The 57,671-nt window shown below is 48.8% G+C and carries 52 protein-coding genes, 2 tRNA genes, 3 rRNA genes, 1 other RNA gene and 1 other annotated feature (1 of these 59 running past the window's edge); of the genes, 30 read left to right on the forward strand and 28 right to left on the reverse strand.

Features of this window, described 5'->3' with window-relative positions:
- Positions 1-326 precede the first annotated feature (326 nt).
- From P397_RS0100975 to tadA, 6 genes are all read right to left on the reverse strand, one after another.
- Complete coding sequence (locus tag P397_RS0100975) at positions 327-551, reverse strand: YaaL family protein (protein WP_028105336.1); 225 nt, start codon at positions 549-551, stop codon at positions 327-329.
- A complete protein-coding gene (gene recR / locus P397_RS0100980) occupies positions 548-1,147 on the reverse strand; it encodes a recombination mediator RecR (protein ID WP_026831568.1) in 600 nt (199 codons plus the stop codon). Before recR ends, P397_RS0100975 begins: the two co-directional genes overlap by 4 nt.
- Before the next feature lie 18 nt (positions 1,148-1,165).
- Positions 1,166-1,486: a YbaB/EbfC family nucleoid-associated protein gene (locus tag P397_RS0100985; protein WP_012368932.1), complete on the reverse strand. Its 321-nt coding sequence runs from the start codon at positions 1,484-1,486 to the stop codon at positions 1,166-1,168.
- Between the two features lie 22 nt (positions 1,487-1,508).
- The gene (gene dnaX / locus P397_RS0100990; protein WP_026831569.1) at positions 1,509-3,191 is read right to left on the reverse strand and encodes a DNA polymerase III subunit gamma/tau; all 1,683 of its coding nucleotides are present in this window, start codon (positions 3,189-3,191) and stop codon (positions 1,509-1,511) included.
- Between the two features lie 95 nt (positions 3,192-3,286).
- Positions 3,287-3,553, reverse strand: an RNA gene (gene ffs / locus P397_RS17695) — signal recognition particle sRNA large type.
- Between the two features lie 48 nt (positions 3,554-3,601).
- Positions 3,602-4,108, reverse strand: coding sequence for a tRNA adenosine(34) deaminase TadA (gene tadA, locus P397_RS0100995; protein WP_026831570.1), 507 nt, complete (start codon positions 4,106-4,108; stop codon positions 3,602-3,604).
- Between the two features lie 108 nt (positions 4,109-4,216).
- On the opposite strand from tadA, the gene P397_RS0101000 reads away from it, so the two are divergent.
- The gene (locus P397_RS0101000) at positions 4,217-4,846 is read left to right on the forward strand and encodes a deoxynucleoside kinase (protein ID WP_026831571.1); all 630 of its coding nucleotides are present in this window, start codon (positions 4,217-4,219) and stop codon (positions 4,844-4,846) included.
- Positions 4,843-5,520: a deoxynucleoside kinase gene (locus tag P397_RS0101005; protein ID WP_026831572.1), complete on the forward strand. Its 678-nt coding sequence runs from the start codon at positions 4,843-4,845 to the stop codon at positions 5,518-5,520. The genes P397_RS0101000 and P397_RS0101005 overlap by 4 nt, the downstream gene beginning before the upstream one ends.
- 42 nt (positions 5,521-5,562) lie before the next feature.
- Here P397_RS0101005 and P397_RS0101010 read toward each other — a convergent pair whose 3' ends face one another.
- From P397_RS0101010 to pdxS, 7 genes are all read right to left on the reverse strand, one after another.
- Positions 5,563-6,024 (reverse strand): DinB family protein, encoded by a 462-nt coding sequence (locus tag P397_RS0101010; protein ID WP_026831573.1) that lies wholly within the window; start codon positions 6,022-6,024, stop codon positions 5,563-5,565.
- Between the two features lie 106 nt (positions 6,025-6,130).
- A tRNA-Ser gene (locus P397_RS0101015) sits at positions 6,131-6,220 on the reverse strand.
- 34 nt (positions 6,221-6,254) lie between these two features.
- Positions 6,255-6,345: transfer RNA gene (locus P397_RS0101020), tRNA-Ser, on the reverse strand.
- Between the two features lie 136 nt (positions 6,346-6,481).
- The gene (serS, locus tag P397_RS0101025; RefSeq protein ID WP_028105337.1) at positions 6,482-7,759 is read right to left on the reverse strand and encodes a serine--tRNA ligase; all 1,278 of its coding nucleotides are present in this window, start codon (positions 7,757-7,759) and stop codon (positions 6,482-6,484) included.
- Between the two features lie 61 nt (positions 7,760-7,820).
- Positions 7,821-8,029 (reverse strand) — a binding site (T-box leader).
- 12 nt (positions 8,030-8,041) lie between these two features.
- The gene (locus P397_RS0101030; protein ID WP_028105338.1) at positions 8,042-9,292 is read right to left on the reverse strand and encodes a D-alanyl-D-alanine carboxypeptidase family protein; all 1,251 of its coding nucleotides are present in this window, start codon (positions 9,290-9,292) and stop codon (positions 8,042-8,044) included.
- A 94-nt stretch (positions 9,293-9,386) separates the two neighbouring features.
- Positions 9,387-9,965: a pyridoxal 5'-phosphate synthase glutaminase subunit PdxT gene (gene pdxT, locus P397_RS0101035; protein ID WP_028105339.1), complete on the reverse strand. Its 579-nt coding sequence runs from the start codon at positions 9,963-9,965 to the stop codon at positions 9,387-9,389.
- On the reverse strand, positions 9,959-10,846 hold the full coding sequence (pdxS, locus tag P397_RS0101040; RefSeq protein ID WP_026831577.1) for a pyridoxal 5'-phosphate synthase lyase subunit PdxS: 888 nt from the start codon (positions 10,844-10,846) through the stop codon (positions 9,959-9,961). Before pdxS ends, pdxT begins: the two co-directional genes overlap by 7 nt.
- 129 nt (positions 10,847-10,975) lie before the next feature.
- On the opposite strand from pdxS, the gene pdxR reads away from it, so the two are divergent.
- Positions 10,976-12,370, forward strand: a complete 1,395-nt coding sequence (gene pdxR / locus P397_RS0101045) for a MocR-like pyridoxine biosynthesis transcription factor PdxR (protein WP_028105340.1) — start codon at positions 10,976-10,978, stop codon at positions 12,368-12,370.
- Between the two features lie 64 nt (positions 12,371-12,434).
- Here the strand turns inward: pdxR and guaB are convergent, their stop codons facing one another.
- From guaB to dnaA, 11 genes are all read right to left on the reverse strand, one after another.
- Positions 12,435-13,901, reverse strand: coding sequence for an IMP dehydrogenase (guaB, locus tag P397_RS0101050; protein ID WP_026831579.1), 1,467 nt, complete (start codon positions 13,899-13,901; stop codon positions 12,435-12,437).
- A 155-nt stretch (positions 13,902-14,056) separates the two neighbouring features.
- Positions 14,057-14,172: ribosomal RNA gene (gene rrf, locus P397_RS0101055) — 5S ribosomal RNA — on the reverse strand.
- 48 nt (positions 14,173-14,220) lie between these two features.
- Positions 14,221-17,135: ribosomal RNA gene (locus tag P397_RS0101060) — 23S ribosomal RNA — on the reverse strand.
- Positions 17,136-17,302: 167 nt separating this feature from the next.
- Positions 17,303-18,864, reverse strand: a 16S ribosomal RNA gene (locus tag P397_RS0101065).
- Together the 16S, 23S and 5S rRNA genes form the textbook arrangement of a ribosomal RNA operon.
- Before the next feature lie 386 nt (positions 18,865-19,250).
- Positions 19,251-20,297 carry an HD-GYP domain-containing protein gene (locus P397_RS0101075; protein ID WP_026831580.1) on the reverse strand — a complete coding sequence of 349 codons (1,047 nt, stop codon included), beginning with the start codon at positions 20,295-20,297 and terminating at the stop codon, positions 19,251-19,253.
- Between the two features lie 85 nt (positions 20,298-20,382).
- On the reverse strand, positions 20,383-23,028 hold the full coding sequence (gene gyrA, locus P397_RS0101080) for a DNA gyrase subunit A (protein ID WP_028105341.1): 2,646 nt from the start codon (positions 23,026-23,028) through the stop codon (positions 20,383-20,385).
- Between the two features lie 27 nt (positions 23,029-23,055).
- Positions 23,056-24,969, reverse strand: a complete 1,914-nt coding sequence (gene gyrB, locus P397_RS0101085; RefSeq protein WP_200869452.1) for a DNA topoisomerase (ATP-hydrolyzing) subunit B — start codon at positions 24,967-24,969, stop codon at positions 23,056-23,058.
- Between the two features lie 10 nt (positions 24,970-24,979).
- The gene (recF, locus tag P397_RS0101090; protein WP_026831583.1) at positions 24,980-26,134 is read right to left on the reverse strand and encodes a DNA replication/repair protein RecF; all 1,155 of its coding nucleotides are present in this window, start codon (positions 26,132-26,134) and stop codon (positions 24,980-24,982) included.
- A gap of 1 nt (position 26,135) precedes the next feature.
- The gene (gene yaaA / locus P397_RS0101095) at positions 26,136-26,357 is read right to left on the reverse strand and encodes a S4 domain-containing protein YaaA (RefSeq protein ID WP_012368917.1); all 222 of its coding nucleotides are present in this window, start codon (positions 26,355-26,357) and stop codon (positions 26,136-26,138) included.
- A 140-nt stretch (positions 26,358-26,497) separates the two neighbouring features.
- Complete coding sequence (dnaN, locus tag P397_RS0101100) at positions 26,498-27,631, reverse strand: DNA polymerase III subunit beta (RefSeq protein ID WP_012368916.1); 1,134 nt, start codon at positions 27,629-27,631, stop codon at positions 26,498-26,500.
- 187 nt (positions 27,632-27,818) lie between these two features.
- Complete coding sequence (dnaA, locus tag P397_RS0101105; RefSeq protein ID WP_026831584.1) at positions 27,819-29,204, reverse strand: chromosomal replication initiator protein DnaA; 1,386 nt, start codon at positions 29,202-29,204, stop codon at positions 27,819-27,821.
- 736 nt (positions 29,205-29,940) lie between these two features.
- Between dnaA and rpmH the strand changes: the two genes are divergently transcribed.
- The 8 genes from rpmH (at position 29,941) to P397_RS0101145 (ending at position 37,422) form a co-directional block, all read left to right on the forward strand.
- Positions 29,941-30,075 carry a 50S ribosomal protein L34 gene (rpmH, locus tag P397_RS0101110; RefSeq protein ID WP_012371910.1) on the forward strand — a complete coding sequence of 45 codons (135 nt, stop codon included), beginning with the start codon at positions 29,941-29,943 and terminating at the stop codon, positions 30,073-30,075.
- Positions 30,076-30,241: 166 nt separating this feature from the next.
- The gene (gene rnpA / locus P397_RS0101115; protein WP_026831585.1) at positions 30,242-30,592 is read left to right on the forward strand and encodes a ribonuclease P protein component; all 351 of its coding nucleotides are present in this window, start codon (positions 30,242-30,244) and stop codon (positions 30,590-30,592) included.
- A gap of 99 nt (positions 30,593-30,691) precedes the next feature.
- The gene (yidC, locus tag P397_RS0101120; protein WP_026831586.1) at positions 30,692-31,546 is read left to right on the forward strand and encodes a membrane protein insertase YidC; all 855 of its coding nucleotides are present in this window, start codon (positions 30,692-30,694) and stop codon (positions 31,544-31,546) included.
- A gap of 151 nt (positions 31,547-31,697) precedes the next feature.
- Complete coding sequence (gene mnmE, locus P397_RS0101125; protein WP_028105343.1) at positions 31,698-33,077, forward strand: tRNA uridine-5-carboxymethylaminomethyl(34) synthesis GTPase MnmE; 1,380 nt, start codon at positions 31,698-31,700, stop codon at positions 33,075-33,077.
- A 42-nt stretch (positions 33,078-33,119) separates the two neighbouring features.
- Positions 33,120-35,006 carry a tRNA uridine-5-carboxymethylaminomethyl(34) synthesis enzyme MnmG gene (gene mnmG / locus P397_RS0101130; RefSeq protein WP_026831588.1) on the forward strand — a complete coding sequence of 629 codons (1,887 nt, stop codon included), beginning with the start codon at positions 33,120-33,122 and terminating at the stop codon, positions 35,004-35,006.
- A gap of 5 nt (positions 35,007-35,011) precedes the next feature.
- A complete protein-coding gene (gene rsmG / locus P397_RS0101135; RefSeq protein WP_028105344.1) occupies positions 35,012-35,728 on the forward strand; it encodes a 16S rRNA (guanine(527)-N(7))-methyltransferase RsmG in 717 nt (238 codons plus the stop codon).
- 48 nt (positions 35,729-35,776) lie between these two features.
- On the forward strand, positions 35,777-36,613 hold the full coding sequence (noc, locus tag P397_RS0101140; protein WP_028105345.1) for a nucleoid occlusion protein: 837 nt from the start codon (positions 35,777-35,779) through the stop codon (positions 36,611-36,613).
- 41 nt (positions 36,614-36,654) lie between these two features.
- Positions 36,655-37,422 carry a ParB/RepB/Spo0J family partition protein gene (locus P397_RS0101145; RefSeq protein WP_026831591.1) on the forward strand — a complete coding sequence of 256 codons (768 nt, stop codon included), beginning with the start codon at positions 36,655-36,657 and terminating at the stop codon, positions 37,420-37,422.
- A 77-nt stretch (positions 37,423-37,499) separates the two neighbouring features.
- On the opposite strand, the gene yyaC is transcribed toward P397_RS0101145, so the two are convergent.
- Positions 37,500-38,117, reverse strand: a complete 618-nt coding sequence (gene yyaC, locus P397_RS0101150; RefSeq protein WP_035414299.1) for a spore protease YyaC — start codon at positions 38,115-38,117, stop codon at positions 37,500-37,502.
- Between the two features lie 183 nt (positions 38,118-38,300).
- On the opposite strand from yyaC, the gene P397_RS0101155 reads away from it, so the two are divergent.
- From P397_RS0101155 to P397_RS0101235, 16 genes are all read left to right on the forward strand, one after another.
- A complete protein-coding gene (locus P397_RS0101155; RefSeq protein WP_028105347.1) occupies positions 38,301-39,230 on the forward strand; it encodes a mechanosensitive ion channel family protein in 930 nt (309 codons plus the stop codon).
- The gene (locus tag P397_RS0101160; protein ID WP_012371900.1) at positions 39,202-39,390 is read left to right on the forward strand and encodes a DUF951 domain-containing protein; all 189 of its coding nucleotides are present in this window, start codon (positions 39,202-39,204) and stop codon (positions 39,388-39,390) included. The genes P397_RS0101155 and P397_RS0101160 overlap by 29 nt, the downstream gene beginning before the upstream one ends.
- A gap of 255 nt (positions 39,391-39,645) precedes the next feature.
- The gene (ychF, locus tag P397_RS0101170) at positions 39,646-40,746 is read left to right on the forward strand and encodes a redox-regulated ATPase YchF (RefSeq protein ID WP_026831594.1); all 1,101 of its coding nucleotides are present in this window, start codon (positions 39,646-39,648) and stop codon (positions 40,744-40,746) included.
- Positions 40,747-40,869: 123 nt separating this feature from the next.
- Entirely contained in the window at positions 40,870-41,157 is a 288-nt protein-coding gene (gene rpsF, locus P397_RS0101175) for a 30S ribosomal protein S6 (protein ID WP_012371898.1), read from the forward strand.
- Positions 41,158-41,180: 23 nt separating this feature from the next.
- Complete coding sequence (locus P397_RS0101180) at positions 41,181-41,708, forward strand: single-stranded DNA-binding protein (protein WP_012371897.1); 528 nt, start codon at positions 41,181-41,183, stop codon at positions 41,706-41,708.
- A gap of 47 nt (positions 41,709-41,755) precedes the next feature.
- Positions 41,756-41,986, forward strand: a complete 231-nt coding sequence (gene rpsR / locus P397_RS0101185) for a 30S ribosomal protein S18 (protein ID WP_012371896.1) — start codon at positions 41,756-41,758, stop codon at positions 41,984-41,986.
- A gap of 138 nt (positions 41,987-42,124) precedes the next feature.
- Positions 42,125-44,110 carry a DHH family phosphoesterase gene (locus tag P397_RS0101190; protein ID WP_026831595.1) on the forward strand — a complete coding sequence of 662 codons (1,986 nt, stop codon included), beginning with the start codon at positions 42,125-42,127 and terminating at the stop codon, positions 44,108-44,110.
- The gene (rplI, locus tag P397_RS0101195) at positions 44,107-44,550 is read left to right on the forward strand and encodes a 50S ribosomal protein L9 (protein ID WP_026831596.1); all 444 of its coding nucleotides are present in this window, start codon (positions 44,107-44,109) and stop codon (positions 44,548-44,550) included. Before P397_RS0101190 ends, rplI begins: the two co-directional genes overlap by 4 nt.
- 19 nt (positions 44,551-44,569) lie before the next feature.
- The gene (gene dnaB / locus P397_RS0101200) at positions 44,570-45,922 is read left to right on the forward strand and encodes a replicative DNA helicase (RefSeq protein WP_026831597.1); all 1,353 of its coding nucleotides are present in this window, start codon (positions 44,570-44,572) and stop codon (positions 45,920-45,922) included.
- Positions 45,923-46,140: 218 nt separating this feature from the next.
- A complete protein-coding gene (locus P397_RS0101205) occupies positions 46,141-47,433 on the forward strand; it encodes an adenylosuccinate synthase (protein WP_026831598.1) in 1,293 nt (430 codons plus the stop codon).
- Between the two features lie 241 nt (positions 47,434-47,674).
- Complete coding sequence (gene yycF, locus P397_RS0101210; protein ID WP_026831599.1) at positions 47,675-48,385, forward strand: response regulator YycF; 711 nt, start codon at positions 47,675-47,677, stop codon at positions 48,383-48,385.
- A gap of 2 nt (positions 48,386-48,387) precedes the next feature.
- Positions 48,388-50,238 (forward strand): cell wall metabolism sensor histidine kinase WalK, encoded by a 1,851-nt coding sequence (gene walK, locus P397_RS0101215; protein ID WP_028105348.1) that lies wholly within the window; start codon positions 48,388-48,390, stop codon positions 50,236-50,238.
- Positions 50,235-51,551, forward strand: coding sequence for a YycH family regulatory protein (locus P397_RS0101220; protein ID WP_028105349.1), 1,317 nt, complete (start codon positions 50,235-50,237; stop codon positions 51,549-51,551). The genes walK and P397_RS0101220 overlap by 4 nt, the downstream gene beginning before the upstream one ends.
- Before the next feature lie 6 nt (positions 51,552-51,557).
- On the forward strand, positions 51,558-52,394 hold the full coding sequence (locus P397_RS0101225) for a two-component system regulatory protein YycI (RefSeq protein ID WP_028105350.1): 837 nt from the start codon (positions 51,558-51,560) through the stop codon (positions 52,392-52,394).
- A 10-nt stretch (positions 52,395-52,404) separates the two neighbouring features.
- The gene (locus tag P397_RS0101230) at positions 52,405-53,196 is read left to right on the forward strand and encodes an MBL fold metallo-hydrolase (protein ID WP_026831603.1); all 792 of its coding nucleotides are present in this window, start codon (positions 52,405-52,407) and stop codon (positions 53,194-53,196) included.
- Between the two features lie 106 nt (positions 53,197-53,302).
- Positions 53,303-54,595 carry a S1C family serine protease gene (locus tag P397_RS0101235; protein WP_035387548.1) on the forward strand — a complete coding sequence of 431 codons (1,293 nt, stop codon included), beginning with the start codon at positions 53,303-53,305 and terminating at the stop codon, positions 54,593-54,595.
- An 88-nt stretch (positions 54,596-54,683) separates the two neighbouring features.
- Here the strand turns inward: P397_RS0101235 and P397_RS17895 are convergent, their stop codons facing one another.
- A complete protein-coding gene (locus tag P397_RS17895; RefSeq protein ID WP_156508417.1) occupies positions 54,684-54,851 on the reverse strand; it encodes a hypothetical protein in 168 nt (55 codons plus the stop codon).
- A 110-nt stretch (positions 54,852-54,961) separates the two neighbouring features.
- Here P397_RS17895 and P397_RS17700 point away from each other — a divergent pair, with 110 nt between their 5' ends.
- Together P397_RS17700 and rlmH are read left to right on the forward strand one after the other, a co-directional pair.
- The gene (locus tag P397_RS17700; RefSeq protein ID WP_012371885.1) at positions 54,962-55,123 is read left to right on the forward strand and encodes a CxxH/CxxC protein; all 162 of its coding nucleotides are present in this window, start codon (positions 54,962-54,964) and stop codon (positions 55,121-55,123) included.
- Between the two features lie 72 nt (positions 55,124-55,195).
- Complete coding sequence (gene rlmH, locus P397_RS0101245; protein ID WP_012371884.1) at positions 55,196-55,675, forward strand: 23S rRNA (pseudouridine(1915)-N(3))-methyltransferase RlmH; 480 nt, start codon at positions 55,196-55,198, stop codon at positions 55,673-55,675.
- 73 nt (positions 55,676-55,748) lie between these two features.
- Here the strand turns inward: rlmH and P397_RS18045 are convergent, their stop codons facing one another.
- Positions 55,749-55,901, reverse strand: coding sequence for an IS3 family transposase (locus P397_RS18045; RefSeq protein WP_233550680.1), 153 nt, complete (start codon positions 55,899-55,901; stop codon positions 55,749-55,751).
- 244 nt (positions 55,902-56,145) lie between these two features.
- The gene (locus P397_RS18050; RefSeq protein WP_326932298.1) at positions 56,146-56,457 is read right to left on the reverse strand and encodes an IS3 family transposase; all 312 of its coding nucleotides are present in this window, start codon (positions 56,455-56,457) and stop codon (positions 56,146-56,148) included.
- Between the two features lie 909 nt (positions 56,458-57,366).
- On the opposite strand from P397_RS18050, the gene P397_RS0101250 reads away from it, so the two are divergent.
- Positions 57,367-57,671 carry the 5' portion of a hypothetical protein gene (locus tag P397_RS0101250; protein WP_028105351.1) on the forward strand. Its footprint extends 127 nt past the window's final position, so only the first 305 of its 432 coding nucleotides appear in the window; the start codon lies at positions 57,367-57,369; its stop codon lies off the right edge, out of view.

Genomic DNA, 57,671 nt, shown 5'->3' on the forward strand with positions numbered 1-57,671 from the left:
TTGTTGTGACCGAAGTCACGTTGACGAAGCTTGCGCTTCATTCATTGTTTGTATCCGAAGATACGTTTTTTGCCTCATCGTTCAGTTTTCAAAGTTCGTCCGCGCCTGTTTTGGCGACTCAATTAGAATACCAAGTCTGAAACAATAAGTCAACAACTTTTTAAAAGAAGTTTTTTTGTTGTTTCCAGCAGTGCGCTCGTCCTCGTAAGGACAAGAATTAATATACCACGATAATTACAGTCTGACAACACTTTTTCAAAACTAATTTAAAAAAAGAAAAAGAGACTGACCCTTGTGCGGGCAACAGCCTCTTTTCGTCCTCCTGATCACGATCTTAACGTGGTTAATGAAACCCGTCTTTGTTTTGCTTCTCTTATATAAAAGAAGTACAAGGATTCAGCCAGCTTCATTTGCGCCTCAAGATCCCCGTAATCATCATAACTGATTTCAAGTAAATGTCGTTTCATCAGATAATTCTCTTTTGCTTGCGCCAGTTCTTGAAGGAAACGTTCATCGTATTCGGCTCGGATCTTTTTTCGAAACCAACTCATAACTCGCGTCTTCCCTCCATGGCACGCGATAGAGTGACTTCATCCGCATACTCCAGATCGCCTCCGACAGGCAAACCGTGTGCAATACGTGTGACACGAATTCCGGTCGGTTTCAGTAAGCGCGACAAATACATTGCTGTCGCTTCCCCTTCAATGTTCGGATTCGTTGCCAAAATGATCTCTGTAATGCCTTCGTCCGCTTGCAGACGTGTTAATAGACTCGATACGTTAATATCTTCAGGACCAATTCCTTCCATTGGACTGATTGCGCCGTGGAGGACATGATACAACCCTTGGTAATCACGCATCTTTTCCATTGCAATGACATCACGCGAATCTTGGACAACACAAACGATTGTCCGGTTACGGTGCTTGTCTGAACAGACGTAACATGGATCTTTATCTGTAATGTTCCCACAGATGCTACAGTACGAAATATCACGTTTCGCACTTACCAGGGCTTTACCGAACATCAACACATCGTCTTCTTCCATATCCAAGACATGAAACGCGAGACGAACAGCCGTTTTCGGACCAATCCCCGGTAACTTCGTGAAACTTTCAATCAAGCGGCTGATCGCTTCAGGATATTGCACGTCGTTTCCTCCTACAGTTTAAAACATTCCCGGCATGTTCATCCCTTGTGTAAATTTACCCATCTTGCTCGACACGAGTTCATCCACCTTTTTCAAAGCGTCATTCGTCGCAGCAAGTACGAGGTCTTGAATCATTTCCACATCGTCCGGATCAACGACTTCTTCTTTAATGATGACATCGATGATATTTTTGTGACCATCTGCTACAACCGATACCATTTCTCCACCAGCCGTGCCTGTCACCGTAAGGTCTTTTAACTCTTCTTGGGCTTTCGCCATATCTTTTTGCATCTTTTGCATCTGTTTCATCATATTGTTCATGTTTCCCATACCGCGCATAATTGTTCCTCCTCTAATGAAATTAGTCTTCGAATTCTACGATATCACCAAATCGTCCCAACGTCTCGGACAACAATCGATCTTCTTCCGATTCGACTGCCACTTCTTTCTCTTCTATATTACTACTATTTCGTTTCGCAACAAACTCTGCTTTGAGTTCTTTCCAATCGTTATCGAGAATCGCAAGAATTTCACGTTTGACTCCGCAGACTTCAAACAACGCTTCTTCGATGACGAAACGTGTGCGTTCATTGGTCATGACTTGTTCGAAATGCCATCCTTTACCGTTATCAAACTCAATCAATAACGTATCGGCTGAACATAAGACCGGTTTACTTTCATGCACCAAGGAATAAATGGGACCATCCTGCTTAAGAATCAACTTCAAGATCGCATCCCAGCGTTCCTGAATCTCAAGCAGCTGGGCTTTTTCCGCCCGACTCAACATCTGACGGATCCGCTCCTTGGCAATTCGTACAGTCGGTCGCGCTTGTTTCCGTTTGACGGGCTGTGCAGGTGTATTCTCAGCTGCCGGAACTCCGGTGACTTTTAATTGATGCATCTGTTCTTTCAGTTCACGGACTTCCTGTTGCAAGGATTGAACGATCTGTCCGGTTGTCCGTCCCTGTTCGGCAATCTGAATGAAGGCAATCTCAACGAGGACACGCGGATGATTCGTCAACCGCATCTGCTGTTGACAGTCATGCAACTGCTCGATGATATGGAAGCAGGTTTCCGTCTCAATCGTCTCGACGAATGTTTTGAATTCCGCTGTCGGTCGTGCCCGCTCCAGCAGATCAACCGCCGTCGGAGAAGCTTTCAGGAGTAAGGTATCCCGGTAGAAAAAGACCAAATCCTCAACGAACCGTTTCAAGTCTTTCCCTGCGCGCTGCATCTGTTCCAGCGTCTGTAAAAGCTGATCGACTTGATGGGCATGCAGGGCGTTGGCGACAGCAAGTAACGCTTCATCCTCTACGGCACCCGTCACTTCCAGCACAGCATCATCGTTTAAATCTCCATTGGAAAAGGCAACCGCTTGATCGAGCAGACTCAAGGCATCCCGCATCCCGCCATCCGCTGCCCGGGCAATAAGCCGTAAAGCGGTTTCGGTATAACCGATCGTTTGATCCGATAAGATGTACTGCATCCGCTCCATCAATTGATCGACTTCGTGCCGTTTGACGTCAAACCGCTGACAGCGTGAGATAATCGTCGCCGGGATTTTATGAGGTTCTGTCGTCGCCAAAATGAAGATGGCGTGGGCAGGGGGTTCTTCAAGTGTTTTCAGCAAGGCGTTAAATGCACCTGTCGACAACATATGCACTTCATCAATGATGTAGACTTTGTACGCCGCTTCAGATGGTGGATATTTGACCTTATCCCGGATTTCCCGGATTTCATCGACACCGTTGTTTGAAGCCGCATCGATTTCAAAGACGTCCGGACTTGATCCTTCCGTAATCGCCCGACATGTCGGACACTCGTTACACGGTTCGTTTACAGGTGCTTGTTCACAGTTGATTGCCTTGGCAATGATTTTAGCCAGACTGGTTTTTCCTGTCCCGCGTGGTCCAGAAAACAGATACGCATGTGACATCCGTTGTTCCATCAAGGCATTTTGAATCGTCCGGGTGATGTGGGCTTGTCCGACGACTTCATCAAAACGCTGAGGGCGGTACACACGATATAATGCTTGATAGGCCAAATTTGCGCCTCCTCTTTTTATGATCCTGATTCTATTCTACCTAAAAAAGTCTACAACCGAAACCGGCTGTAGACTTGTTATCTAAAATTAAACTGCCGCGCACCATATTCTGAAATAGGTTCAACATGCGTTACTCACGCAGCCTGCTCAGTCCAAGCGCTCCCGCGGCACACAGAGAGCACCACTTAAGGCTGCTTCCTTCCGGACCTGACCTGATTCATGGGTATCTGTTGCGCAGGACTCAGACGTCAACGCTACTTACGTAAGGCAGACCACACCAATCCTATCCCTCGATATGGAATTCAGTCTCGCTATAGCGGATTGCGAGTGACAGGGAACCGCTACATCCCCACCTAGCACGGCAAATGGTTTATCGTATTTTAGTGGCACTTGTTTCGAGTGCTTTTTCATTATACTGTTTCATTCGTTTCGTTGCAACCCATTGCCCGTTTCTGTTGTTTCTTTTTCGCACGGAGCTCCCGGAAAAAAGACGTCAGCATCTCGCCACACTCTTGTTCGAGAACACCACCCGTCAATTGCGACACATGATTAAACCGTTCATCTTGAACGAGATTCATCAAGGTGCCACAGCATCCGCCCTTTGGATCGACCGCACCAAAGATGACATGTTCGATCCGTGACAACATGATCGCCCCGGCACACATCGGGCAAGGTTCGAGTGTCACATAGAGTTCGCATCCTTCAAGACGCCAGTTGGCCAGCTTTTCACATGCTTCTTCAATCGCCAGTAATTCGGCATGTGCGGTCGCTTGATGATTCGTTTCCCGGTGGTTGTAACCGGAAGCAATCACCTCATCTCCCTTGACGATGACACACCCAATCGGAACTTCTCCAATCAATGCTGCTTTTTTTGCTTCCTCGATTGCAAGGCGCATATAGTGTTCATGCCGTTCCATCTTCACACTTCCTATCTTTACAAAAATTCTCCCGCTGAAACTTCAGCAGGTGCCGCTTCTTTGTGCTAAAATATAAATTGCACTTTGCTGAACGGAGGGTAATTGAATATGTTCATAACGGTTGAAGGACCAATTGGTGTTGGCAAAACTTCACTTGCGAACGCCATCAGTCATCATTTCTCATTTTCTATGTTACGCGAAATCGTCGAAGAAAATCCCTTTCTTGGAAAGTTCTATGAAGACATCGAAGAATGGAGTTTCCAAACGGAAATGTTCTTCCTGTGTAATCGCTTTAAGCAACTCGATGATATCGAACGTCACTATCTCAGCAAGCAACGCTCTGTCGTCGCTGATTATCATATCTTTAAGAATCTCATTTTTGCCCATCGTTCTCTGAAAGTCGAACACCTCGATAAATACGAACAAATCTACTCGATCCTGACGACGGATATGCCAAAACCGGATGCCGTCATCTATTTGGATGCGAGCATCGATACGTTAATGAAACGTGTTGCGTTACGAGGGCGTGAGATCGAAGAAAACATGTCACGGGCTTATCTCGAGCAATTGGCAGCCGACTACGAAACGTTCGTCACGGATTATCAAGCCAAACACCCGGAAGTCAAAGTCATCCGTTTTAACGGGGATGAACTGGACTTCGTCAAACGTCCGGAAGATTTGGAATATGTCCTGACAAAGATCCGCAATGAATTATATGAAGGAGCGAACCACGCATGAACTCGAAGTTACGCGAAAAGTACAATATCCCGGCAGACGCCGTCATCACGATCGGCGGAATGGTCGGTATCGGGAAATCGACGATCACGAACGGTCTAGCAGACTCACTTGGTTTCCGGACATCTCTTGAAAAAGTCGATACGAACCCTTACCTCGATAAATTCTACCATGATTTCGAGCGGTGGAGCTTCCACTTACAGATCTATTTCTTAGCAGAACGATTTAAGGAACAAAAGAAAATCTTCCAATACGGCGGCGGGTTCATCCAGGATCGCTCGATTTACGAAGATACAGGCATCTTTGCAAAAATGCATTTCGAAAAAGGGACGATGTCACCAACAGACTACGAGACTTACTCAAGTCTCTTTGACGCAATGGTCATGACGCCGTTCTTCCCACATCCGGATTTGTTGATTTATCTTGAAGGTTCCTTCGAACAGGTCTTGGAGCGGATTCGTCTCCGCGGACGCGAGATGGAACAGCAAACACCAATCGAGTATTGGGAAGAGATGTATGAGCGCTATACGAACTGGATCAACAACTTTACGATTTGTCCTGTCCTCCGTTTGTCGATCGATGAGTACGATCTGTTAAACGAGCCGGAATCAATCGAACGGATTTTATCAAAAATCGACAAGCAACTTGAAGTTGCCCGAGCTGCGAAAGTCCGCTAATACAAAAGCCCGCTGACGAATCCGTCAACGGGCTTTTTTTTATCAAGCGGTGACTTGTTTAATTTGTGCTTGATGATGAAGGTCATGTTGCATCATTGCCCCTAAAAAATCAAGCAGTGAAATCGTTTTGCCTTTTGACGTAAACGTATCCGTTAACCGGTCTTCCGGAATCAAGTCGACGGCAATACGCAAGCGGTCACGGCTGACTAAAAATTCATCAATCGTTAAAATCCGTTGCTGTTCCCGGCTCATCTTCGCTGCTTCTTCGTTGACTGCCTGACTGTCCGGCGTCACACGGAACGGTTCATCTGCCAAGACATACGGTAAACGTTCTGCGACGATGAACCGGTCCCAAGGTGATAAATGTCCGACGATTTCAGCGACCGTCCATTTTCCTTCAGCATACGGTGTCCGCCAGGCATCTTCCGATATGTGTTCAAGCCCCCGAACGAAGTCGAGTGTCTCTTGATAGTGTGTGAGTAGCATGTGTTTCGTAATCATCATGATGTTTTCTCCTTTTTCCTTTTCGGATGTAGGAAAACATAGCATGCAGCGTCTGATCGAATCAACAAAAAAGCACCCTACCCAACAGGTAGGATGCTTATATAAGCGGAGTCGGTGGGATTCGAACCCACGCGGGCCTTGCGACCCCTAACGGATTTCGAGTCCGTCCCCTTCAGCCGGGCTTGGGTACGACTCCATGTTAAATGTAATTTTAGGTAAAAAAAAAGAAGTGGAGGAGGCGGTGGGATTCGAACCCACGCACGGCTTTCGCCGCCTGACGGTTTTCAAGACCGTTCTCTTAAACCACTTGAGTACGCCTCCGTACTTATAATCGAGCGTTGTGTTGCACAAGCGCCTTCCTGACATAAATTATAATAGCATCTTGGTTTTCCTGTGTAAAGCCTTTTTCTAAAAAAACTTTTTAAAAAATCAGAAGGGGGAAATCCCCCTTCCCTACTTACGCTTGAATCACTTCAAGACCACCCATGTATGGACGAAGCACTTCTGGAATAACAACTGACCCATCCGCTTGCTGGTAATTCTCAAGGATTGCTGCTACTGTCCGTCCGACAGCTAACGCTGATCCGTTTAACGTATGCACGAATTCCGGTTTTGCGTTCGCTTCGCGGCGGAAGCGGATTTGTGCCCGGCGTGCTTGGAAATCTTCAAAGTTTGAACAAGAAGAGATTTCACGGTACACCCCTTGGCTCGGCATCCAGACTTCGATATCATATTTCTTCGCAGCCGTGAAACCAAGATCCGCTGTACACATGCTTAAGACCTGATACGGTAATTTGAGTAATTTCAAGACGTCTTCTGCTTGCGCCGTCAACAGTTCAAGCTGTTCGTAAGATTCTTCCGGTTTGACGAAACGAACGAGTTCGACTTTGTTGAACTGGTGTTGGCGGATCAGACCGCGTGTATCACGACCGGCAGAACCGGCTTCAGAGCGGAAACACTGGCTGTAGGCCGCGTAACCAATCGGCAACTGGTCGGCTGACAGAATTTCGTCCCGGTGCATGTTCGTCACCGGTACTTCTGCTGTCGGGACGAGGAAGTAGTTCGTGTCTTCGATTTTGAAGGCATCTTCTTCAAACTTCGGAAGTTGTCCTGTTCCTGTCATTGAGTCCCGGTTGACCATGAGTGGCGGAAGAATTTCCGTGTACCCGTTTTTATCTTGGTGCAGATCCATCATGAAGTTGATCAATGCCCGCTCGAGACGTGCACCGGCACCCCGGTAAAAGACGAACCGGCTTCCCGTTACTTTTCCTGCCCGTTCGACGTCGACGATTTTTAACTGTTCCATCAAATCCCAGTGCGGAACGGCTTCGAAATCAAAGGCTGGCTTGTCGCCGACTTCCCGGATGACGACATTATCATCTTCCGTAGAACCGATCGGGACGCTGTCGTGAGGAATGTTCGGAATCCCGAGTAACAGCAAGTTGAGTGTTGCTTCGACCTCGCGCAGTTCGTCATCAAGTGCTTTGACTTGATCCCCAACTTGACGCATCGCAGCGATCGCCTCATCGGCGTTTTCTTTATTGCGTTTCAGTTCAGCGATTTTTTTCGTCGCTTCATTCCGTTCCGCTTTCAGAACTTCTGTTTTTGCAATTAATTCCCGGCGCTTCTCATCGAGTTCGATGAACCGGTTCATGTCCGTCAAATCTTCACCTCGGTGGGCAAGTTTTTCTTGAATCGCATCAAAATCCTGTCGTAATCGTTTAATATCAATCATGTTTTCTCCTCCTTTTTTTCAATAAAAAAAGGCAATCCATCCCTCTCCGGTTCAAAAACCGAAGAGGGACGAATCACCTGGATCCGCGTTGCCACCCTCATTGCTAGTTCAACTAGCCCACTCTAAAGACGCGATAACGGGCGTACCCGCACCTTGTTCGCAAGGTGTGTGATCCGGCTCGATTCAAAGTATCCTTCTGACTAGTTCACACCACCCACTAGCTCTCTTAACAGAATAAATGCTTTTACTTGGTCCGTTCATGACATCATTATGAGATTAGCTTTACTTTACACTATCCCCTTGACGATTGACAAGGGTTGGTTGATGAATTGCCTGACTGATTTTTTCGGACCAGGCCGAAATCGCCCGAAACAGCCGCGTCTGAAAACTGGCGAGTTTAACCGTTTCAGCACTGTACAACACGGCATGAGGTACCGAGAAGCCGGGCAAATACAAACCCTCGTCTTCGACCTGGACCGTTCCGATCGCCTCTCCCCGCTTTAAGGGAGCCTGTTCTTTTGAAAACTGAAAGACCGGTGGACGTTGGTCCGATTTGTTTGTCGAGACGGTAACATACAGTGGGGTTTTCGTGACGACATCATAACGGGCTTGTTTTGCCCCTTTGATTGGTAACACCCGTTTGATTTGTTCCCCTTTTCCGTAATACGTCAACGGTTCAAAGGACGCAAAACCGTAATCCAACAATTTTTTGGTTTCCGTGAAGCGCGCTTTATCAGATGTCGTTCGCATGACGACAGATACGAGCGTCAAATTTCCGCGCGTCGCCACACTGGCAAAACAGTACCCGGCAAGATCCGTCGTTCCCGTCTTCATCCCCCGCATGCCCGAATAGGCATACGGTTGACGGGTCAACATCTTGTTCGAATTCTCGACTTTCTCCCCATTGATGGTGATGGCCGAACGTTTCGTAACGTCCAGAACATCCGGATACTCCTGAATGTAACGGATGATCAATAATGCAATGTCCATCGCGGTCATCAAATTGGTACCCGGCAATGTCGCATCCACCGCGTCGAGACCGGACGCATTGGCATATTCAGTATCTTTCATCCCAAGCGAGGCAGCCGTCTCATTCATCTGTTCGACGAATTGCATTTCCGTTCCCGCCATGACTTCAGCCAGCAGAACGGCCGCATCATTTGCTGATTTGATCAGCGCCGCATCGTACAGCTCCCGGATTGTGTACGTCGTTTTTCGAATCGGAAGACGGGCAATCCCTTCCGTTTTTGCTAATTTCAATACTTTGGCACTCGGTTTGACGGTCTGATTCCAGGACAGTTTTTTTTGTTCGATCTGTTGGCGCACGAGATATAGTGTCATCAACTTGGTCATCGAAGCAGGAGGTAAGGCTAAATCAGCCTCCTCTGCCAATAAAACCTTTCCTGTGACCGCATCAACCATTATGTAAGATTCCGCTTGAATGGCTGGCGGCTCAGCAGCATGGCCCGTCATCGGCGACAAACCAGCTGTCAGTAGGAGCGCACTCAGAAAAAGCATGAAAAGACGTTTCATCGGTCCTCTCCTTCACATGATGTTATGTCTTTTCAGTGTAGCATAAAAAAAGAAACCGACAGCCGTAAACTGACGGTTTCTCCCGTACTTCTTCTCATACCGAAATCGATCGGGATTGATTGATTTTTTGAATGAAATAATGGTGCAGGCGTGAATCTGTCGTCAATTCCGGATGAAAGGAACAGGCGAGGTGAAGATCCGTTTCGACGGTCACGATGGCGTCCTCCGCCTTCGCCAACACCCGGACCCCTTCTCCGACCTGCTCGACGTAAGGTGCCCGGATGAAAACGGCTTCGACATCCTGCCCAACCCCTTCAACCGCCAGCATCGTTTCAAAACTATCAACTTGCCGTCCAAACGCATTCCGTCTGACCTTCATTGGAATCGCCTGGAGGTGCGCCGGTCCTTCATTCAATTCGCTTGCCAATAAAATCATTCCCGCACACGTTCCAAACATCGGCAGTGTCGTGACTTTGCTCCGCAAGACATCGAGCAATCCGTACCGGTCAATTAACCGGCGCATCGTCGTGGATTCTCCCCCGGGTAAAACCAATCCATCGATTCCGTCGAGATCGGTCACGGATTTAACGACCACCGTTTCCACGCCTAATGTCCGCAAGATCTGCTCGTGTTCGCGAACTGCCCCTTGAACACCCAGGATACCGATTACCATCCGCGTGGTGCCATCCGTTCCTCAAACGGCATCGACGTCACATCGATTCCTTTCATCGCTGTCCCTAGTCCCTTCGACAGATGCGCGATGCGCTCGAAATCATCTTTGTAAGTCACCGCTTCAACGATGGCTTTCGCCACACGTTCCGGATGCTCTGATTTAAAAATACCTGAGCCGACGAAAACCCCGTCTGCCCCGAGATGCATCATCAATGCCGCATCCGCGGGAGTCGCAATCCCGCCTGCCGCAAAATTCACGACCGGAAGACGACCCGCTGCTTGAATCTGTTGCAAGACTTCGTACGGTGCTCCCCACTCTTTTGCACGGGTCATCACTTCATCCGCCGGTGAGTGAAGAATTTGATTTAGCTGGGCTTGAATCTTGCGCATATGTCGGACGGCTTCCACCACGTTACCGGTTCCCGGTTCACCTTTTGTCCGGATCATCGCAGCGCCTTCTGCAATCCGTCGCGCCGCTTCCCCTAAATCACGTGCCCCGCAGACAAACGGTACCGTGAAGGCGGATTTCAACAAATGGTACTCTTCATCCGCCGGTGTCAGCACTTCGCTCTCATCAATGAAGTCTGCTCCCATTGACTCAAGGATCCGTGCTTCAACGATATGTCCGATTCGGCATTTCGCCATGACTGGAATCGATACCGCCTGTAAGACCTCTTCTGTAATGAGCGGATCGGCCATCCGGGCGACGCCGCCATCCCGACGAATATCGGACGGTACGCGTTCGAGTGCCATGACTGCGACCGCTCCAGCCGCTTCCGCAATTTTAGCTTGTTCCGCGTTGACGACATCCATGATGACGCCGCCCTTCTGCATTTCCGCCATTCCTCTTTTAACACGATCAGATCCTTGTTGCCGTTCCATCATTCTGAACTCCCCCTAAAAAGTGATGTCATGTTTAATCGGTGATAGTTCCTAGTATATTCTTCGTTGACTATTTTAAAAGTATCAGTTTATGATGAATTAACCAGGTCAGTAAAAAGGAGACAACTTATGGATATGCTATCGTTCGAGTTAATACGGGAAAGCCATCGTCCTCTGTACGAACAGCTCTATCAACAAATCCGCCAGGAAATCATCGAGGGCCGTTTGGCGTATGGCACGAAATTACCGTCAAAACGAAAACTCGGTCAGTTTTTAAACCTCAGTCAAACGACGATCGAACTTGCGTACCAGCAGTTGGTCGCAGAAGGATATGTCGAATCGATTTCACGGAAAGGATACTTCGTCTTGGCGTATGAGGAACTTGCTTATGTCAAAACAAAGCCGTTGCCGACCAGCCAACGGACGTCCGAAAAACCGCTTCTGCGTTATGACTTCCATCCGAGTAAAATCGACGGCTCGTCGTTTCCGTTCTCGCGTTGGCGAAAACATGCCAAGGATGTCATCGATGAACAACATCAATCGCTCGTCTCGCTTGGTCATCCGCAAGGGGACTTGCCGTTACGCGTTGAAATTGCGACCTATCTCTATCATTCGCGTGGTGTCGTCTGTTCGCCGGAACAGATCATCATCGGCTCCGGTGTCGAACAGTTATTGCCGCAAATCATCTTTTTATTAGGCAAAACAACGACCTATGGCATCGAAGATCCCGGGTACCACGCGACACGGCTGATACTTGAAAGTCATGAACGAACCACGATTCCAATCCCGGTCGACCAAAACGGTTTAACGATCCACTCCCTGATTCAAAGTCCGGCCGATGTCATGTACGTCACGCCGGCCCATCAGTTTCCATCCGGCAGTATTTTATCCGTCAACCGCCGACGGCAACTGTTGAACTGGGCGTCGGAATCAACAGATCGTTACATCATCGAGGATGATTATGACAGCGAATTCCGATACACCGGGAAATCGATCCCTTCCTTGCATAGTATGGACAGCGACCGTGTGATTTATGTCAGTACGTTTTCGAAATCATTGATGCCTTCATTGCGGATCGGGTACATGGTCTTACCGCGGCTTTTACTCGAGCGGTATCAGACGGAGTTTCCGTACTATACATGCAGCGTGTCCCGTTTTGACCAAACGATTTTAACGCGGTTTATGAAAGAAGGAGACTTCGAGAAACATTTGAACCGGATGCGGAAGATTTACCGCCGGAAACTCGATGTCGTCGTCCATGCGTTACGTGATATTCCGTTTTTACGATTGACGGGTGAAAGTGCCGGACTCCATGTCGTGCTGTCCGTCTCAAACGGGATGAGTGAACAGGAATTGCTTCAACGGGCGAAGGACGCTTCGATTCAAGTGTACGGATTATCGGATTATGCCCAACTGCCGTTATCCACAATTCATCCACAGATCGTCCTCGGTTTTGCGAGTGTCACGGAACAACACCTGGAACAAGGACTCGCTGAACTGGTGGCCGCTTGGCAGTTACAATGAGGTTATCCACATGTTTATCCACAAAAAAACCCTGTGACCGATAAAGGTCGACAGGGTTTTTGAATCATTGACGTGTATAGTTCGATGCTTCTTTTGTAATTTGAATATCATGCGGGTGACTTTCTTGCAAGCCAGCTCCTGTCATGCGGATGAATTGTGTCTCTTCACGTAATTCTTCAAGCGAAGCCGAACCACAGTATCCCATACCTGAACGAATCCCTCCGACAAGCTGATAAACAGAATCTCCGAGTTTACCACGATAGGCGACGCGACCTTCGATTCCTTCCGGGACAAACTTTTTGTCCGCTTCCTGGAAGTAACGATCCTGACTGCCACGTTTCATGGACGCCTCAGAACCCATACCACGGTACGTCTTGAACTGACGTCCTTGATAGATTTCCATCTCGCCCGGGCTTTCCTCTACACCAGCCAGCAAACTTCCCAGCATGACAGCGTGTCCACCTGCTGCGAGAGCTTTGACGATGTCACCCGAATACTTGATTCCGCCGTCTGCAATGATCGAGATGCCGTGTTTACGGGCTTCTGTCGCACAATCAAAGACTGCTGTGATTTGTGGAACACCTACACCTGCAACAACACGTGTCGTACAGATCGATCCAGGACCAATCCCAACTTTAATGACCGATGCACCAGCCTCAATCAAATCACGTGTCGCTTCTGCTGTTGCTACGTTTCCGGCAATGATCGGCAAGTTCGGATATTCGTCTCGCAGTTCACGTACTTTCACGAGAACCCCTTCAGAATGACCGTGTGCTGTATCGACGACCAATGCGTCAACACCTGCATCAACAAGGAACTTCGCGCGAACCGAAGCATCTTTTGTCACACCGACCGCTGCGGCAACAAGCAAGCGCCCTAATGAATCTTTTGCTGCATGTGGATATTGTTCAACTTTTTCAATATCCTTTGTCGTAATCAATCCTTTTAAAACACCGTTCTCATCAACGAGTGGTAACTTTTCAATCCGATGTTTGTGGAGAATTTGCTCTGCCTCTTGCAGTGACGTTCCGACTTTCGCAGTCACGAGTTCGTCCGTTGTCATGACCGTCTCGATGACTGTCGAGTAATCTTTTACAAAACGGAGATCACGGTTCGTCAAAATACCAACAAGCTTCCGTTCCGTTTCATTGTTGACGATGGGAACACCTGAGATGCGATACTTACTCATAAGATATTCAGCATCATAGACTTGTCGTTCCGGAGTGAGATAAAACGGATTCGTGATGACACCATTCTCAGAACGTTTAACGCGGTCGACGTGCTCCGCTTGATCTTCCATTGACATGTTCTTGTGAATGACACCAAGACCGCCTTGACGGGCCATGGCAATCGCCATCGGAGCTTCTGTGACAGTATCCATTCCAGCACTGATTAAAGGAATGTTTAAAGTAATGCCTTCACATAACGTTACAGACAAATCAACATCTCGCGGTAAGACACTTGATCGACGTGGTACGAGCAAGACGTCATCAAACGTCAAGCCTTCTTTAGCAAATTTGTTCTCCCACATGTTATCCACTCGCTTTCTCTTCTATAAAAGAATATTGATGTTATGGTAACAAGCAGGAGGTGTCATGTCAATGACTCCTCCAATAATCAGAACAATCTGACGTTTCACATAACACAAAAAAACCGACCTGCAGATGCAGATCGGTTTCTTCAATTGCCTGGCAACGTCCTATCCTCACAGGGGGAAGCCCCCAACTACTTTCGGCGTTCAAGTGCTTAACTTCCGTGTTCGGCATGGGAACGGGTGTGACCACTTGGCTATCGTCACCAGACGACGGGCTCGCGCCCTCAAAACTGAAGTCATCAACAAGATCATCTGCTAGAACAAGGCCTCGACCGATTAGTATCACTCAGCTCCGCATGTCGCCATGCTTCCACCCGTGACCTATCTACCTCATCGTCTCTGAGGGGTCTTTCTTGATTACTCAAAGGGAAATCTCATCTTGGAGGGGGCTTCATGCTTAGATGCTTTCAGCATTTATCCCGTCCGCACGTAGCTACCCAGCGATGCTCCTGGCGGAACAACTGGTACACCAGCGGTGCGTCCATCCCGGTCCTCTCGTACTAAGGACAGCTCTCCTCAAATTTCCTGCGCCCACGACGGATAGGGACCGAACTGTCTCACGACGTTCTGAACCCAGCTCGCGTACCGCTTTAATGGGCGAACAGCCCAACCCTTGGGACCTACTCCAGCCCCAGGATGCGATGAGCCGACATCGAGGTGCCAAACCTCCCCGTCGATGTGGACTCTTGGGGGAGATCAGCCTGTTATCCCCAGGGTAGCTTTTATCCGTTGAGCGATGGCCCTTCCATGCGGAACCACCGGATCACTAAGCCCGACTTTCGTCCCTGCTCGACTTGTAGGTCTCGCAGTCAAGCTCCCTTCTGCCTTTGCGCTCTACGAATGATTTCCAACCATTCTGAGGGAACCTTTGGGCGCCTCCGTTACTGTTTAGGAGGCGACCGCCCCAGTCAAACTACCCGCCTGACACGGTCCTCCAGCCGGATGACGGCTGCGAGTTAGAGACTCTATGCATGAAGGGCGGTATCCCAAGGGTGACTCCTCCGAAGCTGGCGCTCCGGTCTCGACGTCTCCCGCCTATCCTGTACATCATGCACAAAGCCTCAATATCAGGCTGTAGTAAAGCTCCATGGGGTCTTTCCGTCCTGTCGCGGGTAACCTGCATCTTCACAGGTACTATGATTTCACCGGGTCTCTCGTTGAGACAGTGCCCAAATCGTTACGCCTTTCGTGCGGGTCGGAACTTACCCGACAAGGAATTTCGCTACCTTAGGACCGTTATAGTTACGGCCGCCGTTTACTGGGGCTTCGGTTCAAAGCTTCGCTTGCGCTAACCCATCCCCTTAACCTTCCAGCACCGGGCAGGCGTCAGCCCCTATACGTCATCTTGCGATTTAGCAGAGACCTGTGTTTTTGCTAAACAGTCGTTTGGGCCTATTCACTGCGGCTCTACTCATGTAGAGCGTCCCTTCTCCCGAAGTTACGGGACCATTTTGCCGAGTTCCTTAACGAGAGTTATCCCGCGCGTCTTAGAATTCTCATCCCGCCTACCTGTGTCGGTTTACGGTACTGGCACCTTCCACCTCACTAGAGGCTTTTCTTGGCAGTGTGAAATCGTGACCTTCGTCCCTACGGGACTCCGCATCGTTCCTCGACTTTGATGCCTGACGGATTTGCCAATCAGACGGTCTCGAAACTTACACATGCACTTCCATCCGCATGCGTCACTATCCTCCTGCGTCCCCCCATTGTTCAAACGGTGGATCGGTGGTACAGGAATATCAACCTGTTATCCATCGCCTACGCCTTTCGGCCTCGGCTTAGGTCCAGACTAACCCTGAGCGGACGAGCCTTCCTCAGGAAACCTTGGGCTTTCGACGGAGGGGATTCTCACCCCTCTTTTCGCTACTCACACCGGCATTCTCACTTCCAAACGCTCCACTACTCCTTACGGTACAGCTTCACAGCGGTTTGGAACGCTCCCCTACCATTCCTTACGGAATCCGCAGCTTCGGTGGTATGTTTAGCCCCGTTACATTTTCGGCGCGGCGCCACTCGACTAGTGAGCTATTACGCACTCTTTGAATGGTGGCTGCTTCTAAGCCAACATCCTAGCTGTCTAGGCAGCGCCACATCCTTTTCCACTTAACATACACTTTGGGACCTTAGCTGGCGGTCTGGGCTGTTTCCCTCTTGACTACGGATCTTATCACTCGCAGTCTGACTCCCGAGTATAAGTTGCCGGCATTCGGAGTTTAACTGAATTCGGTAACCCTGTGGGGGCCCCTAGTCCAATCAGTGCTCTACCTCCGGAACTCTCAACCTCGAGGCTAGCCCTAAAGCTATTTCGGGGAGAACCAGCTATCTCCAGGTTCGATTGGCATTTCACCGCTACCCACACCTCATCCCCGCACTTTTCAACGTGCGTGGGTTCGGACCTCCAGTCAGTGTTACCTGACCTTCATCCTGGACATGGGTAGATCACCTGGTTTCGGGTCTACGACAACGCACTATGGCGCCCTATTCAGACTCGCTTTCGCTACGGCTCCGCCTCATCAGCTTAACCTCGCGCGCTATCGTAACTCGCCGGTTCATTCTACAAAAGGCACGCCATCACCCATTAACGGGCTCTGACTACTTGTAGGCATACGGTTTCAGGATCTATTTCACTCCCCTTCCGGGGTGCTTTTCACCTTTCCCTCACGGTACTGGTTCACTATCGGTCACTAGGGAGTATTTAGCCTTGGGAGATGGTCCTCCCGGATTCCGACGGGGTTTCACGTGTCCCGCCGTACTCAGGATCCACTCTGGAGGGAAAACAGTTTCAGCTACAGGGCTGTCACCTTCTTCGGCCGACCTTTCCAGGTCGTTCACCTACTGTCTTCCTTTTTGACTCCGTATAGAGTGTCCTACAACCCCGGAGAGCATGCTCTCCGGTTTGGGCTGTTCCCGTTTCGCTCGCCGCTACTCAGGGAATCGCATTTGCTTTCTCTTCCTCCGGGTACTTAGATGTTTCAGTTCCCCGGGTCTGCCTCACGTTACACTATGTATTCATGTAACATGTCCCATCCCATTACGGATGGTGGGTTCCCCCATTCGGAAATCCTCGGATCAAAGCATACTTACTGCTCCCCGAAGCATATCGCTGTTCGTCGCGTCCTTCATCGGCTCCTAGTGCCAAGGCATCCACCGTACGCCCTTCATACCTTGATCTAGCATTTTGGTATTCTAAGAACACACGTCTAATGACATGGTTATAAAAAGTTTGATGTCTTGTTGATGTCTTCAGTTTTCAAGGTGCGAGTGTCTCTTTCGAGACGTGAGAGACGAGCTCTCAAAACTGAACGATGGGCATGTCCCGTAAGGGACGTTTTCCTTAGAAAGGAGGTGATCCAGCCGCACCTTCCGATACGGCTACCTTGTTACGACTTCACCCCAATCATCTACCCCACCTTCGACGGCTGGCTCCTTGCGGTTACCTCACCGGCTTCGGGTGTTGCAAACTCTCGTGGTGTGACGGGCGGTGTGTACAAGACCCGGGAACGTATTCACCGCAGTATGCTGACCTGCGATTACTAGCGATTCCGACTTCATGCAGGCGAGTTGCAGCCTGCAATCCGAACTGGGAACGGCTTTCTGGGATTGGCTCCACCTCGCGGTCTCGCTGCCCTTTGTACCGTCCATTGTAGCACGTGTGTAGCCCAACTCATAAGGGGCATGATGATTTGACGTCATCCCCACCTTCCTCCGGTTTGTCACCGGCAGTCTCCCTAGAGTGCCCAACTAAATGCTGGCAACTAAGGATAGGGGTTGCGCTCGTTGCGGGACTTAACCCAACATCTCACGACACGAGCTGACGACAACCATGCACCACCTGTCACCCTTGTCCCCGAAGGGAAAACTTGATCTCTCAAGCGGTCAAGGGGATGTCAAGAGTTGGTAAGGTTCTTCGCGTTGCTTCGAATTAAACCACATGCTCCACCGCTTGTGCGGGTCCCCGTCAATTCCTTTGAGTTTCAGCCTTGCGGCCGTACTCCCCAGGCGGAGTGCTTAATGCGTTAGCTTCAGCACTGAGGGGCGGAAACCCCCCAACACCTAGCACTCATCGTTTACGGCGTGGACTACCAGGGTATCTAATCCTGTTTGCTCCCCACGCTTTCGCGCCTCAGCGTCAGTTACAGACCAAAGAGTCGCCTTCGCCACTGGTGTTCCTCCACATCTCTACGCATTTCACCGCTACACATGGAATTCCACTCTTCTCTTCTGTACTCAAGCCTTCCAGTTTCCAATGACCCTCCCCGGTTGAGCCGGGGGCTTTCACATCAGACTTAAAAGGCCGCCTGCGCGCGCTTTACGCCCAATAATTCCGGACAACGCTTGCCACCTACGTATTACCGCGGCTGCTGGCACGTAGTTAGCCGTGGCTTTCTCGCAAGGTACCGTCATAGCATGAGCATTACCTCTCATACCTGTTCTTCCCTTACAACAGAGTTTTACGATCCGAAAACCTTCATCACTCACGCGGCGTTGCTCCATCAGACTTTCGTCCATTGTGGAAGATTCCCTACTGCTGCCTCCCGTAGGAGTCTGGGCCGTGTCTCAGTCCCAGTGTGGCCGATCACCCTCTCAGGTCGGCTATGCATCGTCGCCTTGGTGGGCCATTACCCCACCAACTAGCTAATGCACCGCAAGGCCATCCCAAGGTGACGCCGAAGCGCCTTTCATCATCAGACCATGCGGTCTGAAGAACTATTCGGTATTAGCTCCGATTTCTCGGAGTTATCCCAATCCTTGGGGCAGGTTCCTTACGTGTTACTCACCCGTCCGCCGCTCATTCCCTTCACTTCCCTCCGAAGAGTTCCGTGAGCTTCCTGCGCTCGACTTGCATGTATTAGGCACGCCGCCAGCGTTCGTCCTGAGCCAGGATCAAACTCTCCATAAAGTGTTTGACTTGCTCGTTGTGTGACCGAAGTCACGTTGACGAAGCTTGCGCTTCATTCATTGTTTGTATCCGAAGATACGTTTTTTGCCTCATCGTTCAGTTTTCAAAGTTCGTTCGCGCCTGTTTTGGCGACTCAATTAGAATACCAAGTCTGAAACAATAAGTCAACAACTTTTTGAAAGAAGTTTTTTTCTTGTTTCCAGCAGTGCGCTCGTCCTCGTAAGGACAAGAAATAATATACCATGGGATTTATTATTGTACAAGCATTTTTTATAAAAAAAAAGAAAAACTCTTTTTTTCACTGAATGAACAGCGCTCAAAAGAGTGTTTCTTCTATATATACGTTACATGATGATCACGACAAGACCGGGAAAGAGCAGCCTCGTTTAATCCATCAACTGGATGATATTGAATTGACGTTCTTCCATTAAGTCTTTGACGATACGTTGATTATGTTCTTCGTACGCAATCACCGGACGATCAAAGACCATATTCTTGCGGAGGACCGTTGCGATTTTACCGTTGCTGATCAAGACACGGTCACCGACTTCAATCGGCAACAACAGTTGTCCAAGCAACATGACGTATTTAGAGTCATACTGCATCGGGCGTACTTTTAAGTAACAATAGGCATCATACAACGTATAGGCTTCACGGTACGGACGCCAACTCGTCATCGCTGCGAATACATCCGCGACGATGAACAGTCGTGTATGATCCATGATTTTATCGCCTTTGACTTTCAATGGATAACCGGACCCGTCCAAACGTTCGTGGTGTTGGACAATCAATCGTTTGACCGTATCCGAAATGATGCTTTCTTTTTGTAACGCTTGGAACGCCATCGCCGGATGACGGTGGAAAATCTCCTGTTGCATCGCTTCATACCGTTTTGTATGACGCCATTCCATGATTCGTGCCAGTCCACAGTCTGCAAAATACGATGCCACCCAGAGATCATGAATCATTTTCCGCTCTTTCCCGACCGCCTCTGCCAAGAGTTGGGCAATCGCGCCACGATAAATCGCATGGCGGACGGTATAGGCTTCTGTCCCCCGTTCCAGAAAATAAGGCAGAATTTCTTCACGTTGCACACGATCCGGAACCGATTCCTTGACCCAACGTAACGCATCATACACATTCGGAACGCGTCCTTGTTCCCATGAGGTGAAGACTTGGTTGTACGTTTCGATCAATTCATCAAACCGGTTGGTGTCCGTTGCCTCGTCTGACGTGACATCCAATGCTGTTTCTTCCACCATTCCCTCCGGTCGTTCTTCAATCTCTACTTCTTTAATCAAAAAGCGTTTGATTCGTCTCAATTCATCTGTTCCAAGTTTTTTTCCTGCCGCGACAATCGGAATATCTGTATGTAAAAAAAGGGACTCTGTGATTCGGTCACCAATGATGAGCCGCTCAGTTGCAACACGCATCTTTATTTCGTTCCTTTCCATCACCAATTTTTTTAGAAAAATAGCAGAGTAAAGACAAACTTGTCCTCACTCTGCTGCACTTCCTTTATTCTTCCGTCTGCTCGGATGCTTCACTTACCTCAGAATCGGAAAGCGTCTGTTCTTCTGAAACAGGTGCTCCCTCTTCTAAAGCTGCAATTTCTTCCTCGACAGCTTCTTCTTTTTTCAGCTTCGCAACCGTTGCAACACGATCGCCTTCTTCGATCCGGATGACTTTTACCCCTTGTGCGTTACGTCCGACACTTGAGATATTTTGTGAATCCGTTCGAATGACGATACCGCTTTCCGTCATGATCATGATGTCATCATCGACGTCGACAATCCGAAGAGCAACGATTTGACCAACACGATCGGTTACCTTACTTGCAATCAAACCTTTACCGCCACGGGATTGTGTCCGGAACTCCGTCATCGGCGTCCGTTTACCAAATCCTTTTTCCGTGATGACGAGAACATCCTGTTCGTCACGGGCCAGTTCCATCCCGATGACGATCGCATCACCGGATAAGTTCATCGCTTTGACGCCGCGTGCACCACGGCCCATCGAGCGGACATTGGTGATCGGGAAACGAATCGCTTTCCCGCTGTTGGAAACGGTGAACACTTCATCTTCCGTCGACGCGAGTCGAACCGATGTCAATTCATCATCTTCAAACAGACGGATGGCAATCAGTCCATTTTTATTGATCCGGGCGTAAGCGGACAACGGTGAACGTTTCACACGTCCTTTACGCGTCATGAAGATCAGCGATTTTTGCTCATCTTGCATTACTTCTTCCGTATCCAGGACCTCTTCCGTTTCATCCGCTTCCACTTCTACGTCTACATCGATGACGGCTTCAGGTGCTTCCCCAGTCTGTTGCTCTTCGAGGTAACGTTTGAAGTTGACCGGAATCATTGTCTCGACTTTTTCGTCCCGCTCGATCTGAATCAAGTTAATGATCGGTACACCTTTTGATGTCCGGCTCATTTCAGGCACTTCGTAACCACGGATCCGGTACACTTTTCCACGGTTCGTAAAGAAGAGAATCGTATCATGCGTCGAACACGACAACAGACGTGTTACGTAATCGGCATCATTCGTCCCGATTCCTTGGACACCACGTCCGCCGCGGCGTTGCGCGCGGTACGAATCCGTCGTCAAGCGTTTGATGTATCCACTGCTTGTCAACGTAATGATGATATCTTTTTCCGGAATCAAATCTTCATCTTCAAATTCGATGTGGTCCATTCGAATTTCAGTCCGGCGTTTATCGTTGAAGCGTTCTTTCACTTCTTCGAGTTCCGTCCGAATCAATTCGAGTAAGACTTCGTCACTTTCGAGGATTGTTTTGAGTTCCGTGATCAATTGCATGATCTCCTCGTACTCGGCGTCAATCTTCTCACGCTCAAGTCCCGTCAACCGTTGGAGACGCATATCAAGAATCGCCTGCGATTGTTTCTCGGATAAAGCAAACCGGTCCATCAACTGTTCACGGGCAGCATCCGCTGTCCGATTCGCACGGATGATCTTGATAACTTCATCGAGGTGATCAAGGGCAATCCGTAAACCAGCTAAGAGATGTTCGCGTGCTTCTGCTTTCTCGAGATCAAACTGTGTCCGGCGACGGACGATTTCTTTTTGGTGCTCGAGATAGTGGTACAACATTTCCTTGAGTGTCAAGGTACGCGGACGACCGGCAACGATCGCGAGCATGTTGACCCCAAACGTCGTTTGCATCGACGTCTGTTTATACAGATTATTTAAGATGACACTCGCATTCGCATCACGGCGGATCTCCATGACGATACGCATACCGCGGCGATCCGACTCATCACGCAAATCAGTGATGCCTTCGATTTTTTTCTCACGGACGAGATCGGCGATTTTTTCAACGAGGCGGGCTTTGTTGACCTGATACGGCAACTCCGTCACGATGATTCGTTCGCGGTCTTTTTTCGTCTGTTCGATTTCAGCTTTCGCGCGGACGATGATTGATCCACGGCCGGTTTCATACGCGCGGCGGATTCCACTGCGTCCTAAAATTTCACCGGCTGTCGGGAAATCAGGTCCCGGAATGTGCTGCATCAGTTCCTGAATCGTGATGTCCGGATCGTGCGACAAGGCCAACACGCCGTCAATGACTTCACCAAGCTGGTGCGGCGGGATGTTTGTTGCCATCCCGACCGCGATCCCGCTCGAACCGTTGACAAGCAAGTTCGGGAAACGGGACGGCAAGACTTCTGGTTCCCGTTCCGATCCGTCGTAGTTGTCCTTGAAATTGACGGTATTTTTATTGATATCGCGAATGATTTCCATCGCGATTTTAGACATACGGGCTTCCGTGTACCGCATGGCAGCGGCAGAGTCGCCATCGACGGATCCAAAGTTTCCGTGACCGTCGACGAGCTCATAGCGGTAACTGAAGTCCTGCGCCATCCGAACCATCGTGTCGTAAACAGCTGAATCACCGTGCGGGTGATACTTACCGATAACTTCACCGACGATACGGGCGGATTTTTTGTGCGGCTTGTCCGCACGGATACCGAGGTCATTCATCGCATATAAAATACGACGGTGACCCGGTTTTAAACCATCACGGACGTCCGGTAAAGCACGGGCGACGATGACACTCATCGCATAATCCATGAAGGACGTACGCATTTCTTGACTAATGTTGATATCTTTAATGATCCCTTGTTGATCGGACATTCGTATGGCCACCCTCTCTATTCAACGTTAAATATCCAAGTTCTTCACATAGTGTGCGTGCGACTGGATAAAGTCACGACGTGGTTCTACCTGGTCTCCCATCAAAATGTCAAAGACCTCATCTGCTTCGATCGCGTCCTGCAACTCGACGCGGAGCATTTGACGACCACTTGGATCCATCGTCGTTTCCCAAAGTTGCTCTGGATCCATCTCACCGAGACCTTTGTAACGCTGAATGTCGTATCGTGCATTTTCCGGAAGTGCTGCCAATGCTTCGTTCAGCTCACGTTCGTTGTGGACGTACGTGATGTTTTTCCCTTGTTTGATGCCGTAGAGCGGCGGCTGGGCGATATAGACATACCCGTGCTCGACAAGCGGACGCATGTAGCGGTAGAAGAATGTCAGCAACAGTGTCCGAATGTGGGCACCATCGACATCGGCATCGGTCATGATGATGACTTTATGATACCGTGCCTTCTCGATGTTGAATTCAGAACCGATGCTTGTCCCAAGTGCTGTGATGATCGTCCGGATCTCATTGCTGCCGAGAATTTTATCAAGACGTGCTTTTTCGACGTTCAAGATTTTACCCCGGATCGGTAAGATCGCTTGGAAGTGACGGTCACGGCCTGATTTGGCTGAACCACCGGCCGAGTCACCCTCAACGATGTAGATTTCAGAAATCGTTGCATCGCGTGACGAACAGTCGGCAAGCTTCCCTGGAAGTGAACTGACTTCGAGAACCCCTTTACGTCGTGTCAATTCGCGGGCACGTTTTGCGGCCATCCGGGCACGCGACGCCATCATACCCTTTTCAACGATCGCACGGGCACTTGTCGGATTTTCCATCATGAACTGTTCAAACGCAGACGAGAACAACGTATCCGTTGCCGTCCGGGCATCCGAGTTACCGAGTTTCGTTTTCGTTTGTCCTTCAAACTGTGGATTCGGGTGTTTGATCGAAACGATCGCCGTCATCCCTTCGCGGACATCTTCTCCGGACAACGTGCCGTCCGCCTCTTTCATCAGACCAAACTTCTTCGCATAATCGTTGATGACACGGGTCAACGCGGTTTTAAAACCGGTTTCGTGTGTTCCACCTTCATGCGTCGGGATGTTGTTCGTGAACGAGTAGATGTTGGCTGCGAATCCGTCATTGTACTGCAACGCGACTTCGACTTCGATGCCGTCGCGGTTACCATGCACATAAACCGGTTCTTCGTGAACGACTTCTTTCGAACGGTTTAAATGTTCGACGTATGATTTGATTCCGCCTTCGTAATGGAAATTGCGTGTAATCGGCTCATCTGCCCGATCATCCGTAATTTCAATCGTTAATCCTTTATTTAAGAATGCCAGCTCACGTAAACGTGTTGCGAGCAGATCGTAATCGTATTCGAGTGTTTCCTGGAAAATTTCATCATCCGGGAAGAAACGAATCATCGTTCCTGTCTCTTCTGACGTTCCGATGACTGCTAAGTCTGCGGCTGGAACACCGCGGTGGTACGCTTGGTAATACAGTTTTTCATTCCGTTTGACGAAGACTTCGAGTTTCGTCGAGAGCGCATTAACAACGGATGCCCCAACACCGTGCAGACCGCCGGATACTTTATATCCGCCGCCGCCGAACTTACCGCCGGCATGAAGCACGGTCAAGATGACCTCAACTGCCGGACGTCCCATCTTCTCTTGGATATCGACCGGGATTCCCCGACCGTTATCTTCGACCAGAATCGAATTGCCTGGTTCAATCGTCACTTTGATTGTGTCGCAATACCCTGCGAGTGCTTCATCGATCGAGTTATCGACGATTTCCCACACTAAGTGGTGAAGCCCCTTCGATGCAGTCGATCCGATATACATACCTGGACGTTTCCGAACGGCTTCTAGACCTTCAAGCACCTGAATCTGATCGGCACCGTACCCTTGTTCTAATTCCATATCTTCATGATTACTCATCGGTTTTCTCACCTACTATTTCTTTGTATGATGTCTCTTCCAAAATGACGGCCCCCTGTTTCACGTGGAACAATTTCGCCTGTTTGATCGTTTCATGTGCGATTCCGTCAACGCTTGTCGTCGTCAGAATGGTCTGCACTTTTTGTTGCATCGTATCGAGCAAATGGGTTTGACGATGATCATCGAGCTCGGATAAGACATCGTCTAGAAGTAATAACGGATATTCCCCTACTTCTTCATGAATCAATTCGATTTCTGCTAACTTCAAAGAGAGTGCCGCCGTCCGCTGCTGTCCTTGCGAACCGTAAGTCTGGACATTCCGTCCGTTGACTTCCATTTCAAAGTCATCGCGATGGGGTCCAAACAACGTCACACCTCTTCGGATTTCATTCTCTTTTATTTTACCAAACTTCTGCGTATAAGAAGCAGTCATTCCTTCGACATCAAGCAAATCATTGCTGAATGTATCAGAACGATAAATCAGGACGAGCTTTTCTTGTCCGCGACTGATTCCTTCATGAATCGGCCGTGCCCACTTTTCAAGCTGGGCGATGAAGTGATGACGCCGCTGAACGATTTTAACGGCTAGCGTAATCATCTGCTCCGTCAACACATCGAGAAAAGTCTCATCCCCGCCTTTCATCGACAACTGCTTCAATAAGGCATTACGTTGCTTGAGGACTTTCAGATACTGACTCAATTCATGTAGATAGACCGGGCTGACCTGACCAATTTCCATATCCAAAAAACGACGTCTGATTTGAGGACTGCCTTTGACGATGTGCAAATCCTCCGGTGCAAACAATACGATGTTCAAGGCACCGACGTAATCACTGAGCCGGCGTTGTTCGAGATGATTCAACTTCGCTTTTTTGCCGCGGCTTGAAATCGTGATCTCCTGCGAATGGTCTCCCCTTCGTTTATGGACCCGTCCTTCGACACGCGCTGCCTCGGCATCCCACTGGATCAATTCTTTGTCGTGCGTCGTCCTGTGGGATTTCGCCAGTGCCAGCACGTAGATCGCCTCAAGCAGATTCGTTTTCCCTTGCGCATTTTCACCAATCAAAACATTCGTCTTTTCCGAAAAAGATAATTCTAACGACTCATAGTTGCGATAGTGACTGAGTCGGACCGAATCCAGTCGCACGTTAGTTGCCCTCGTTCTTAATGATGAATTGACCGTAATCTTCTACGTCAATGACATCTCCATCCCGTAGTTTACGACCACGTCGCTGATCGACTTCACCGTTGACGAGAATGGGCACCTCAGCGAGAAATGGTTTAGCTTGTCCACCGCTCGAGATGATATCAGAAAGTTTCAGGAACTGACCTAATGTGACGTATTCTGTTGAAATCTTGATTTGATTCATGGTTTGACTCCTCCTACCTACATATTATAAATGACGTACTCTTTATTGTACTAAAAAACTCACGATTTAGCAAAATGAACGAACGTATATACGGATTTCAAAAAAAGCCCAAGGAACACGAACGGTTCCTTGGGTGCACATCATGCCGTTCGAACCGGCAGGATCAGCTGTAAAACGTTATCTTGATCAACAGGATGTAAAATGAACGGTCGGATCGAACCCGTGAACTGGATTTCGATATCCGTCGCATCCAGGGCTTTTAAGGCATCCATCATATATTTCGAGTTAAACGAAATTTTCAGCTCTTCGCCTTCAAGCGATAAGATGCTGACTTGCTCAGATACTTTACCGACTTCCGGTGAATGAGACGAGATTTCGACAGCCGTCGTTCCTTCTGCTGCGAACTTGATGACGTTGTTACGGTCTTCCCGTGCAAGCAACGACGCACGATCAATCGCCTGAAGCAATTCCTTGGCATTCATGCGCACCGCTGTCCGGTATTCTTCCGGAATCAGACGTGACGTATCCGGATAGTTGCCGTCAAGCAGACGCGAGAAGAACAAGACGTGTTTCATCTTAAACAGAATCTGTTGATTCGTAATCGTGATGTCGACATGACCGTCGCTAAGTAGTTTGGATAATTCATTTAAGCTTTTCCCCGGAACGATGACATTTTGGAATGAGATCTCGTTGTCCGTCTCGAACTGGGCGCGTCGTAACGCCAGTCGGTGACTGTCCGTCGAGACACATGTCAGGATATCTTTGTCTGCCGAGAAGTTAACCCCTGTCAGAACAGGACGTGTTTCCTGGACGGCGACGGCAAAACTCGTTTGACGAATCATTGACCGTAACAGATCAGCCGGTAAACGGAACTGTTGTCCACCGTCGACTTGCGGCAGGCGCGGGAACTCATCCGGATCAAGTCCGTTGAGATGGAATTCAGCGGTACCGGATTGAATCCGTGTCATGAAATTCGGTGAGACTTCTAAGATGACTTCATCTGTGGGTAACTTTTTCACGATGTCTCCAAAGAAGCGAGCATTTAAGACGACACTTCCTGCACGGTGGACCGTGACGTACGATGTACCGTTCTCTTCCGCATAGATAGTCCGTTCGATTGAGATTTCTGTATCACTACCAGTGAGCGTCATGCCGTCTCCATGGGCCTCGAGTTTAATTCCTGTCAGAATCGGAATCGTCGTTCGGGATGAGACTGCTTTTGCTACATCTTGAATTGCTTGGATTAAAGTATCACGTTGAATTGTAATATGCATATTGTCGTTAAGCTCCTCTCAAAATGGGCGTTACACCATCATAACATAATAATATATTTTTTTAATAATAGTATTAGGGGCTGTGGATAGTGTGGATAAGTCGGTGGATAACTTGGTATAGAGCCAAAACGCGTGTGGATAACTTGTGGATAACTAACCTCTTTTATCCACAGCTTATCCACAGGATTCAGGAATGTTTCAATTCGTGCTTGATTTGCTCGATGACTTTTCCTGTTTCCCCGTCTGATTTGACAAGTGTACTGATTTTTTCATGTGCATGGATGACGGTTGTGTGATCACGTCCCCCAAATTCCTCGCCAATCTTCGGTAACGAGCTTTCCGTCATCTCCCGTGACAGGTACATCGCGATTTGACGGGGGAAAGCAATCGATTTTGTCCGTTTTTTAGCTTTTAAATCATCAAACGGCAGATTAAAGTGTTTGCTGACCGATTCCTGAATATCACGGATCGTGACTTTCCGGGGTTCGCTCGCCGGCATGATGTTGTGCAACGCTTCAGCAGCGACATTCGGATCAATCGTCCGTCCGACGAGGTTCGCATAGGCGATGACACGTGTTAAAGCCCCTTCGAGTTCGCGGATGTTCGTATCAATCTGACTGGCGATGTAAAGCATGACTTCATTTGAGACATCCAGCTGCTCGGCATTGGCTTTTTTCCGGAGAATCGCAATCCGGGTCTCAAGATCCGGTGGTGTGATGTCCGTGATCAGTCCCCATTCGAAGCGGGAACGTAACCGGTCCTCAAGTGTCGGGATTTCCTTAGGTGGGCGGTCGCTCGAGATGATGATTTGTTTCTGATCGTTGTGGAGCGCATTAAAGGTGTGGAAAAACTCTTCTTGTGTCTGCTCTTTTCCGGCCAGGAACTGAATATCATCTATTAATAGAACATCGATGTTTCGATACTTGTTCCGAAACTCGACCGTCTTGTTGTCACGGATCGAATTGATGAAGTCATTCGTAAAGCGTTCAGACGAGACATATGCAATGCGTGTACCAAGGTTTTGATCTTGAACATACTGACCGATCGCATGCATCAGATGTGTTTTGCCAAGCCCCACTCCACCATAGATAAAGAGGGGATTGTATGCTTTCGCCGGTGCTTCCGCCACAGCCAATGAAGCAGCGTGAGCAAATCGGTTTCCGGATCCGATGACAAACGTATCAAACGTATACTTGGCATTTAACTGTCCCAGTTCACTCATGACGAGTTCATCCGTCGGTTTGCGTGTCTTTTGGACATTCGGTTTCGGAGCGACTTCGATTACTTCCTCATTTTGACGATCGAGCATATGTTTAGCTTGACCTTCCTCGATGAATTGAATATCAAGCCGGCTTCCCGTCACTTCTTCGACGGTATCTTCTAGTAAAGATAAGTATTGACGTTCGAGCCAAGTGACCGTGAAGGCGGCTGGTGCAGAGACGATCAACGTCGTTCCGTTCAGCGTGACACCTTCCGTAGACTTTAACCACATGTCGTAACTGGCTTTTGGGGTACGTTGCTCTTCCTCAATTACAGATAATACATTGTGCCAAAGTTCGGCAGCGTTTTTCATAAATACCCCCCTTTTTCTATCATGATATAAAAAACTATACACAGGCTTATGCACAGGACAAAGTTAATGAAGGAACACGACTTATCCCCAGAACATAAAAACTGTGGATAACGTTATCCACAGGGGTTGATTTCTGTGTATAAAGTTATCCACAGGGTGTGTATAACTTGAAGAATCAATTTGTCTTGCGTTCTTGTTATGCACAATTAGTGTATCAAATGAAATGAGGTCTGGCAATGGTTAGAATGATTTATCCACAAGTAAAGCGACATATACACAGGCAGTTACCCACAGGGTGTGGATAGTGTGGATAAACTGTGGATAAGATGTGTATAACTTTTCTAAAGAGGAAGCGTCCAAAAAAGTTATGCACAAAACGACAAGAAGAGGTCTTAAGAAAATCCAAAAACAGACCTTGACGTTGATTTTAAAAAATACTATTGTAGACAAAGTGATAAGTTATCCACGGAAAGTGTGGATAGTGTGGATAAGTCTGTGGATAGTTTAAAGAGGAGTGGTTTCGATCCATTCTGTCAAACAAACCATATTGTATGATATGAAACAGACCCACTGATTCTATTTTCACGATTCATGCTGCAATAGGATGAAAATGCGCATGATAAATCTTCTGAACTTTCATTGACAAGGTCACTTTTGATTTATATAATGTACAAGACTGCCTTAAAGTAGAAAACGATGATTTTTATAGAGTATTTTTTAAAGGAGGTGCAGACTAATGAAACCAACTTTCAACCCAAACAACCGTAAGCGCAAAAAAGTTCACGGATTCCGTGCGCGCATGGCAACGAAGAGTGGCCGCCGGATCTTGGCTGCTCGCCGTCTTAAAGGCCGCAAAGCCTTGACTGTATAATCGAGCGATGATGAGATCACTTCTGGCGATGCCTGGAGTGATCTTTTTTTGTTGTTTTGAGGATGTTCGTCCTTTTGTCACAAGACGACTCTCGCAGAGCGGGTTTATTCTATGATATGATGAAAGACGACGAATTTTCGTGATGTCAGGATGGAGTGTGATCAAGGTGAAGAAGGAATACCGCGTCAAGAAAGACAAGGAGTTCCAAGCGGTGTTTACTCGAGGAGCCTCTGTCGCAAATCGGCAATTTGTCGTATATGCACTAAAGAAAGAGCAGCAGACTCACTTTCGGATTGGTTTATCGGTGAGTAAGAAAATCGGGAACGCCGTTGTCCGCAACCAAGTCAAACGGTACATTCGTGAAGCGTGTCAGCTTCATGAAGCATCGCTTGCCCCGAATTATGATTTTGTGATCATCGCGCGCAATCCGGCTGCGAAGATGACGGCTCAAGAAGTCGCAGACAGTTTGCGCCATGTCTTCAAACGTTCTGGTGTCTGGAAGCGACAAGTTAAATAAACGTGTAGTATATCCTGTTGATTTGTAGCGGCCGCTCGCCTACTTCTATCATATAGAAATACGAGTACCGACCACGTGTAAACATTACTAGGAGGAATTATGAACAAGAGAACTAAGATTTGGCTGACGCTTGGGCTGATGTCCGTACTCGCAATCGTTCTATCTGGTTGTACCCCTGGAACATACGGGACAGGTGAACCGATTACTGCTGATACAGAAGGTTTCTGGAAACATTACTTTGTTTGGCCGATGGCTTGGTTGATCGGAAAAATCGCGGAATACTTTAATGGGGATTACGGGATTGCGATCGTCATCACAACCTTGATCGTCCGAATGGTGATCTTACCGTTGATGATCAAGCAAACGAAGAGTATGGGTGGTATGCAAGTCATCCAGCCGGAAATGATGAAGCTTCGTGAGAAATATAGTTCGAAAGATCAAGAAACACAGCAAAAACTGCAACAAGAGATGATGAAGTTGTACCAAGAGCACAACGTCAATCCGCTTGCCGGCTGTTTACCGATCTTGATTCAAATGCCGATCTTGATTGCCTTCTACAACGCAATCATCTATACACCGGCTATTTTCCAACACTCGTTCCTCTGGTTCGACCTCGGAAAACCGGATCCGTTGTTCATCTTACCGATTTTGTCGGCAATCTTTACGTACCTGCAACAGAAAATCTCGATGGCAGGTCAAGACGACAATCCACAGATGAAAATCATGCTGTACGTCTTCCCGATCATGATCTTCGTCATGGGTGTGACATTACCATCTGCCTTGTCATTGTACTGGGTCGTAGGTTACATCTTCTCGATCATCGTGACGATCGTCATCATGAAACCGATGCGTGAGAAGATCAAATTACAGACTGAAGCAACGATTGCTTCAAAACGTGAAAAAGAAGCGGCTCAAGCAGCTCCTGCTCCGAAAAAGCCGAAAAAGAAACGTTAATCACAAATGAGGGCGATACTCCGTTTTTACAGAGTGTCGCTCTTTTTCTTTTGCGCTATTTCGTGTATAGTTGTCACGTTATACCCATTTATATATTCCTGAACATTAACTATAGAAAAGATTGCAGAAAACGAGGTGTGAACAACAGATGATGGAATTTGATACGATAGCCGCAATTTCGACGCCGATGGGCGAAGGAGCGATTGCAATCGTTCGTTTATCCGGTCCAAAAGCGGTCGCAACGGCGGATCGTGTTTACCGTGGTGCCAACCGATTAACCGATGTCCCGACGCATACGATTCATTACGGCAAGTTAGTGGAGCAGACGACAGAACAGGTCGTCGACGAAGTCATGGTCAGCGTCATGCGGGCGCCGAAAACCTTTACGCGGGAAGATGTCGTCGAACTGAATTGTCACGGCGGAATCGTCGCCGTCAATCGGGTGCTCGAACTGATTCTCGAACAACCGGACGTCCGACTCGCCGAACCGGGAGAATTTACGAAACGCGCTTTCTTGAACGGGCGGATCGACTTATCCCAGGCCGAGGCCGTGATGGACTTGATCCGGGCGAAAACCGACCGGGCGATGACGGTTGCCGTCGGTCAAATCGAAGGACGGTTGTCAAAACTGGTCCAAGATTTACGGGAACAATTGTTGCAGACGATTGCTTCGATTGAAGTCAACATTGACTACCCGGAATATGATGCAGAAGAGATGACCCAACAAATCGTTCAGAAAGACGCCGGCGAAGTCCGACGCATTTTAACGGAACTTCTGGCGACGGCCCGACAAGGGAAAATCCTGCGCGAAGGCTTGTCGACAGCGATCATCGGGCGTCCGAACGTCGGAAAATCGTCTTTGCTCAACACATTGGTGCAAGAAGCAAAAGCGATCGTCACCGATATCGCCGGGACGACACGTGATACGATTGAAGAATACGTCAATGTCCGTGGTGTCCCGCTGAAATTAATTGATACGGCGGGGATCCGGGAAACCGAAGACATCGTCGAACGGATGGGTGTCGAAAAGTCGCGTCAGGCGCTTAACTCAGCGGACTTGATTTTACTGGTTTTAAACGGAAACGATGCATTGACGGAAGAAGATGTCTTGTTATTCGAAGCGATTCGGGGCATGAACGCCATCATCATCGTCAATAAAAGTGATTTACCGCAACAGATTGATCTCGAGCGCGTCACTCAGTTGGCGGATGACCGTCCAATCGTCACGACGTCCCTGCTCGAAGAAGCGGGAGTCATGGATCTTGAAGCGGCCATCGCCGCGCTCTTCTTTGAACAAGGAGTCGAAGGTCAGGACATGACGTACGTCTCGAATGCCCGTCACATCCAATTGATCAAACAGGCGAGTCAGATGATTGAAGATGCACTCGGTGCGGCGGAAGCGTCGATGCCGATTGATATGGTCCAGATCGACTTACGCCGGGCGTGGGATACACTCGGTGAAATTAATGGAGATACAGCGCAAGACAGTTTGCTCGATAAATTGTTCTCGCAATTTTGTTTAGGGAAATAAACGTTGTCAGGTTGTTGATTTTTAAAAGGAGGAACCACAGTTATGGCTTATCAAGCAGGCGAATTCGATGTCATCGTCATCGGAGCCGGTCATGCGGGGATTGAAGCATCCCTCGCAGCCGCTCGTATGGGTTCAAAAACCGTCATGTTGACGATGAATCCGGACATGGTCGGATTCATGTATTGTAATCCGTCAATCGGCGGTCCGGCAAAAGGGATCGTCGTCCGGGAAATTGATGCTCTCGGCGGAGAAATGGCACGGGCGATTGACGCCACGTACATTCAAATGAAAATGCTCAACACATCAAAAGGTCCAGCCGTTCGTGCACTTCGGGCACAGGCGGATAAATTCGAATATCAAAACCGGATGAAAAAAGCCCTCGAAGATGAACCGAATCTGTTACTGCGCCAAGCTCTCGTCGAACGATTGTTGATCGAAGACGACACGTGTGTCGGCGTCGTGACGAATACAGGAGCCGAGTACCGGGCAAAAGCGGTCATCATCACGACCGGCACATTCATGCGCGGGAAAATCATCATCGGTGAGTTGTCGTATGAGAGCGGTCCGAACAATCAGATGCCATCGGTCAACTTGTCGAAACATCTGGAAGAACTGGGCTTCGAACTGGCTCGTTTCAAAACCGGTACACCACCGCGGATTGACGGGAAAACAATCGATTATTCGAAAACGGAAATCCAACCGGGTGATGCTGTCGCATTACCGTTCAGTCATGAAACGACACAGATGATTACGGAACAGATTCCATGCTGGTTGACGTATACGACCGAATATACGCACCAGTTGATCGATGCGAATCTCCATCGTTCCCCGATGTTCTCCGGGATGATCAAAGGAACGGGTCCCCGTTACTGCCCGTCGATCGAAGACAAGGTCGTCCGGTTCAGTGATAAACCCCGTCACCAGATTTTCCTGGAGCCGGAAGGTCGTGACACGGAAGAAGTCTACGTCCAAGGCCTCTCGACGAGTCTGCCGGAAGATGTCCAACATGATATTTTACGGTCGATTCCAGGGCTTGAGAAATCAGAGATGATGCGTCCCGGTTATGCGATCGAATATGATGCGGTCGTCCCGACACAACTCTGGCCGACACTTGAGACGAAGCGGATTGCCGGATTGTTTACAGCCGGACAAATCAACGGCACAAGCGGTTATGAAGAAGCGGCCGGACAAGGGATCATGGCCGGTATCAATGCCGCACTCAAAGTTCAGGAAAAAGAACCACTCATCCTGTCGCGTTCACAAGGTTATATCGGCGTCATGATCGATGATCTCGTGACAAAAGGAACAAATGAGCCGTACCGTCTGTTGACGTCACGTGCCGAATACCGGTTGTTGTTGCGTCACGACAATGCCGATTTACGTCTATCCGACATCGGACATGAACTGGGTCTGATCAATGAGACACGTCATGCGAAATTAGCCGAGAAAAAAGACGAGATCAAGCGGGAAATGAAACGACTTGAAAAAGTCGTCATCAAAGCGACGAGTGAGGTCAACGAACAGTTGACGGCAATCGGTGTTTCCCCGTTAAAAGAGGCGTTACACGCCATCACGCTGCTCAAACGTCCTGAAATCACGTATGCGATGATTGCCGAGATGACACCGGCACCGGTCGCGCTTTCTCCGGAGGCAGCGGAACAGGTCGAAATCCAAGTCAAATATGCCGGTTACATCGACAAACAGCTTGATCAAGTCGAACGGATGATGCGGATGGAGAAAAAACGGATCCCGGAACGTCTCGATTATGATGTCATCAGTGGTCTTGCGATTGAAGCGAAACAAAAACTAAACCAAGTGCGTCCGCTCTCGATTGGACAAGCATCACGAATCTCAGGGGTCAACCCGTCTGATATCTCGATTTTGCTCGTCTATATCGAACAAGGCCAATACGCATTGACTGCGGAGTGAAGAGAATGAATCAACAGCAATTCGTAACAGCATTGGCGGAACAAGGTCTCGAAGTCTCGGAGCATCAATTGCAACAGTTCCGACGGTATTATGAACTACTCGTCGAATGGAACGAAAAAATGAATTTGACGGCGATCACGGATGAGGAAGGCGTTTATTTAAAACACTTTTACGATTCGATCACAGCGGCGTTCTACTTTGACTTCACGCAAGTCGAAACGGTCTGTGATGTCGGCGCCGGTGCAGGTTTCCCGAGTCTGCCGATCAAAATCATGTTCCCGCATCTGAAAGTCACGATCATCGATTCACTGAATAAACGGATCGGCTTCTTGAACATGCTCGCGACGGAACTTGAACTCGAAGGAGTCGCCTTCCATCATGGTCGGGCGGAAGAATTCGGGAAAAATAAACAGTTCCGGGAACATTTTGATGTCGTGACGGCCCGTGCGGTCGCCCGGATGTCGGTGCTTGCGGAGTACTGTCTGCCTCTTGCCAAAGTCGGCGGTCAATTCGTAGCCTTAAAAGCCGCGAAACTGGGCGAAGAGCTCGAAGAAGGGGCAACAGCCCTGAAAGTGTTAGGTGGGAATTTGCGGGAAAGTTTCCAATTCGAATTGCCAGGTGAGGAAAGTGAGCGTAATATCGTTATTGTCGATAAAAAACGATTAACACCCGGGAAATATCCGCGTAAAGCAGGTACACCGGCGAAAGATCCACTAGGTTAAACACCGTTTCACGTGAAACGATGACTGATGAAGGCGAGGTACACCAACGTGAAGAATGCAATTGCCAAACTGCTCGGTAAGGGAGGACAAACCGCTGCCCTTAAGCTGGATCCACAAGACACTGTCCGCGAGTTGAAATTAACGGAACTGGTGGCAAACCAGTTCCAGCCGCGGACCGTTTTTGACGGGGAGCGGATTACTGAACTAGCGACCACGATCGAAGAACATGGTTTACTGCAACCGATTGTCGTCCGAAAACAAGGCGAAGGGTACGAAATCATCGCCGGCGAACGCCGTTTTCGGGCTGTACAATCGCTCGGATGGGATACGATTCCCGCCATCATTAAACAGATGACGGACGAGACGACGGCTGCCCTCGCACTCATCGAAAATCTGCAACGTGAAGAGCTGACGCCGATCGAAGAAGCGGAAGCGTATGCCCGATTGCTGGCGATGCAAGAAATTACCCAGGAAGTGCTGGCGCGCCGACTCGGACGGAGTCAGTCGACGATCGCGAATAAGCTCCGCTTACTCCGGTTGCCGGACACGGTCCGGGAAGCCCTCAAGCAACGCCAGATTACGGAACGGCATGCCCGCGCCCTTCTGCCGTTAAAAGAAACCGACTTACAGACTCAGGTCTTAAGCGAAATCATCGAACGGGAATGGAACGTCAAGGAAACGGAACAACGGGTCGAACGTCTGTTGACGCCGAAAGTTCCGAAAAAACGTCATAAAAGTTTTGCCCGGGACACGCGGATTGCCTTAAATACAATTCGTGATTCCGTTGATATGATCGAACGGACCGGTTTGACGGTCGAAAAAGAAGAACTGGATTGCGAAGAATATGTCGAGGTGCGGATCCGCATCGTGAAGGCACGTCCGTAACGAGCGGTCGTGCCTTCCGCTACGTTTAGGAGAGATTACGTATGAATGAAATACCAATTGGAGCCATTCGGCCCAATCCCGGACAGCCGCGCAAGCAATTTCACGAAAAGGCGTTGGCGGAATTGTCCAACTCCTTGAAACGACACGGGATGATCCAACCGATTGTCGTCCGTCCACGCGAAGGGTTTTACGAAATCGTTGCCGGCGAGCGACGGTATCAAGCAGCGAAGCAGGCCGGATTTTCACGTGTCCCCGTCCTGATCATCGAAGCGAATGAAACCCGTGTCATGGAACTGGCGTTGATTGAAAACATTCAGCGCGCCGATTTGAGTGCGATTGAAGAAGCGATGGCGTACGCTGAGATGCTCAAAGAGTTTAACGTCACGCAGGCGGAACTGGCGAATCGGGTCGGGAAAAGCCGGTCCCATATCACGAACAGTCTCCGCTTGTTGCAGTTGCCGGTTGATGTCCAGCAAGCCGTCATGGAAGAACGGTTATCGATGGGACATGCCCGTGCCTTGTTGGCCTTAAAAAATCCGCTGAAAATCGAACGGATGGCCGAACGGGTCATGCGGGAAAATTGGACGGTTCGCCGCCTCGAACAGGAATTGCGGGAGAAGAAACAGGCACGACCTGTTGCGGTGAAACCGACAGAGTTGGATTTCATCGAGGAAGCTTTACGGGACCGGATCGGGGCGACGGTTCGGATCAAAACGACGAAGCAGGCCGGGAAACTGGAGATTGATTTCATCGATGAAGACGATTTGAACCGGATTCTCGAACTGTTGCTGCCGGAAGAACACGAATAAAAGGATCCACTCCGTACCAATGCGGAGTGGATCCTTTTGATTGAACGTACGTCAGGATCGTCGGACAGATGAGTCGATCAAATCGAGCGTGGTGTGAAGGAAATCGTGGTACGGGTCGTCTCGGCGGACAGCTTGGTGTCGAGTAAGGCAAAACTGTCGGCGACCAATTCCGCCAATTCATAGACGAGGTGCAGTCGTGTATTTTGTAAAATCATCATTTCCATGAAACCACTGACGTTGACGACGGCCTTGATATTAAAATCACCGACGGCCGGCAGTTCTTTTTGGACACCGGCACCCGGTGCAAGCGGACCTTCGGAGAAGAAGACGTGCCCGACACTCGACAATCGACCGAGGCAGGCATCGATCGCGATGACAAGCGGACGATAGTGTGTCGTCTGAATCGAATGGATGGTCTCTGCCAGATTCAACGCGTGGACCGGTTTGGCCAGTGTTCCGTAGACATGCATGTTCGACGGACGGTTTTTTTCCAAAAAGGTCCCGACGAGTGGACCAAGCGAATCACCGGTCGAGCGGTCGGAGCCGATGCAAACAAGTACGACGGGACGGTTGTCTTTCATCGCACTGACCTGCTCATGTAGTTGTTCCGCGAGTCGTTCTTTGGCAAACGGTTCGGTATATTCTAAAAAGAAGGAATAGGGCTTTTTTTCATGGGAATGGAACCGAAAATTCATCGAGATCATCCTTTCTTCTCCTGGTGTCAGCGTCTTGGTGTCATGGTGAGAGTGAAGGCGTTCTGTAATGATTTTCCTTTCCCGGTTTTTAAGAAAATCTAACGTCAAAATCGGTTCTTTAGTTGAAAGTCATTTAAAATCACGTATACTGTCGTAATAGAGAGAATGGAAAGGATGGAGAGAATGGCTACCAATCAAGATGTACAAAATTCAGTCGCCCAAGTGGATCGGATTTTTGAACAAGTCATGGATCCGGACATGTGGATTCGGTTTGGGCTCAAGTTGTTGATCGCCTTGATCATCATCGCCGGTTTTTATATATTGACGCGTGTGTTGACGGGGGCGGTGTCGAGGCTATTTACGATTCGAAAGATCAGTGAACACGATTATCTGGCACAACGTCAAAACGAGACGTTATTGAAATTGTTGCAAAATGCGATTCGGTACGTTCTCGGAATCGTCATGTTGCTGACGGTGCTCAGTCAGTTCGGCATTAACATCACCGGACTTGTCGCCAGTGCCGGTATCGCCGGGCTTGCGATCTCATTCGGGGCAAAGAACTTGGTTCAGGATATCATTACGGGAGCCTTCATCATCTTCGAACGCCAATTTAAAGTCGGCGACTTTGTCCGGGTCGGCTTGATCGAAGGGGTCGTGACGGAACTCGGAATTCGGACGACGAAGTTAAAAGGATTAAATGGAGAAATCCATATCATCCCGAACGGTCAAATCTTACAGGTGACGAACTTCTCCGTCGACAACAGTTTTGCTTTAGTCGATGTTCAAGTCTCGTATGAAGAAGATTTGGAACGGGTCGAACGGGTTCTTCATCAAATTGCCGATACGACGACAAAAAAATATGAAGACATGTTCGTCGAACCGATTCAAATGCTGGGTGTCCAGACGCTTGGACCGTCTGAAGTCGTCTACCGCTTGATGGCAGAAGTCCCGCCGATGCAACACTTCCAGGCAGGACGCTTAATCCGGAAAGAACTGAAACAAGGACTGGAACTGGAAGGAATCAAGATTCCATATCCACGGATGGTCATGATGAACACAGAACAAGGGAATGGTGGTCAAGCCGATGATGCCAAAAACGTACAATCTTCATGATTATGTCGAAATGAAAAAACAACATCCGTGCGGCACGAATCGATGGCAAATCATTCGGGTCGGAATGGATATCCGGATCAAGTGTCAAGGTTGCGGTGCGAGCATCCTGATGCCGCGCCGGGATTTTGACAAACGCCTCAAAAAAGTATTACCTGAATGACTCTGAAGAAGAATCCGGAAACTAACCGGATTCTTTTTTTCGTTCACATCGCAGGAAACACGTCATCCGTTGCCTCAGACTATGAAAAAACGTACATCAAACAGCGGGACGGTTAAAAAAGAACCAGCATCTCCTTGCTTAAAAAAATTGAACTATCTATAATTGTGAAAGATGTGCTGACGTGGTGTAATCATTCTACCCACTGCGGCCGCTAGCACGGATTTCCTAGGAAATACCGAAAAGGAGGAATTCCAAGTGGGATTAACAGCAGGAATCGTTGGCTTACCAAACGTAGGAAAATCAACACTTTTTAATGCAATTACACAAGCAGGTGTCGAGGCGGCGAACTATCCGTTCGCGACGATCGATCCAAACGTCGGTGTCGTCGAGGTGCCGGACGCACGTCTTCGTAAATTGACGGAACTCGTCAACCCGAAGAAGACCATCCCGACAGCATTCGAATTTACGGATATCGCGGGAATCGTCAAGGGCGCGTCAAAAGGAGAAGGACTGGGAAATAAATTCTTGGCCAACATCCGTGAAGTGGACGCGATCTGTCAAGTCGTGCGTTGTTTCATCGACGAAAACATCACGCACGTCTCAGGAAAAGTGTCACCAATCGATGATATCGAGACGATCAACCTCGAATTGATCCTCGCCGATCTCGAACAGGTGGAAAAACGGATCCAACGCGTTCAAAAACAAGTAAAATCGCGTGATAAAAACGCAGCAGGTGAACTTGAAGCACTCGAAATCGTCTTGGCTCTACTGGAAGACGAAAAACCGGCCCGTCTTGCAGAATTAAATGAAGATCAAGCCGCAATCGTCAAACACTTCCAATTGTTGACGATGAAACCGATGCTGTACGTCGCAAACGTCGGGGAAGATGAAGTCGCTGACGCCGACAGCAACGAAAACGTTCGTCTTGTTCGCGAATTCGCTGCACAAGAAGGGGCAGAAGTCATCGTCATTTGTGCCCGGATCGAAGAAGAAATCGCTGAACTCGAGCCGGAAGAACGCCAAGAGTTCCTCGTCGATCTCGGAATCGAAGAATCAGGTCTCGACCAGTTGATCCATGCAGCTTACAACACGCTTGGACTGGCTACGTACTTCACGGCCGGTGAAAAAGAAGTCCGCGCCTGGACGTTCAAAAAAGGGATGAAAGCGCCACAATGTGCGGGTGTCATCCACTCTGACTTCGAACGTGGTTTCATTCGTGCTGAAGTTGTCGCTTACGACGATTTAGCAGCAGCTGGAAACATGGCGACCGTCAAAGAACAGGGCCGTTACCGTTCTGAAGGAAAAGAATATGTCTTCCAAGACGGCGACGTTGTCACATTCCGCTTCAACGTTTAAGCGAAGCAAACGAATCTTTATTGCATAAACCAAAATACTTTGATAGTATTAACAAATGTGAGTAATGAATTATTGCTCCTTGCTCGATGAATCGAGCCGCCAGTCCAAGAGGAGGTGACAGATATGCGTAAATACGAAGTACTTTACATCATCCGTCCGGAAGTTGATGAGGAAGCACGAAAAGCTCTAGTTGAGCGTTTCAACAAAGTCCTCACTGACAACGGTGGTACAGTTGAAAAAACAACTGAAATGGGTAAACGTCGTTTTGCTTACGAAATCAATGATATGCGTGAAGGTTTCTACGTTCTTCTTAACGTGACTGCTGAACCAGCAGCTACAAAAGAACTTGACCGTCTCATGAAGATCAGTGACGATATCGTTCGCTTAATGATCACAAAAGACGAGAAATAAGCTGAAACAGGAGAGTGATTCTGATGATTAACCGCGTCGTTTTAGTCGGTCGGTTAACTCGTGACCCTGAAATGCGTTATACGCAGAGCGGGATTGCGGTAACGCGATTCACACTCGCTTGTGACCGTCCGTTTACAGGACAAGATGGGAAGCGAGAAGCTGACTTCATCGATTGCGTCGTTTGGCGCAAGCAAGCAGAGAACGTTGCTCAGTATTTGAAAAAAGGGAGCCTTGCAGGTGTTGAGGGTCGCCTTCAGATTAGTAGCTATGACGATAAAGATGGTCAACGTCGTTATCGTGCAGAAGTCGTCGCGGATAGTGTTCGATTCCTAGAATCACGCAATGCAAGCCGTTCTTCCGATAGTGATAGCTACTCTTCGAATTCAAATACAGGTGGAAACGGGAATGCTGCAGGATGGGGTTCACAGCAACAGCAGAACAACTCTTCCTCGCCAGCACCGGCTTCATCTTCATCGAACTCGGGCTTCGGCGCTGATCCGTTCAGCGGCGGCAGTTCGATCGATCTTTCAGACGACGATCTCCCATTCTAATGGGAACGTCGGATTGAAAAATTTACTCTAAAAAGGAGGTTAATCACATGGCACGTCGTCCAGGTGGAAAACGTCGTCGTAAAGTATGTTACTTCACGTCGAACCACATCACTCATATCGATTATAAAGACGTAGAACTTCTCAAACGTTTCATTTCGGAACGTGGAAAGATTCTTCCACGTCGTGTGACTGGTACTTCAGCGAAATACCAACGTCCACTTACAATCGCAATCAAACGTTCACGTCAAATGGCTTTAATTCCATACGTAGCTGACTGATTACGGTCTGGCGCTTTTCCTTCTCGAAGGAAGAGCGCTTTTTTTCGCTTCGCTTTCAACCTGTCCTGCTTTTCGGTTATAATATACAAGTTAACGAATTTTTTAAGAAGAGTCTATTCAGTATACAAGGAGGACGCGATGGGGTCAGGTCAGCAGGTATCACCCGAACGAGAACGACGATTCTTTCGTTTCGTTCCGTATCTATTAATCGTGGCTCTACTGTTTGTCGTCGCCGTCGATCACCCCGTTATCGCAGCAATTGGTGCCGTCTTGACGACAGGTCTGTTTGCCCTTCATATCCTGGAGGAGCGACGTGGTCGGAAGTCGTGGGAAAAATATGTCGCCGGCATCTCGATTCAAGTGGAAGACACAGGTCAGGACGCTCTGACGAACATGCCGATCGGAATCTTACTGTATGACGAAGAGACACGCGTCACATGGTTTAACGATCCGATGCGCGAGATTTTTGACGACTTGGCGATGGGGAACATCTTGACGGATCTCGATCCGTTGTTCGTCGAGATGATTGCTGTGGATGAGGATCAGGCGACGCTCGAGATCGGTGAATCGGTCTATCGTGTCTTTTCCAACAGTGAAAACCGGACATTCTATTTGTTTGATATGACAGAAGAAGCCCAGGTCGAACAACAGTTAGTGGACAATCAAACCGTCATTGGCGTCATTTATCTGGATAACTATGATGAGATGACACAAGGGATCGAGGATCAGCTGCGCAGTGAACTGAACAGCCGTGTAACACAACTGTTGAACCATTGGGCGGCCGATCACGGAACGTATATCAAACGAACCGCTTCCGACCGTTACTTCATCGTGACGACGGAAGAAAATTTACGGATCTTGGAACGCTCGAAGTTTTCGATTTTAGATACGGTCCGGGAAGAAACAAGCCAACGTGGTGTCCAACTGACGTTGTCGATCGGCATCGGCTGCGGCAGTGACCCGATCCCTGCGCTTGGACTGATGGCACAATCTAGTTTAGATTTAGCATTAGGACGAGGCGGCGATCAAGTCGTCATCAAACGTGACGGTAAGGTTCGTTTCTACGGCGGGAAAACCAATCCGACCGAAAAGCGGACCCGTGTCCGTGCCCGGGTCATTGCCAACTCGCTGCGTGATTTAATGCAGGAATCCAGTCGGATCCTGATCATGGGTCACCGGAATCCGGATATGGATTCCCTGGGTTCCTCGATCGGAATCCTGAAACTCGCTGAGATGAACGATAAAGAGGCACACATCGTCCTGCCGGAAGCGGAAATCGGTCAAGGCATCCGGCGGATGATGAACGAAATCAGCGAGGAACCGAAACTTGCGACCCGTTTCGTCAACGCTTTCCAGGCGGATCAGTTGATTGATGATCAAGCCTTACTGATCATCGTCGATACCCACAAACCGTCACTCGTCGTCGTTCCGGCATTACTCGATCGTTTCGAACGGATGGTCGTCATTGACCACCATCGACGGGGAGAGGACTTCATTGAAGAACCGGTCCTCGTCTACCTCGAACCGTATGCGTCGTCGACGTCTGAACTCGTGACGGAACTGATTGAGTATCAGCCGACGAATCAAAAACTGGCGATGCTCGAAGCAACGGCCTTACTGGCCGGTATCATCGTCGATACAAAAGGCTTTACGTTACGGACCGGCTCCCGAACGTTCGACGCGGCTTCCTATTTGCGTTCGCAAGGGGCCGATACGGTCTTAGTGCAAGAGTTCCTCAGTCAGGACCTTGAGACGTATGTCGAACAATCGCATATCTTGGAGCGGACGGAAGTCTATGCCGCCGGGATGGCGATTGCAACGGCCGAGCCGGGGGTTATCCACGATCAAGTCTTGATCGCGCAAACAGCGGATCAACTCTTGTCCCTTCAAGGCATCCGGGCTGCGTTCGTCATTGCGGAACTGCAGGACGGACGGACGGCGATCAGTGCCCGTTCGCTTGGTGAGGTCAATGTCCAGCTGATCATGGAGACGCTCGGAGGCGGCGGTCATTTAACGAACGCCGCGACCCAGATGACCGAATCCGTGTTGACGGTTGCGACAGAATTACGAAAAGCGATTGATCACTATTTAGAAGATGAAACAAAAGGAGAGGAAACAGAATGAAAGTTATTTTCTTACAAGATGTAAAAGGCCAAGGTAAAACAGGAGACGTCAAAGAAGTCGCCGATGCATACGCAAACAACGTGTTATTCAAAAAGAAACTAGCACGTCCGGCAACAACCGGGAACCTCAAGCAACATGAGGCACACGAGCGCAGAGCAGCCGAAGAAGCAAAACAAGCGTTGCTTGATGCCCAAGCGTTAAAAGACAAGATTGAAAAAGAAACAATCGTCGTTTCGACGAAAACAGGTGAAGGCGGTCGTGTCTTCGGATCAGTCACAAGCAAACAAATCGCCGACGAGTTAAAACAGATGGGCTACAAGATCGATAAACGTAAAATCGAACTCGAGCACCCGATCAAAACACTCGGCGTCACGAAAGTACCGCTTAAATTGCACAATGAAGTCACAGCCACGCTCAACGTTCAGGTCAAAGAAGCGTGACTAGAAAAGGGGATCGGTGATGAGTGATCTAATGCAAAATACGCCACCCCAAAGCATTGAGGCGGAACAAGCCGTCCTTGGGGCGATCATGATCGATGCTGATCGACTGATCAGTGCGTCCGAACGATTATTGCCACAAGATTTTTACCGGGCAGCCCACCAACGGATTTTTGAGACGATGCTCGTCTTGTCGGACCGCGGCGAAGCGATTGACTTGGTTACGGTCACGGCGGAACTCAGTACGCTCGGCATCCTCGAGGAAGTCGGCGGACTGGCGTACCTCGGTGAACTCGCCGAAGGGGTTCCGACTGCGGCGAACATCAATTACTACGTCAATGTCGTCGATCAAAAGTCAACGTTACGCCGACTGATCCGGACGGCCAATGAAATCGTCACGGATGGCTATGAACGGCAAAACGAGGTCGATGTCCTGCTGAATGAAGCAGAACGGAAGATTCTCGAAGTCTCACAAGGAAAAGGAAGCGCGAGCTTCATTCCGATTTCGGACGTCTTGACGAGTGCCTACGCGACGATTGACAAGCTGCACAAACAAAGTGGTGAGACGACCGGGATTCCAACCGGATTCCGCGACCTCGATCAAGTCACGGCCGGCTTCCAACGAAACGATTTGATCATCGTGGCGGCCCGTCCGTCTGTCGGGAAAACGGCATTCGCCTTGAACATCTCCCAAAACGTCGCGACCCGTGCTGACGAGAACGTCGCCATCTTTAGTCTTGAGATGGGGGCGGAACAACTCGTCATGCGGATGTTGTGTGCGGAAGGGAATGTTGATGCACAGCGTCTCCGGACCGGACAGCTGGAAGACGAGGACTGGGGTAAGCTATCACTTGCGATGAGCAGTCTGTCTCAGGCCGGCATCTATATCGACGATACGCCGGGCATCCGGGTGAACGACATCCGGGCGAAATGCCGTCGTCTGAAGCAGGAACACGGTCTCGGGATGATCATGATTGATTACCTTCAATTGATTCAAGGGAACGGCCGCTCAAGCGATAACCGGCAACAGGAAGTCTCCGAGATTTCCCGGTCCTTGAAGTCGCTTGCCCGTGAACTCGAAGTCCCCGTCATTGCGTTATCACAGTTATCGCGGGGAGTGGAGAGCCGGCAGGACAAACGGCCGATGATGTCCGATATCCGGGAATCCGGAGCGATCGAGCAGGATGCCGATATCGTCGCTTTCTTGTACCGCGATGATTACTACAACAAAGAAACGGAAGATGCGAACACGATTGAGATCATCATCGCCAAGCAGCGGAATGGTCCGACCGGTACCGTCAAACTCGCCTTCCGGAAAGAATTTAATAAGTTCGTGGATCTTGAGCCAAGCAATTCGTATGCACCACCTGCTTAAATCCATTCGATTCTCCTCTGCCGATTCCGGCAGGGGAGTTTTTTGAATCGTTATGTTCGAATATCTTGAAGAGAAAGGAAAAAAGTGATTTAAAATCGCGTTTTAAACGAACGAAAGAGAAATGTAACAATAAATCGTTCGGTATTTGGTTGACTTCTGTTTTTTTCCGCGTTACACTTAGTCGTGGTTTTGAATCGTACGTGGAGGTGGATGAGAATATGTCATCAGTAGTAGTAGTCGGAACACAGTGGGGCGATGAAGGAAAAGGGAAAATCACCGATTTTCTTTCGAAAAAAGCCGATGTCGTCGCTCGTTATCAAGGTGGAGACAACGCAGGACATACGATTGTATTTAACAATGAGACGTATAAGTTGCACTTGATTCCATCAGGGATCTTTTACTCAGACAAGAAATGTGTCATCGGGAACGGTTTGGTCGTCAACCCGAAATCGCTCGTCAAGGAATTGAAGTATCTGCACGATCGTGGTGTTTCAACAGATAACTTACTTATTTCAAACCGGGCACATGTCATCTTGCCATATCATCAACTGCAGGATCAGCTCGAAGAAGAGGCGAAAGGCGATGCGAAAGTCGGAACGACGCTCAAAGGAATCGGACCGTGCTACATGGATAAAGCAGCCCGAATCGGAATCCGGATGGCAGACTTGCTCGATAAAGAAACATTCGCTGAAAAACTGAAAATCGTCCTCGAACAAAAAAATCGGATGTTCACGAAGATGTATGACGCGGAACCAATTGCGTTCGATGATATTTTCGAAGAATACTATGCGTACGGTCAAGAGTTCGCGAAGTATGTCTGCGATACATCGGTCGTCGTCAACGACAGCCTCGACAAAGGGGAAAAAGTCCTCTTCGAAGGCGCACAAGGCGTGTTGCTTGATCTGGATCACGGAACGTATCCGTTCGTCACATCATCCAACGCCTCTGCCGGCGGCGTCGCCTCAGGCGTCGGTGTTGGTCCAGCCCGGATCGATCATGTCGTTGGTGTCTGTAAAGCATACACGTCACGTGTCGGTGATGGTCCTTTCCCAACGGAACTGTTTGACGAAATCGGTCATCAGATCCGTGAAGTCGGCCGTGAATACGGTACGACGACAGGCCGTCCACGCCGTGTCGGCTGGTTTGATTCGGTGGTTGTGCGTCACTCACGCCGGACAAGCGGTTTAACAGACCTTTCGCTCAACTCGATCGATGTCCTGACAGGAATCGATACCCTCAAAATCTGTACGTCGTACGAGTTTAACGGCAAACAGATTGACGAGTATCCAGCAAGCTTCCGTGATCTCGAAGCGTGTGTGCCGGTGTATGAAGAGTTACCGGGCTGGAAAGAAGATATCACGCATATCCGCAAGTTTGAGGATCTGCCGATCAATGCGCAAAACTATGTGAAACGAATTGCTGATTTAACAGGCATCTCACTCGTGACATTCTCAGTCGGACCCGGACGGGAACAGACGGTTGTCCTGCGTGACCTGTACGAAGAAGCGTAATTGTTAAAGCAGTTTCAGATGTCAGATCTGAAGCTGCTTTTTTTATACCCCACTAAGCGAAAACATTCACAAAATGAATCAAAAAAGCGTATACTGAAAGTAATGTTTCACGTGGAACGATGAACGTGGACGAGTCATGTAGTCCATCGAGTGGCGCCGGGAGTTTCCGTCGCCACCTTTCTATATGGATTAAAAACAGGTAAAATAGATTGAATAGAAATTTTCTAAGGGGGAACACCCAGTGACGGAACGTAAAATCCTCGTCGTCGATGACGAGCAGCCGATTGCGGATATATTAAAATTTAAATTAGAAAAAGAAGGTTACAGTGTAGACGTAGCGAACGATGGTGTCGAAGCGCTTGAGAAAGTCGAAGAATTCAAACCCGACCTCATCCTCCTCGATATCATGTTGCCGCTGATGGACGGAATGGAAGTCTGCCGGGAAGTCCGGAAGACGTCAAAAGTGCCGATCATCATGCTGACAGCAAAAGACTCGGAGATCGATACGGTTCTTGGTCTTGAACTGGGGGCGAATGACTACGTGACGAAACCATTCAGTTCACGTGAATTGTTGGCCCGTGTCAAAGCACATTTACGGAATGTGAACGTGGTCGAGGCGACGCCTGCCAATGCTGGACCGGGTCCGTTGAAAGTAGGAGAACTGTATATCGATACGAATTCTCATACCGTCACACGACAAGATCAAAAAATCGAACTCACACAACGTGAATTTGAACTGTTGCACTATTTAGCGAAAAACATCGGACAAGTCATGACCCGTGAACATTTATTGCAAACGGTCTGGGGATACGATTACTTTGGAGATGTGCGGACGGTCGACGTGACCGTGCGTCGTTTGCGTGAAAAAGTCGAAGATAACCCAAGTACACCGATCTACATCATGACCCGCCGCGGTGTCGGCTATTATCTCCAAGACGGGGAGAATGAATAACGATGTTAAAAGGAACGAACTTTTTTAAATCGATCCAGTGGAAGCTTGTCGTCATTTACGCGTTGTTGATTTTAGTTGCGATGCAAGTCATTGGTGTTTATTTCGTTCGTTCGCTTGAAAAGCAGTACATTACGAACTTCTCAAAATCTGTCGAAGACCGAGCCGGACTGGTTGCGTACAATGTCGGTAAGGAATTTGATAAGACAGGCGATGATGAAGCCTCAAAACGGCAGTTGTCTGATTCTCTTGGACAACTGCTGTCTGAGTTTAGTAGTGGCTCCACTTCAAGGAACGATATTCTCGAAGTCCAAATCATCGATCAGGACTCGATCATCCAAGCGACGTCCGATGAAGACAACCAATCGGCTGTCGGGCAACGGGCGACCAACTCGCTGATCAAGAAGGCTCAGGCGACCAGCTCCTCCCGTGTCGATACGGTCCTTGATCCCGGAACAGAAGATAAGATCCGGATCTTTGCGGTCCCTGTCACCTCGGAACGGACCGGCGCGACGACGGGCATGATTTACGTCCGGGCTTCGATGGAATCGATTTACGCCCAGATGCAACAAGTCACACGGATCTTGGCAACGGGGACAGTGATTGCACTCGTCATCACGTCAATTCTTGGTGTCCTGTTATCGCGGACGATCACCCGTCCGATTTCCGATATGCGACGCCAGGCGATTGAGATGCGTCGCGGGAATTTCTCGCGGAAAGTAAAAGTGTATTCGGATGATGAAATTGGTCAGCTGGCCCGCTCCTTCAACGAACTGACGGACGAACTGCTTGAAGCCAATGCGACGACGGAAGCCGAACGGCGGAAGTTGACGAGCGTCCTTGAAAACATGACGGACGGGGTCATTGCGACGGACCGGACGTTACGGGTCATCTTGATGAATGATCAGGCGAAGGATATCGTCGGCATGGATGATGCCGGTATCGTCGGCATGAACCTGAAGGATCTGCTTGCGCTTGGTGACGACTTCATGATTCCGGAAGACGGAACGATGCCGCCCCGCCTGCTTGATTTCAGCAGCGAAGATGAACTGTTCCTGGTCCGGGCATTTTTCTCACCGGTCAAAAAACACAGTGGTCCGATTACCGGGATGATCATCGTCCTGCATGACGTCACGGAGCAAGAGCAAGTCGAACAGGACCGCCGCGAATTCGTCGCGAACGTCAGTCACGAGCTCCGGACACCGCTGACGACGATGCGGAGTTATCTCGAAGCCTTGGCGGAAGGGGCGTATCAGGACGAAGAACTGGCACCACGATTCCTCGAGACGACACAAAATGAGACGGAACGAATGATCCGTCTCGTCACCGATCTGTTGCAACTGTCGAAAATGGACAGCAAGGAATACAAGATGAACAAAGTCCGCTTTGATTACATCCAGTTCCTGAACGATATTCTCGACCGCCATGACATGACGAAGCCGGAACGGATTCGCTTCCGGCGGAAAATTATGAAACGCAAAGTCTACATCCGCGGGGATCAGGATAAATTGATTCAGGTCGCGGACAACATCTTGACGAATGCGATCAAATATTCACCGGAAGGCGGGACGATCACTGTCCGGACGATGCTCCGGGCCAAACGGATCGTCATCAGCATCAAGGATGAAGGGGTCGGTATTCCGAAAGCGAACCTGCAGAAGATCTTTGAACGGTTCTACCGGGTCGATAAAGCCCGCGCCCGTAAAATTGGCGGGACTGGACTTGGTCTCTCGATCGCGAAAGACGTCGTCTCGGCACACGGTGGCGACATCTGGGCAGAAAGCGAGTGGGGACGCGGGACGACGATCTACTTTACACTTCCGTATGAGGTGATCGAAGAGGTGGATATCGGATGACGAGACAGCGCCTGAAATCAATCCTCTTGATTTTGTTGGTCAGCGGCTCGATTGTGCAGACCGCCATGCTCTGGACATATCATCCGAGCAGTGAATCGATTGAACAAGAAGAAGTGTCGTTTAATGAAATCGATGCTTCGAAGACTGTCGAAGGCAATCAGCTGGTCAATCCGGAACTCGTCGTCTACTCGAACGGGGAAACGGCTTACCAGACACAAATCATCGGCCGGACGATTCTTAACCGGATCGGCGCGTCATTTGATGTCGGTGTGCTGGTCCTAACGGATAAGGCGTCGAATATCCCGAACAGCAAACGAAGTGTCGAAATGATTTTCCCGACACCGATCAGTGCGAAGATGCTCGAGGAATTGCTCGGCGAAGATCAGATTGCGATGTCGGAACCGATCAAGCGGCTGTATCTGCTCGATTACGAAGGACCGATTCTCCGGCTCGAATCGACGACCGGCCGTTTCAAAGACTTTAAGCTGATCGGCGATGACACGGTCTTAAAACGCCTGTTTGCCTACGATAAGAAAAAACCGATGACGAAAGTGGAGCTCAAGGGCGGCGATTACACGTATGTCCCGAGTAATCCGCCACGGCTTGAAGAAGTGTTCGTCTACGATGAAGTCGCACAGGATCCGAAACCGCTCAAGCGGCTTGAAAGTGCGTTCTTTACGGAAAACTCAAACGTCCAACAAATCAAGAGTCGGGACGACCTCGACGTCTTGACGGACGGCGTCAGTGTCTCGACGTACGACCGGGATTACAACGCGTTTCGTTTTAATACATTATCACCGAACACCCAGACGTCTTCCGTCGATTACAGTACACTCGTCAGCTACATTAACATTCACGGCGGCTGGCTCGATCAGGTGACGCAACGCAGCGGATTCCGCTACTACTTCGACCAGATGTCGAAATCGGATGAAGAACAGTCGGCAATCTTCCGCCTGTACTTGAACCGCTATCCGGTCTTTGGCGAAACAGGACCGTTGCTGGAGCAACCGGATTTTGATTTGGCGACGATCAAGATCAACTTCGAAGAAAATCAAATCCGTTCCCTCAGCCGGAGCATGCTCCGGGCCGACCGGAAGCTGTTGCTCCGCGAAACGACGTTGCCGTCGATCGAGCGGATCGAACAACAACTGCAGGAAGCGGATCTGCGCGATCAGATTTCCGGTATTCGAATGGGTTACGAGATGACGTATCAAATTTCAACAAGCCGCTATGCGTTGTTCAAACCGACATGGTTCATTAAACAAAACGGAAAATGGACGACGGTCGATCAAGCTACCGAAAAAGAGGGGTAAGGATTCATGGATTGGAGTAAAGCAAAAACGTTACTGATTCTGACTTTCCTGATTCTGAACGTCTATCTTGCCGTTCAGCTGATTGATCGGATGGTCGATCCCCGGATCGCCACGACGAACGCGGACGGGAAAACCGTTTTGAAAGAACGGAAGATTGATGAAAAAAAACTGCAGCCGGTCTCGAAGGAGATTGGTTATCTGACGGCGGAAGTGGATTCCAGTTCACTCGCTCCGAAACCCGGGTCACCGATTCAGGATGCGATCACATCGGTCAAAAACCAAATCGAATGGTCCGTCCGGCTGACGAAGCCGCATCCGCTCGAAGCGAAGGCGATGCGTGATTCAGCGACATCGTTTGTCCAGGCATCAGTTGTCTACGGGACGGATTATACGTTTTGGAAGTATGACAGCAAACACAAAGAGATGACGTTCGTTCAGACCTACAAGGAACAACCGCTGTATTCGACGCCGCAACAGTCGCGTGAGGATGACGCGATGATTGGTCCGTCGTTACTCGTGCTCCAGTTGAACGAACAAAAGGAAATCGTCAGCTACAAACAACGTCACTTAAACAAAGTCGTCCGTCAGGCTCAGGATGTCACGTTATTGTCCGCGAGTGAGTCCGTCATCCAACTGTCGGAGCAGGGCCTGTTCCCGGCTTCAAAACGGATGACGAGTCAAAAGCTCGGCTACTTCTGTCTCGTGACGGAAGGGACGAAGTCGGTGCAGATCTTACCGCCGACATGGCAGATTGAACTGAACGGAGAAGAACTGTATTTCGTCAACGCGATTGACGGCGGAGTCCAGACCATCGAACGGCTTGATACCGTTTCAGAGAAATGAGGAATGCACGATGAGCCTACACTACAGCGTCCTTGCCAGTGGCTCGACGGGGAATGCCCTCTACATCGAAAGTGAACAGACCCGCCTGCTCGTCGACGCCGGTCTGACCGGAAAAGCGATGCTCGCCCTGTTCGACCAGATCCACCGGTCACCGGATCAGATTGACGGTTTGTTCGTCACCCACGAACATTCGGATCATATCAAAGGCGTCGGCATCATGGCGCGGAAGTACAACATCCCGCTTTATGCGAACGAAAAAACGTGGGCAGCGATGGAAGCGAAGATCGGCAAGATCGATCCCGCACTGAAGTTCCTCTGGGAAGTCGGCGAGGTCAAACAGTTCGGAGATATCGAAGTCGAATCGTTTAACGTCAGTCATGACGCAGCCGATCCGATGTTTTTCCAGTTCGCCCACGAGGGAAAACGGCTGGCCCACATCACGGATACGGGTTACGTCTCGGACCGGATGAAAGGCGTCATCCGTGGCGCCGACGCCTATATTTTTGAAGCGAACCACGATATCGGGATGCTTCAGATGGGACATTACCCGTGGAGCGTCAAGCGGCGGATCCTCGGCGATTACGGTCACGTCTCGAATGAAGATGCCGCGATCGCGATGAGCGAAGTGCTCGACGACCGGACGAAACGGATTCATATGGCCCACTTGAGTAAGGACAACAACATGAAAGAGCTGGCCCGGATGAGTGTCTCCCAGACGCTTGCGAGCCGCGATGTCGACCTCAGCAAGATCCAGTTGCTCGACACCGATCCCGTCATTCCGACGCCGCTTTTGAAGCTCTGATTATGGGAAATTACTGAATATGCTCAAAAGACCCCCACATTTGGCTAACTCGCCACGTGATGGGGGTATACTTGTGTAAAGAGAGTTTAGAAGGAGGCGTGTGTCGATGGATCGACCAGAAGAACCACGGAACGAATCAGATCAGCCTTACGCATCGACCGATGAGACAAGCGGCTTTCCGCCGCGACGACCAAGTGAAGACGAGCCGGTCAGTCCTTATCGTGAATCATATGAAGAAGAACCACCTGCACCAAAACGCCGCGGCGGCGGGAAAGCCTTTTTTGTCGGCTTGATCGGCGGAATCATCGGGGCGCTGTTGATTGCCTTGATCGCCTGGCCGTTCGTCCGTGACGAGATGACGAGTCCAGCACCGGTCTCGACGGCAACACCGGAACAAGCGGCATCAAACGCGACGGAATCGGAAAACGATATCGTCGGCGCCGTCAGTCAGACGAGAGAAGCCGTCGTCAGCGTGACGAACCTGCAAAACTCATTCCAAGGCGGTGCGCAAGAGACGGGTGCCGGATCCGGTGTCATCTATAAAAAAGACGGCAATAAAGCCTATGTCGTCACGAACTATCACGTCGTCGAAGGAGCCAGCCGCTTGTCGGTCACGTTATCGGACGGAACGGCACTCGAAGCGAAAGTCCTCGGAGAAGATCCGACGTACGATTTAGCTGTGTTGTCGATTGATGCTTCAAAAGTGACACAAGTCGTGAAACTCGGTGATTCGGATACGTTACGTGCCGGAGAAACGGTCCTTGCAATCGGGAATCCGCTCGGGATCTTTGCCAACTCGGTGACACGCGGTGTCATCAGTGCCCAGGAACGGACGGTGCCGGTTGATACGAATAAGGACGGGCAGCAGGACTTCAACACTGAAGTCATTCAGACCGATGCCGCGATCAATCCGGGGAACTCAGGCGGAGCGCTCATCAATACGTCCGGTCAATTAATCGGAATCAACTCGATGAAGATTGCCGAAGCGAGTGTCGAAGGGGTCGGTTTTGCGATTCCAATCAACGAAGCGTTACCGATCATGCGTGATCTCGAACAAAACGGTGAAGTGATTCGTCCGCAACTCGGGATTCAGATCCGGGACGTCCAGGAATTCCCGAGCGGGTTCCGGGAAGATCGTCTGAAGTTACCGAATGACGTCACCCGCGGGATTGTCGTCGTCGGTTTGACGGGCAACAGCGGAGCGGAAAAAGCAGGGATGAAAGAAAATGATGTCATCGTTGAAATCAACGGCAAGGACATCAACTCGTTTGCTGATCTAAAAAGTGTCCTGTACCGGGATGCGAAAGTCGGCGATAACGTCAAAGTGACATTCTACCGGGGCGGCGAGAAGCAGACACTGGATGTCAAACTGTCGGCGCAAGCGGCGACGGTGCAATAATAGATTCAGATCAACTACTCGTATACGTGCGGGTAGTTTTTTTGTACACAGAAAAGATGGTGTCTCCGGTTCTCATCGTGATTCGCTGTCACACGCTTTCCTCAGGCGAGGAACAAGCCGCGGGCTTCTTGCCTGTCGGCGTCGATGCCCGGGTCTCGTTTTCCTCTGACAGCGCGGGCGAGCCGCGCTTTTTCCTGTAGGAGTCGCGTGCAGCGGACACGATGAAGGAATTGGTGGTGAGGCGGAAGCCGATCAAGGAAGTAACTCCAAAGAGGAGGTGTGGATAACTTTTTTCAGTGAGGGAAGTCAATTTTTGTTATACTGGTAGCGGATAAATGTGGATAACTTAAAAGGAGGAAAAGACCTGTGGATAAATATGTCTGTTTAGAACACGTCGAGTTAGCGCTCGACGAAGTAGTCGATGAAACGGAAGAGTACCCGATTTTGGAAGAGGTGCCAGCAGAAAAAAACGTTACATGTGAGTACTGTGACCAGCCCGCGACATATCTTGTGTCAAGCAAAAAATAATTATCAACATGTGGACATGTGGATAACTCTGTGGATAACTCCTGAATTTTCTGTCAGAAAGCGAGAAAAATGATGCAAATTACCATTATCACGGTCGGAAAGCTGAAAGAGAAGTACTTGAAGCAAGGGATTGCCGAATATACGAAACGTCTTGGCGCCTATTGTTCGATTCAAGAAATCGAGGTGCCGGACGAAAAAGCACCGGAACAATTAAGTGACGCCGAGATGCAGCAAGTGAAGAAAAAAGAGGGCGAACGGATTTTAGCGAAGATTGGACCGGATGTTCATGTCTACGCACTTGCTATCGAAGGAAAGCAACGGACGAGTGAACAGTTTGCGACAGAACTCGATCGACTGGCGACGTACGGCAAAAGTAAAATCGCGTTTGTCATCGGCGGATCACTTGGTCTCGCACCGGAAGTCATGCAACGGGCAAACGATACGATTTCATTCTCAAAGATGACGTTCCCGCATCAGTTGATGAAGATGATTTTGTGTGAGCAGATTTATCGGGCATATCGGATTAATCGGAATGAACCGTATCATAAGTAAGTACGGTTTTTAAAGGAAAGATATAAAGTGAACTGCTCCCCGTCAAGTAGATAGGATAAATAATAAAAATCACTTAAACGGCTTGAGCTCTGTATTCTAATGGAGTCAAGCCGTTTAATCGTTGTTGGTACCGTTCTAGATTGTAGAAATGAATATACTTTTGAATCGCAAGCTGGAGTTCGTCGAACTCCGTAAACTTATGTAGATAATAACTTTCGCATTTCAAGGTTCCTCAAAAGAACTCGATCGGACCATTATCGATACATTTCCCAACCTGAGACATACTTTGTATAATGCCTGCCACGCGTGTCATGTGGCGGAACGAATGGACGTATATTGGAACCCTCGATCATTATGAAGCAAGGGATAGCTTCCCGGTGCGCCCTGAAGGGCGAGTTCAAGCGTATCGAACACGAGCTGATTATTGTTAGAGTGCACTATGCCTTAGAACAAAGGCACAGATGGATCCATCATATAGGTCTAGAATGCCATTCAAATACGCCTTCTGAGAAGCACCATACTTCAATTCCGTGACGTCCGTCACCCATTTTTTGATTCGGTCCTGCCGAATTGAAATCACGGTTCAGAATGTTCTCGGTGGTCGGTTGAGGACGATTACGAACGAACAAAGGACGTTGGCGTATGACGCAATGAATACCGGTGACATGCATCAGGTGACGTACACGCTTGACATTAACGTTTCTTCCGAAAAGACGTTTCAAGTTCAATGTCATCCGTCGATAGCCATAGGTTCCTTTCACCGAAAGGTGAATCTCGTTCATTTCTTAGATGAGTTTCATGTTTTCAGTCTCATGTGCTTTCAGTATATCTATACGACGTAACCACTTGTAGTAGGCAGCGCGCGAGATACCTGCTAGATGACATAGAGCTATGATCGGGTAACCGAATTGCTCTACTGATGATTAAATAGCTTCGTATTTATCTTGAAGACGAATTTGACTTAACGTGACCTCCTTTCGATCTCCTTTAACTTTTTTAGGAAGTCGTTCTCCATGTGTAGATGTTCATTTTCTTTCTCCAGTCGATTCCGTCCTTCTCAAACTTCCTTATCTAGCTATAAATTTTTTGATAGTAGACCCGATGGGTCTTTAATAGTATTTCCCATTTTCTATACAGTCCATAACTGCTTAAACACGCTCTTCGAATGTAGTGATTCTACCTTTAGTCACACTGGATCTCACCTTCAATGGTTTTCCTTGAATATTATGACTAGTATATTTCCGAATCCATCTTGCAAGTACGCTTAAACTCGAAATATTAAACCGTACCGTAGCGCTAGTGAGCGATTCTTCTTGAGTCAGAACTGCGCGTACAGCCTTCATTTTTAGTTATTCTGGATAACCTGTCCATTCTGTTTGATCACGGAGTGCCAAGGAGCCGTATATACGATATTTTCCTCTTCATCTATTTAAGGTCGTGACTGAAAAATCGAAGAGCGAGGATATTGACTTGATTGAGTCTGTTCCATTCTCATACATCTTAATGATGCGTAGTTTTTGATCCATTGAAAAATTAGACGTAGATATAGAAAAAGCTCCCTTCAAAAAGTGGACAGTTTTTGATATTTCAACTGTCTACCTTTTGGGGAGCATATCAAAGTATATATTCTTTCTTTTTTTTATTATAATTGTTGAAGACAAGTTAACAATAGACTAAATGTGGAGGATTTAATGGACGTTCTATCTAAAGAAATGATAAATATAATATTACCTATTTTAGTTGTAGTATTAACATTATTAATAAAATTATTGGTCAATCACAATTTTACATGGATTGGTTTAGGCAAAGAAATGATTATTTTACCAGGGGATATAAGTATACTTTCAATTTCTTTTATAACCAGTGCGATTCTTGTTATTAGTAATAAAGGAAATAATGAATTACTATTAAATGCAATAGTTTGTTTATTAATATTTTTTTGCATGACATTAATTGCTTTTCCATTATCTAAAAAAGCATATGATATTTACTCTTT

It is taken from the genome of Exiguobacterium undae DSM 14481, assembly GCF_000620805.1.
Lineage (GTDB): Bacteria > Bacillota > Bacilli > Exiguobacteriales > Exiguobacteriaceae > Exiguobacterium_A > Exiguobacterium_A undae.

What these genes read in the sequence shown, in the direction of transcription:
- P397_RS0100975 (WP_028105336.1), bottom strand. Translation starts at nt 551, where the DNA reads ATGAGTTGGTTTCGAAAAAAGATCCGAGCCGAATACGATGAACGTTTC.
- P397_RS0100985 (WP_012368932.1), bottom strand. Translation starts at nt 1,486, where the DNA reads ATGCGCGGTATGGGAAACATGAACAATATGATGAAACAGATGCAAAAG.
- tadA (WP_026831570.1), bottom strand. Translation starts at nt 4,108, where the DNA reads ATGGAACGGCATGAACACTATATGCGCCTTGCAATCGAGGAAGCAAAA.
- P397_RS0101000 (WP_026831571.1), top strand. Translation starts at nt 4,217, where the DNA reads ATGTTCATAACGGTTGAAGGACCAATTGGTGTTGGCAAAACTTCACTT.
- P397_RS0101005 (WP_026831572.1), top strand. Translation starts at nt 4,843, where the DNA reads ATGAACTCGAAGTTACGCGAAAAGTACAATATCCCGGCAGACGCCGTC.
- P397_RS0101010 (WP_026831573.1), bottom strand. Translation starts at nt 6,024, where the DNA reads ATGATGATTACGAAACACATGCTACTCACACACTATCAAGAGACACTC.
- serS (WP_028105337.1), bottom strand. Translation starts at nt 7,759, where the DNA reads ATGATTGATATTAAACGATTACGACAGGATTTTGATGCGATTCAAGAA.
- P397_RS0101030 (WP_028105338.1), bottom strand. Translation starts at nt 9,292, where the DNA reads ATGAAACGTCTTTTCATGCTTTTTCTGAGTGCGCTCCTACTGACAGCT.
- pdxT (WP_028105339.1), bottom strand. Translation starts at nt 9,965, where the DNA reads ATGGTAATCGGTATCCTGGGTGTTCAAGGGGCAGTTCGCGAACACGAG.
- pdxS (WP_026831577.1), bottom strand. Translation starts at nt 10,846, where the DNA reads ATGGAACGGCAACAAGGATCTGATCGTGTTAAAAGAGGAATGGCGGAA.
- pdxR (WP_028105340.1), top strand. Translation starts at nt 10,976, where the DNA reads ATGGATATGCTATCGTTCGAGTTAATACGGGAAAGCCATCGTCCTCTG.
- guaB (WP_026831579.1), bottom strand. Translation starts at nt 13,901, where the DNA reads ATGTGGGAGAACAAATTTGCTAAAGAAGGCTTGACGTTTGATGACGTC.
- P397_RS0101075 (WP_026831580.1), bottom strand. Translation starts at nt 20,297, where the DNA reads ATGCGTGTTGCAACTGAGCGGCTCATCATTGGTGACCGAATCACAGAG.
- gyrA (WP_028105341.1), bottom strand. Translation starts at nt 23,028, where the DNA reads ATGTCCGATCAACAAGGGATCATTAAAGATATCAACATTAGTCAAGAA.
- gyrB (WP_200869452.1), bottom strand. Translation starts at nt 24,969, where the DNA reads ATGGAATTAGAACAAGGGTACGGTGCCGATCAGATTCAGGTGCTTGAA.
- yaaA (WP_012368917.1), bottom strand. Translation starts at nt 26,357, where the DNA reads ATGAATCAAATCAAGATTTCAACAGAATACGTCACATTAGGTCAGTTC.
- dnaN (WP_012368916.1), bottom strand. Translation starts at nt 27,631, where the DNA reads ATGCATATTACAATTCAACGTGATACTTTAATCCAAGCAATTCAAGAT.
- dnaA (WP_026831584.1), bottom strand. Translation starts at nt 29,204, where the DNA reads ATGAAAAACGCTGCCGAACTTTGGCACAATGTATTATCTGTAATTGAG.
- rpmH (WP_012371910.1), top strand. Translation starts at nt 29,941, where the DNA reads ATGAAACCAACTTTCAACCCAAACAACCGTAAGCGCAAAAAAGTTCAC.
- yidC (WP_026831586.1), top strand. Translation starts at nt 30,692, where the DNA reads ATGAACAAGAGAACTAAGATTTGGCTGACGCTTGGGCTGATGTCCGTA.
- mnmE (WP_028105343.1), top strand. Translation starts at nt 31,698, where the DNA reads ATGGAATTTGATACGATAGCCGCAATTTCGACGCCGATGGGCGAAGGA.
- mnmG (WP_026831588.1), top strand. Translation starts at nt 33,120, where the DNA reads ATGGCTTATCAAGCAGGCGAATTCGATGTCATCGTCATCGGAGCCGGT.
- rsmG (WP_028105344.1), top strand. Translation starts at nt 35,012, where the DNA reads ATGAATCAACAGCAATTCGTAACAGCATTGGCGGAACAAGGTCTCGAA.
- P397_RS0101145 (WP_026831591.1), top strand. Translation starts at nt 36,655, where the DNA reads ATGAATGAAATACCAATTGGAGCCATTCGGCCCAATCCCGGACAGCCG.
- yyaC (WP_035414299.1), bottom strand. Translation starts at nt 38,117, where the DNA reads ATGAATTTTCGGTTCCATTCCCATGAAAAAAAGCCCTATTCCTTCTTT.
- P397_RS0101155 (WP_028105347.1), top strand. Translation starts at nt 38,301, where the DNA reads ATGGCTACCAATCAAGATGTACAAAATTCAGTCGCCCAAGTGGATCGG.
- P397_RS0101160 (WP_012371900.1), top strand. Translation starts at nt 39,202, where the DNA reads ATGATGCCAAAAACGTACAATCTTCATGATTATGTCGAAATGAAAAAA.
- rpsF (WP_012371898.1), top strand. Translation starts at nt 40,870, where the DNA reads ATGCGTAAATACGAAGTACTTTACATCATCCGTCCGGAAGTTGATGAG.
- P397_RS0101180 (WP_012371897.1), top strand. Translation starts at nt 41,181, where the DNA reads ATGATTAACCGCGTCGTTTTAGTCGGTCGGTTAACTCGTGACCCTGAA.
- rpsR (WP_012371896.1), top strand. Translation starts at nt 41,756, where the DNA reads ATGGCACGTCGTCCAGGTGGAAAACGTCGTCGTAAAGTATGTTACTTC.
- P397_RS0101190 (WP_026831595.1), top strand. Translation starts at nt 42,125, where the DNA reads ATGGGGTCAGGTCAGCAGGTATCACCCGAACGAGAACGACGATTCTTT.
- rplI (WP_026831596.1), top strand. Translation starts at nt 44,107, where the DNA reads ATGAAAGTTATTTTCTTACAAGATGTAAAAGGCCAAGGTAAAACAGGA.
- dnaB (WP_026831597.1), top strand. Translation starts at nt 44,570, where the DNA reads ATGAGTGATCTAATGCAAAATACGCCACCCCAAAGCATTGAGGCGGAA.
- P397_RS0101205 (WP_026831598.1), top strand. Translation starts at nt 46,141, where the DNA reads ATGTCATCAGTAGTAGTAGTCGGAACACAGTGGGGCGATGAAGGAAAA.
- walK (WP_028105348.1), top strand. Translation starts at nt 48,388, where the DNA reads ATGTTAAAAGGAACGAACTTTTTTAAATCGATCCAGTGGAAGCTTGTC.
- P397_RS0101220 (WP_028105349.1), top strand. Translation starts at nt 50,235, where the DNA reads ATGACGAGACAGCGCCTGAAATCAATCCTCTTGATTTTGTTGGTCAGC.
- P397_RS0101225 (WP_028105350.1), top strand. Translation starts at nt 51,558, where the DNA reads ATGGATTGGAGTAAAGCAAAAACGTTACTGATTCTGACTTTCCTGATT.
- P397_RS0101230 (WP_026831603.1), top strand. Translation starts at nt 52,405, where the DNA reads ATGAGCCTACACTACAGCGTCCTTGCCAGTGGCTCGACGGGGAATGCC.
- P397_RS0101235 (WP_035387548.1), top strand. Translation starts at nt 53,303, where the DNA reads ATGGATCGACCAGAAGAACCACGGAACGAATCAGATCAGCCTTACGCA.
- rlmH (WP_012371884.1), top strand. Translation starts at nt 55,196, where the DNA reads ATGCAAATTACCATTATCACGGTCGGAAAGCTGAAAGAGAAGTACTTG.
- P397_RS18050 (WP_326932298.1), bottom strand. Translation starts at nt 56,457, where the DNA reads ATGAACGAGATTCACCTTTCGGTGAAAGGAACCTATGGCTATCGACGG.